This is a genomic window from Shewanella gaetbuli (assembly GCF_023284065.1).
GTDB classification, from domain to species: domain Bacteria; phylum Pseudomonadota; class Gammaproteobacteria; order Enterobacterales; family Shewanellaceae; genus Shewanella; species Shewanella gaetbuli.
Genome location: NZ_JAKIKP010000004.1, coordinates 173,014 through 230,684, shown reverse-complemented (window position 1 = coordinate 230,684; position 57,671 = coordinate 173,014). Strand labels below are relative to the sequence as shown.

The 57,671-nt window shown below is 38.6% G+C and carries 50 protein-coding genes and 2 tRNA genes (2 of these 52 only partly in view); 24 read left to right on the top strand and 28 right to left on the bottom strand.

The genetic code is table 11. From position 1 onward, the window contains the following. Window positions 1-1,517, bottom strand: partial view of a PrkA family serine protein kinase gene (locus tag L2672_RS07925; RefSeq protein WP_248995290.1) — the 5' portion only. The gene continues 418 nt to the left of window position 1, outside the view; only the first 1,517 of its 1,935 coding nucleotides appear in the window; the start codon lies at window positions 1,515-1,517; the stop codon falls past the left edge of the window. 258 nt (window positions 1,518-1,775) lie between these two features. Further along, entirely contained in the window at window positions 1,776-2,357 is a 582-nt protein-coding gene (gene sodB / locus L2672_RS07920; RefSeq protein ID WP_248995289.1) for a superoxide dismutase [Fe], read from the bottom strand. Between the two features lie 314 nt (window positions 2,358-2,671). Between sodB and L2672_RS07915 the strand changes: the two genes are divergently transcribed. Continuing rightward, window positions 2,672-3,016, top strand: a complete 345-nt coding sequence (locus L2672_RS07915) for a Grx4 family monothiol glutaredoxin (protein ID WP_248995288.1) — start codon at window positions 2,672-2,674, stop codon at window positions 3,014-3,016. A gap of 91 nt (window positions 3,017-3,107) precedes the next feature. Here the strand turns inward: L2672_RS07915 and L2672_RS07910 are convergent, their stop codons facing one another. From L2672_RS07910 to cmoA, 7 genes are read right to left on the bottom strand one after another with little or no spacing between them, the layout of a single operon-like run. Further along, window positions 3,108-4,244, bottom strand: a complete 1,137-nt coding sequence (locus tag L2672_RS07910) for a DUF3541 domain-containing protein (RefSeq protein WP_248995287.1) — start codon at window positions 4,242-4,244, stop codon at window positions 3,108-3,110. After that, window positions 4,222-5,988, bottom strand: a complete 1,767-nt coding sequence (locus L2672_RS07905; RefSeq protein WP_248995286.1) for a hypothetical protein — start codon at window positions 5,986-5,988, stop codon at window positions 4,222-4,224. Before L2672_RS07905 ends, L2672_RS07910 begins: the two co-directional genes overlap by 23 nt. After that, a complete protein-coding gene (locus L2672_RS07900) occupies window positions 5,951-6,907 on the bottom strand; it encodes an alpha-L-glutamate ligase-like protein (RefSeq protein ID WP_248995285.1) in 957 nt (318 codons plus the stop codon). The genes L2672_RS07905 and L2672_RS07900 overlap by 38 nt, the downstream gene beginning before the upstream one ends. Then, window positions 6,907-8,412: an inactive transglutaminase family protein gene (locus L2672_RS07895; protein WP_248995284.1), complete on the bottom strand. Its 1,506-nt coding sequence runs from the start codon at window positions 8,410-8,412 to the stop codon at window positions 6,907-6,909. Before L2672_RS07895 ends, L2672_RS07900 begins: the two co-directional genes overlap by 1 nt. A gap of 8 nt (window positions 8,413-8,420) precedes the next feature. After that, window positions 8,421-9,197 (bottom strand): ATP-dependent zinc protease family protein, encoded by a 777-nt coding sequence (locus L2672_RS07890; RefSeq protein ID WP_248995283.1) that lies wholly within the window; start codon window positions 9,195-9,197, stop codon window positions 8,421-8,423. A 26-nt stretch (window positions 9,198-9,223) separates the two neighbouring features. Then, complete coding sequence (gene cmoB, locus L2672_RS07885; protein ID WP_248995282.1) at window positions 9,224-10,216, bottom strand: tRNA 5-methoxyuridine(34)/uridine 5-oxyacetic acid(34) synthase CmoB; 993 nt, start codon at window positions 10,214-10,216, stop codon at window positions 9,224-9,226. Further along, window positions 10,213-10,944 carry a carboxy-S-adenosyl-L-methionine synthase CmoA gene (gene cmoA, locus L2672_RS07880; protein ID WP_248995281.1) on the bottom strand — a complete coding sequence of 244 codons (732 nt, stop codon included), beginning with the start codon at window positions 10,942-10,944 and terminating at the stop codon, window positions 10,213-10,215. Before cmoA ends, cmoB begins: the two co-directional genes overlap by 4 nt. Before the next feature lie 401 nt (window positions 10,945-11,345). Between cmoA and L2672_RS07875 the strand changes: the two genes are divergently transcribed. From L2672_RS07875 to L2672_RS07835, 9 genes are all read left to right on the top strand, one after another. Next, on the top strand, window positions 11,346-14,165 hold the full coding sequence (locus L2672_RS07875; protein WP_248995280.1) for a diguanylate cyclase domain-containing protein: 2,820 nt from the start codon (window positions 11,346-11,348) through the stop codon (window positions 14,163-14,165). A gap of 336 nt (window positions 14,166-14,501) precedes the next feature. Then, window positions 14,502-16,280, top strand: a complete 1,779-nt coding sequence (aspS, locus tag L2672_RS07870) for an aspartate--tRNA ligase (protein ID WP_248995279.1) — start codon at window positions 14,502-14,504, stop codon at window positions 16,278-16,280. A gap of 86 nt (window positions 16,281-16,366) precedes the next feature. Next, window positions 16,367-17,113, top strand: coding sequence for a YebC/PmpR family DNA-binding transcriptional regulator (locus L2672_RS07865; protein WP_248995278.1), 747 nt, complete (start codon window positions 16,367-16,369; stop codon window positions 17,111-17,113). Window positions 17,114-17,118: 5 nt separating this feature from the next. Beyond that, window positions 17,119-17,640: a crossover junction endodeoxyribonuclease RuvC gene (gene ruvC / locus L2672_RS07860; RefSeq protein ID WP_248995277.1), complete on the top strand. Its 522-nt coding sequence runs from the start codon at window positions 17,119-17,121 to the stop codon at window positions 17,638-17,640. Further along, entirely contained in the window at window positions 17,637-18,254 is a 618-nt protein-coding gene (gene ruvA / locus L2672_RS07855) for a Holliday junction branch migration protein RuvA (RefSeq protein WP_248995276.1), read from the top strand. The genes ruvC and ruvA overlap by 4 nt, the downstream gene beginning before the upstream one ends. A 20-nt stretch (window positions 18,255-18,274) precedes the next feature. Beyond that, window positions 18,275-19,279, top strand: coding sequence for a Holliday junction branch migration DNA helicase RuvB (gene ruvB / locus L2672_RS07850; RefSeq protein ID WP_248995275.1), 1,005 nt, complete (start codon window positions 18,275-18,277; stop codon window positions 19,277-19,279). A gap of 895 nt (window positions 19,280-20,174) precedes the next feature. Beyond that, window positions 20,175-22,685 (top strand): TonB-dependent receptor plug domain-containing protein, encoded by a 2,511-nt coding sequence (locus L2672_RS07845; protein WP_248995274.1) that lies wholly within the window; start codon window positions 20,175-20,177, stop codon window positions 22,683-22,685. A 400-nt stretch (window positions 22,686-23,085) separates the two neighbouring features. Further along, a complete protein-coding gene (locus tag L2672_RS07840; RefSeq protein ID WP_248995273.1) occupies window positions 23,086-24,168 on the top strand; it encodes an efflux RND transporter periplasmic adaptor subunit in 1,083 nt (360 codons plus the stop codon). Continuing rightward, on the top strand, window positions 24,165-27,257 hold the full coding sequence (locus L2672_RS07835) for an efflux RND transporter permease subunit (protein WP_248995272.1): 3,093 nt from the start codon (window positions 24,165-24,167) through the stop codon (window positions 27,255-27,257). The genes L2672_RS07840 and L2672_RS07835 overlap by 4 nt, the downstream gene beginning before the upstream one ends. Window positions 27,258-27,938: 681 nt before the next feature. On the opposite strand, the gene fadE is transcribed toward L2672_RS07835, so the two are convergent. Continuing rightward, window positions 27,939-30,386, bottom strand: coding sequence for an acyl-CoA dehydrogenase FadE (gene fadE / locus L2672_RS07830; RefSeq protein WP_248995271.1), 2,448 nt, complete (start codon window positions 30,384-30,386; stop codon window positions 27,939-27,941). A gap of 243 nt (window positions 30,387-30,629) precedes the next feature. On the opposite strand from fadE, the gene L2672_RS07825 reads away from it, so the two are divergent. Further along, window positions 30,630-31,421 carry a class II glutamine amidotransferase gene (locus L2672_RS07825; RefSeq protein WP_248995270.1) on the top strand — a complete coding sequence of 264 codons (792 nt, stop codon included), beginning with the start codon at window positions 30,630-30,632 and terminating at the stop codon, window positions 31,419-31,421. Window positions 31,422-31,527: 106 nt separating this feature from the next. Here L2672_RS07825 and L2672_RS07820 read toward each other — a convergent pair whose 3' ends face one another. The 4 genes from L2672_RS07820 to L2672_RS17300 form a co-directional block, all read right to left on the bottom strand. Next, window positions 31,528-32,439, bottom strand: coding sequence for a DUF3108 domain-containing protein (locus tag L2672_RS07820; RefSeq protein ID WP_248995269.1), 912 nt, complete (start codon window positions 32,437-32,439; stop codon window positions 31,528-31,530). Window positions 32,440-32,547: 108 nt separating this feature from the next. After that, window positions 32,548-32,919 (bottom strand): MGMT family protein, encoded by a 372-nt coding sequence (locus L2672_RS07815; RefSeq protein WP_248995268.1) that lies wholly within the window; start codon window positions 32,917-32,919, stop codon window positions 32,548-32,550. Between the two features lie 135 nt (window positions 32,920-33,054). Beyond that, window positions 33,055-33,735, bottom strand: coding sequence for a PAQR family membrane homeostasis protein TrhA (gene trhA / locus L2672_RS07810; protein ID WP_248995267.1), 681 nt, complete (start codon window positions 33,733-33,735; stop codon window positions 33,055-33,057). Window positions 33,736-33,957: 222 nt separating this feature from the next. After that, the gene (locus tag L2672_RS17300; protein WP_275974986.1) at window positions 33,958-34,086 is read right to left on the bottom strand and encodes a hypothetical protein; all 129 of its coding nucleotides are present in this window, start codon (window positions 34,084-34,086) and stop codon (window positions 33,958-33,960) included. 58 nt (window positions 34,087-34,144) lie between these two features. Here L2672_RS17300 and L2672_RS07805 point away from each other — a divergent pair, with 58 nt between their 5' ends. Next, complete coding sequence (locus L2672_RS07805) at window positions 34,145-34,969, top strand: hypothetical protein (RefSeq protein WP_248995266.1); 825 nt, start codon at window positions 34,145-34,147, stop codon at window positions 34,967-34,969. A 17-nt stretch (window positions 34,970-34,986) separates the two neighbouring features. On the opposite strand, the gene rrtA is transcribed toward L2672_RS07805, so the two are convergent. Next, window positions 34,987-35,613, bottom strand: coding sequence for a rhombosortase (gene rrtA / locus L2672_RS07800; protein WP_248995265.1), 627 nt, complete (start codon window positions 35,611-35,613; stop codon window positions 34,987-34,989). A gap of 14 nt (window positions 35,614-35,627) precedes the next feature. Then, window positions 35,628-36,341 carry a 7-cyano-7-deazaguanine synthase QueC gene (gene queC, locus L2672_RS07795; RefSeq protein ID WP_248995264.1) on the bottom strand — a complete coding sequence of 238 codons (714 nt, stop codon included), beginning with the start codon at window positions 36,339-36,341 and terminating at the stop codon, window positions 35,628-35,630. 173 nt (window positions 36,342-36,514) lie between these two features. Between queC and queE the strand changes: the two genes are divergently transcribed. Next, window positions 36,515-37,183 carry a 7-carboxy-7-deazaguanine synthase QueE gene (gene queE / locus L2672_RS07790; RefSeq protein ID WP_248995263.1) on the top strand — a complete coding sequence of 223 codons (669 nt, stop codon included), beginning with the start codon at window positions 36,515-36,517 and terminating at the stop codon, window positions 37,181-37,183. 73 nt (window positions 37,184-37,256) lie between these two features. Here the strand turns inward: queE and L2672_RS07785 are convergent, their stop codons facing one another. From L2672_RS07785 to L2672_RS07755, 7 genes are all read right to left on the bottom strand, one after another. Continuing rightward, window positions 37,257-38,471: a pyridoxal phosphate-dependent aminotransferase gene (locus L2672_RS07785; RefSeq protein WP_248995262.1), complete on the bottom strand. Its 1,215-nt coding sequence runs from the start codon at window positions 38,469-38,471 to the stop codon at window positions 37,257-37,259. 237 nt (window positions 38,472-38,708) lie between these two features. Next, entirely contained in the window at window positions 38,709-39,269 is a 561-nt protein-coding gene (gene efp, locus L2672_RS07780) for an elongation factor P (RefSeq protein WP_248995261.1), read from the bottom strand. A 45-nt stretch (window positions 39,270-39,314) separates the two neighbouring features. Then, entirely contained in the window at window positions 39,315-40,511 is a 1,197-nt protein-coding gene (earP, locus tag L2672_RS07775; protein ID WP_248995260.1) for an elongation factor P maturation arginine rhamnosyltransferase EarP, read from the bottom strand. 75 nt (window positions 40,512-40,586) lie between these two features. Then, window positions 40,587-41,114 carry a flavodoxin FldA gene (gene fldA / locus L2672_RS07770; RefSeq protein ID WP_248995259.1) on the bottom strand — a complete coding sequence of 176 codons (528 nt, stop codon included), beginning with the start codon at window positions 41,112-41,114 and terminating at the stop codon, window positions 40,587-40,589. 51 nt (window positions 41,115-41,165) lie between these two features. Then, on the bottom strand, window positions 41,166-41,438 hold the full coding sequence (gene ybfE / locus L2672_RS07765; protein ID WP_248995258.1) for a LexA regulated protein: 273 nt from the start codon (window positions 41,436-41,438) through the stop codon (window positions 41,166-41,168). 8 nt (window positions 41,439-41,446) lie between these two features. Beyond that, a complete protein-coding gene (locus L2672_RS07760; protein WP_248995257.1) occupies window positions 41,447-41,668 on the bottom strand; it encodes a DUF2788 domain-containing protein in 222 nt (73 codons plus the stop codon). Between the two features lie 99 nt (window positions 41,669-41,767). After that, entirely contained in the window at window positions 41,768-42,544 is a 777-nt protein-coding gene (locus tag L2672_RS07755) for an alpha/beta fold hydrolase (RefSeq protein WP_248995256.1), read from the bottom strand. Window positions 42,545-42,827: 283 nt separating this feature from the next. Here L2672_RS07755 and seqA point away from each other — a divergent pair, with 283 nt between their 5' ends. Together seqA and pgm are read left to right on the top strand one after the other, a co-directional pair. After that, window positions 42,828-43,553, top strand: coding sequence for a replication initiation negative regulator SeqA (seqA, locus tag L2672_RS07750; protein ID WP_248995255.1), 726 nt, complete (start codon window positions 42,828-42,830; stop codon window positions 43,551-43,553). Between the two features lie 22 nt (window positions 43,554-43,575). Then, window positions 43,576-45,216, top strand: a complete 1,641-nt coding sequence (pgm, locus tag L2672_RS07745; protein ID WP_248995254.1) for a phosphoglucomutase (alpha-D-glucose-1,6-bisphosphate-dependent) — start codon at window positions 43,576-43,578, stop codon at window positions 45,214-45,216. A 134-nt stretch (window positions 45,217-45,350) separates the two neighbouring features. Here pgm and L2672_RS07740 read toward each other — a convergent pair whose 3' ends face one another. Beyond that, window positions 45,351-45,677: a hypothetical protein gene (locus L2672_RS07740; protein ID WP_248995253.1), complete on the bottom strand. Its 327-nt coding sequence runs from the start codon at window positions 45,675-45,677 to the stop codon at window positions 45,351-45,353. Window positions 45,678-45,886: 209 nt separating this feature from the next. Between L2672_RS07740 and L2672_RS07735 the strand changes: the two genes are divergently transcribed. Both L2672_RS07735 and L2672_RS07730 read left to right on the top strand, forming a co-directional pair. Then, the gene (locus L2672_RS07735; protein ID WP_248995252.1) at window positions 45,887-46,369 is read left to right on the top strand and encodes a putative 4-hydroxy-4-methyl-2-oxoglutarate aldolase; all 483 of its coding nucleotides are present in this window, start codon (window positions 45,887-45,889) and stop codon (window positions 46,367-46,369) included. 46 nt (window positions 46,370-46,415) lie between these two features. After that, window positions 46,416-48,239 (top strand): AsmA family protein, encoded by a 1,824-nt coding sequence (locus L2672_RS07730; RefSeq protein WP_248995251.1) that lies wholly within the window; start codon window positions 46,416-46,418, stop codon window positions 48,237-48,239. Between the two features lie 55 nt (window positions 48,240-48,294). On the opposite strand, the gene L2672_RS07725 is transcribed toward L2672_RS07730, so the two are convergent. Both L2672_RS07725 and gloB read right to left on the bottom strand, forming a co-directional pair. Continuing rightward, window positions 48,295-49,851 (bottom strand): lytic transglycosylase, encoded by a 1,557-nt coding sequence (locus tag L2672_RS07725; protein WP_248995250.1) that lies wholly within the window; start codon window positions 49,849-49,851, stop codon window positions 48,295-48,297. 136 nt (window positions 49,852-49,987) lie between these two features. Then, complete coding sequence (gloB, locus tag L2672_RS07720; protein WP_248995249.1) at window positions 49,988-50,782, bottom strand: hydroxyacylglutathione hydrolase; 795 nt, start codon at window positions 50,780-50,782, stop codon at window positions 49,988-49,990. An 87-nt stretch (window positions 50,783-50,869) separates the two neighbouring features. On the opposite strand from gloB, the gene L2672_RS07715 reads away from it, so the two are divergent. Next, window positions 50,870-51,616, top strand: coding sequence for a class I SAM-dependent methyltransferase (locus L2672_RS07715; RefSeq protein ID WP_248995248.1), 747 nt, complete (start codon window positions 50,870-50,872; stop codon window positions 51,614-51,616). 3 nt (window positions 51,617-51,619) lie between these two features. On the opposite strand, the gene rnhA is transcribed toward L2672_RS07715, so the two are convergent. Next, complete coding sequence (rnhA, locus tag L2672_RS07710) at window positions 51,620-52,099, bottom strand: ribonuclease HI (protein ID WP_248995247.1); 480 nt, start codon at window positions 52,097-52,099, stop codon at window positions 51,620-51,622. A gap of 72 nt (window positions 52,100-52,171) precedes the next feature. On the opposite strand from rnhA, the gene dnaQ reads away from it, so the two are divergent. From dnaQ to L2672_RS07685, 5 genes are all read left to right on the top strand, one after another. Beyond that, window positions 52,172-52,900, top strand: coding sequence for a DNA polymerase III subunit epsilon (dnaQ, locus tag L2672_RS07705; RefSeq protein WP_248995246.1), 729 nt, complete (start codon window positions 52,172-52,174; stop codon window positions 52,898-52,900). 8 nt (window positions 52,901-52,908) lie between these two features. After that, window positions 52,909-54,267 (top strand): TIGR03503 family protein, encoded by a 1,359-nt coding sequence (locus L2672_RS07700; RefSeq protein WP_248995245.1) that lies wholly within the window; start codon window positions 52,909-52,911, stop codon window positions 54,265-54,267. Window positions 54,268-54,380: 113 nt separating this feature from the next. After that, window positions 54,381-54,457: transfer RNA gene (locus L2672_RS07695), tRNA-Asp, on the top strand. A gap of 50 nt (window positions 54,458-54,507) precedes the next feature. Continuing rightward, window positions 54,508-54,584 (top strand) — tRNA-Asp (locus L2672_RS07690). A gap of 230 nt (window positions 54,585-54,814) precedes the next feature. Then, complete coding sequence (locus L2672_RS07685; protein WP_248995244.1) at window positions 54,815-56,008, top strand: amino acid aminotransferase; 1,194 nt, start codon at window positions 54,815-54,817, stop codon at window positions 56,006-56,008. A 70-nt stretch (window positions 56,009-56,078) separates the two neighbouring features. Here L2672_RS07685 and yvcK read toward each other — a convergent pair whose 3' ends face one another. Continuing rightward, window positions 56,079-56,984, bottom strand: coding sequence for a uridine diphosphate-N-acetylglucosamine-binding protein YvcK (gene yvcK, locus L2672_RS07680; RefSeq protein ID WP_248995243.1), 906 nt, complete (start codon window positions 56,982-56,984; stop codon window positions 56,079-56,081). A 149-nt stretch (window positions 56,985-57,133) separates the two neighbouring features. On the opposite strand from yvcK, the gene L2672_RS07675 reads away from it, so the two are divergent. After that, window positions 57,134-57,671 carry the 5' portion of a DUF2987 domain-containing protein gene (locus L2672_RS07675; RefSeq protein WP_248995242.1) on the top strand. 104 nt of this gene lie beyond the right edge of the window, so the window shows 538 of its 642 coding nt (coding positions 1-538); the start codon lies at window positions 57,134-57,136; its stop codon lies beyond the right edge, outside the window.

Genomic DNA, 57,671 nt, shown 5'->3' with positions numbered 1-57,671 from the left:
TAACGGTCAAAGATGTTTTGTCCGTACTCTGAATAAGATTCAAGATAAGCGGTTTGAATCTCTTTACCAATAAACTCAACGTATTTAGGGATTAAGTAGCCCTTTAGAAACTCTAAGTAACGCTCGCTGAGATCATTTGGGAATTGTTCTTGCTCGATTTGTTTTTCAAGAACATAAAATAAATGCACTGGGTTTGCCGCAATCTCAGTGTTGTCAAAATTAAATACTTTTGACAAAATTTTAAAAGCAAAACGAGTTGATAAGCCATTCATGCCTTCGTCAACACCCGCATAGTCACGGTATTCTTGATAAGATTTTGCTTTAGGATCAGTGTCTTTTAGACTTTCACCGTCATACACTCGCATTTTAGAATATATTGAAGAATTTTCAGGTGGTTTAATACGTGATAACACACTAAATTGCGCTAAAGTCTCAAGCGTACCAGGCGCACAAGGCGCTTGTGATAACTCAGAGTTCACTAATAATTTTTGATAAATTTCAATTTCTTCCGACACGCGTAAACAGTAGGGCACTTTAACAATGTAGACACGGTCTAAAAAAGCTTCATTGTTTTTATTGTTTCTAAAGGTTGACCATTCTGACTCATTACTGTGTGCCAAAATAATACCGGTATAAGGTAAAGCGGATAAACCTTCTGTGCCGTTATAGTTACCTTCTTGTGTGGCGGTTAATAATGGATGTAAAACTTTAATCGGTGCTTTAAACATCTCGACAAATTCCATCAGGCCTTGGTTTGCACGGCATAATGCACCTGAATAAGCGTATGCGTCAGCATCATCTTGTGAAAAATGCTCTAGTTGACGTATATCGACTTTACCTACTAGGGCTGATATGTCTTGATTATTTTCATCACCGGGTTCCGTTTTAGCAATAGCAACTTGGTCCAGAATAGAGGGGTAAACCTTGACCACTTTAAATTTTGAAATATCACCACCAAATTCATGTAATCTTTTTACTGCCCAGGGAGACATAATGGTTTTCACGTAACGTTTAGGGATTGCAAATTCATTTTGGAGAATGTCGCCATCTTCTTCGACGTCAAATAAACAGAATGGGTGATCATTAACTGGGCTGCGTACGCCATTGGCACTTAAAATATAAATGGGAACATTTTGCATCAATGATTTCAGTTTTTCAGCTAATGACGATTTACCGCCACCCACAGGCCCTAATAAATATAATATTTGCTTAGATTCTTCCAAACCTTGAGCTGAATGCTTTAAGTAAGAAACGATTTGTTCTATAGCTTCTTCCATGCCATAAAAGTCTTTAAAGGCGGGGTATCTGGATATTAATCGGTTAGAAAAGATTCGACTCAGAACAGAGTCTTTTGAAGTGTCAACCACTTCTGGCTCACCAATGGCCAATAATAAACGCTCAGCCGCACTGACGTATGCGCTCTTGTCTTGTTTACAAATTTCTAGAAATTGCTCGAGAGTATATTCTTCGTCTAATTTCTTTTCATATCTTTGCTGATAATGTTCGAAAATGCCCATAGTAAACCCCTTAAAACTGCTAAACCAAATGGCCAATGCTTCCGTTGTTAAGTAGGTTTGACATGATGCCAAACGTTTTTATATTGGCCCTTACCTTTAAAGCTTAGAATATAAATTGTGATGTTGCGCAAGTAATTTTAAAATAAATTGTTATAAAACAGCAACAAACGTAGCATTTGCAACAGTTGCAAGTGTAGCCGAGTAAAAATGAGTCATAAAAAAAGGAGCCTGAGGCTCCTTTAATTTAGCGGGATGTGATTAAGCAAAGTTGCTATTCACGAATTCCCAGTTTACTAGCTGCCAGAAGTTGTTTAGGTATTCTGGACGGGCATTACGGTAGTCAACGTAGTAAGCATGTTCCCAAACATCAACCGTTAATAATGGTGTTACTGTTTCGTCAGTTAATGGAGTTGCTGCATTGCTAGTATTAACAATCGCTAGAGAACCGTCGGCTTTTTTCACTAACCAAGTCCAAGCACTACCAAAGTTGTTTACTGCAGAATCAGTAAATTTAGCTTTGAATTCTTCGAATGAACCGAAAGAAGCATTAATAGCGTCTGCGATCGCGCCAGTAGCCGCGCCGCCAGCATTTGGTGCTAAGCAGTTCCAGTAGAAGGTATGGTTCCAAACTTGAGCCGCGTTGTTGAACATGCCACCAGTTGAAGTTTTAACAACTTCTTCTAGGCTTTTTCCAGCAAACTCAGTTCCTTCAACTAAACCATTTAATTTAACAACATAAGTGTTGTGATGTTTACCATAGTGGTATTCGATTGTTTCTTGTGAAATGTGTGGCTCTAATGCGTTCTTTGCGTAAGGTAATGCTGGTAATTCGAAAGCCATTAGTCTCTCTCCATGGATTTAGGTTTGTGGTTTTTCCGTCTGATACTTTATTTCGTCAAATAATCTGGAAAAAATAATACTCATCAAGTATTAACGCCAGATTAATTGAATTTAATACTGTCCATACGGCAAATTGCTCTACGGCTATTGTACTGATTATTTTTGTGATGTGAATCATTGTTTTGTCAATAATATCGATTAAGTCAATTCAATTGTTCAATTTATAAATACCCTTACAATCTGTGGCATTTTGTTATGGCTCAAGGTATCGTACAATGTGAACATTAGTACTTTGACAACCATTAGGAATTAAGATGGAAACGGTAGATAAAATTAAACAGCAAATCAGTGAAAATCCGATTATTGTGTACATGAAAGGCTCTCCAAAACTACCTAGTTGTGGGTTTTCATCGCAGGTTGCTCAGGTTATGATCAACTGTGGCGAGCAGTTTGCTTTTGTTGATATTTTGCAGCATCCAGATATTCGTGCAGAATTGCCTAAATTTGCTAACTGGCCGACATTTCCACAGTTATGGATTGAAGGGGAATTAATTGGCGGATGTGATATCGTCACCGAAATGTTCCAAAAAGGTGAGTTACAGCCTTTAATTAAAGCCACTGCTGATAAATTTAGAACTGAAGAAAACGCTGCTGAGTAAGCTTTTTCTCAAACTGAGTTCATGTTAACTAAAAAAACCAATGCCTAGGCATTGGTTTTTTATTTTATTACACATAATAACGACTTAATGTCTAATGCGTCTTTTCGTTTTTGACCTTAACCTTATCTTTGGGTGTTACAAGTCGTGGTAAGTACTTTTGTGTTGCTTTTATTTGCGCAAGGTATGGCCCTGGGTGCAATTGTTCAGGCCAATCTAGCAACATCATAGCTAGCACATTTCTATGCTCTCCAGAGGACAAGATTGCACGTCCAGTAGGAGAAGGGATCATTTTCATCTCTGGGTTGTATGCTGCAATAATATACTTTTTGACCTTTTCAGTAACAGGATGGTTTTTATGTCCGGTTATCAAAAAGCTAATGCCTACCTCTGTAATAATATCTTCCGTTGTATCTGCAATAATGCGATCAATATTTTTTTCAAAGTAGTCTAAAATCCATTGATATTTTTTAGCGTCAACTTGAAATTGATAATATTGACTGTCTGCAAATATGAAGTGAGTTAGACCATAGATTTTATTTTTAAACTGACCTTTAGATAACTTCCGGTCTTGGCTATCTGGGTATGTTTCAATAAAGGCTTTCTTATAAGCATCAAAATAGTCACCAGCACCAATTTGCTTAGCCCAGAATACATGATTAATTAATTGCGCAGCCCATGCTTTGATCATTTCAGGATCGGTAAAAGCGGGCTCGAAATTATGGACGGTTAATTTAGACATCATTAAATCATGACAAGGACCTGTAAAGCCAAACTCATCAATTCTACTCGAGTAGCGTAATAAAGATTCACTATACAACATAAATTTGGGATATTTGGCGACAGCTTTTTTACGCGCTTTAGCGCGTGGGCCTTTGCCTAATTTGCTGGCGGCTAAAGCGGATTCTGTTTCAACAAAATTGGGTTTATCTAAATTACAGGCGTAATAGGCTTGTCTTTCTGCAATGGTTAATAAATCAATTAGCGCACCTTGGGCATATTTTTCATCACCGGTCATTCTAAATTGGCGAATAGCGTAATGACCTTGAACCCTAGGCGGTAATGAATATAAGTTAGTTTCTAAGTGAGTTTTTATTTGTTGGTAAACTTGGGCGCCAGTTAAATCATGTTTAGGTTTAACGTAAGCTTCTTTTGCAAATGTACTACTGCTAAATAACACAGTAGCTAATGCGACTAACGAGAGTGTTTTACTCTGGCGTATTGTCAGCATGGTTGAGTCTCCATAATAGGGTGTCAAAATCCATTGGTTGATGATACAGATTGGAGAGCAAGCTATATATATCTAGCTGTTGTTCGTTAATTAACACTTGCTCAAATATCATTTGGTTTTGCCCTTGCAGCATTGGGTCAGTATTAAGTAGCTGTGCAAGTGACTGATACCACAGATGAAGATAAAGGTTCACGCCTTGATTAGCAATAGCTTGAGAACTATATACCATATCGGATGAGTAAGAGTGCTCCCCTATAAAACTGGCGCTAAAGGCCGCTTCAGTTAATGTGTTAAATAATTCATTTGGCTGTTGCTGTATTTGTGCGTCATCGAGTTGATAAAAATACACGGCTAGTTTCGAGTTAACGATGTTTTGTTGCTTTTTATATTGCCGCGACAATTGATACCTTGGAGAAATAACATAATCTGATAGTAATGCGTTTATCAGGTATTCATTAAGCCAATATGTACCAAGCGGTAAAGGTGCCGTCGCGGTATTTGGGCTGTTCAGATAGTAAAATTTGTTGGATTTAATAAGCTGATTAATCATCTCGCTTACTGCAAATAGCATATTTTTGTACTCACTGAATTTAGTGATTATTGTAGGTGCTGTCAGCTCGTATTGACCAAATTGATGCCCTAACACGGATTGTTTAATTTTATTAGTGGTTATTTTTTTCTTACCCGTTTTGAGTTCTGTATGTGGGTAAAAATATAATTCACCTAAATAACGATTGTGGTGCCATAGTTGATATAGGTTTAATGTCGAAGCCTGTTGTAGTGGTACTTTGACAAAACGTAACCCAAATTCACTCAGTTGATCCTGTACTTTTTGAAATAGCTTTTCACTCTCAATGGGAGAGAATTTAACTGTAGGTAATGCCTTTAATTGCAATGGTAAATCCCAAGGGGACATCGATAGTTGATTGGTTTGGCTGTGTAAAAATTGATGTAACTGTTGGATATTCAGTGGGCTATTGTGTAGATCGTTATCAACAATATTATCGAACCCGTGCTTAGTGGCGATTGATAATTTTAATTGATGCAATAGCACCAGTGCTTGTTGGTTAGCCGCCTTAGCTCGCAATTGATAGGCCTGCCAAGCTTGTTTACGACACTCTGAACGAGGTTGATTTAGCAGATATTTAGCAATACTTTTATTGATACTTGTTCCATTAGTGACCGCTGAATTGGCACATTCAGCGGAGGTATTTAACTGATATTGTCTTCGCAAGTTGTGGGCAATTGATGCTTGAAGTCCATGTAATTGAGACTTCTCATTAGTTGTCAGTCTGATGCTTGCGAGATTAGAGAGTATGTTAATAAATAATCTATATTGAGAATCGTTATCATCTTTGTCAGATTGCAGTGCAACATCAATATTATTAGGTAAGCTTGCTAATAACTGCTTTAGCTCATCGGCTAAGTGAATTTGACAATTTAACAGTTGTTGTTGGCTCTCAACGACTTTTATCCGTTGGCGGTAATAATTATTACGATCATTTAAGTTATTGAGTGCTAATAACCCATCTTCTAAGTTAACTAATTCGTTTTTAGAAGCTAACAACGGTGCTGCAGTGGTTGAGTTGAGCTGTTCTGATTGCCATTGCTGGGGAAGGGGGATGAACTCGGTTGAAGAGAAATTTAAGCATTGCTCAACAAATAGGTCTAAAGGATTGGCCACAGCTTTCGCTGTGGCCAATAAGCTAAAACAGAGGCTTATCGCAAAAATGCTTTTTAGCATATGCCACTCTTTCCTCAACAGACATAGTTGGGCCTTTTAAAGACTCAACATGTTTGAGGCGAGGAAGAATACCCTTTCCATTAGCGATTTGGATAGTCAGTCCAGGACGCGCATTTAACTCAAGTAAAAGTGGTCCACGCTTTTTATCGAGAACCATATCGGTACCTAAGTAACCTAACTCACACATTTCATACGCACTTGACGCTGTATGTAGAAGGGTTTCCCAATGTGGAACGGCAATATTCGATAAAGGGAAATGTGTATCAGGATGTTTATCTACAGGTACATCGAACTGTACAGCATGTAAGCTTTTACCCGTAGCAATATCTAGCCCAACTCCCACAGCGCCTTGGTGCAAGTTTGCTTTACCGTCAGATGCTGCTGTAGAGCATCGTAACATGCCCATAATAGGAAAACCTTTAAACACAATTAAGCGAATATCAGGTACACCTTCATAACTTACACCATCAAAAACAGGGTCAAACTCAATTAACCCTTCAACAATAGCAACGTCAGGTTTACCCCCTAATGAGAATAATCCACTTAGGGTATTAGACACATGGCGATATATTTCATTATGAGTGACTTCATCGCCACTAGGTTTGTAGTATCGGCCGTTATCTACTTTGGTAATAACCATAATCCCTTTACCACCAGAGCCTTTAGCAGGCTTGATGACAAAACCAGAACGGCCTTCAACCATTGCCGGAATTTCTTCAATGGTATGCTGTTCTTTCACAACACCAATTAAATCAGGCACGGCAATATTGTTGGCTAAAGCTAACTCTTTGGTAATTAACTTATCATCAACGCGTTTATAAAATTTACGCTGATTATAGCGGCCAATATAACTAATATTGCGCTTGTTCATATTGAGCACGCCAGCTCGGCTAAGCTCCCATGGCCATGCATAGTTCATTACTTTTCTCCCACTAAGGGTTTAAAGCGTTTCAACTCTGTTAAACGGTATCCGGTGTATTGTCCCATCACTAGCACAGTGGCTAAAATCACCAAGTGAATACCTAAGAAGTTGAATACCCAATGCTGAACAATGCTGTTGCTCATGGCTAAATAAGCAATTGTGGCGACAAATAAGCTACCACCACCGGCTACGAATACTTTTTTCGGGCCTTCTTCTTCCCATAGAATCGACATACGTTCAATGGTCCACGCTAAAATGATCATTGGGAAGAAGGTGACCGTTAAGCCTTCACTTAATCCGAGTTTGAATGAGATAAGCGTGAATAGGCCGATAATAAATATCACCACAATGATCACTGCTGAAATCCTAGATATGAGCAGCAGGTTGAGGGTGGAGAGGTAAGAACGAATCATCAAACCAAATGCAACAATCAACAAGAAACCAATCAAACCAGTGATTAACGTTGTTTGTATAAAGGCCATCGCAATTAATACCGGCATGAATGTGCCTGAGGTTTTAATCCCCACAATAACTCTTAAGAATACAACAACAAGTACACCAATCGGGATAAGTAAGATGCCTTTAAATAAACTTTGTTCTTCAAGTGGTAATTGATATAACGAGAAGTCTAATGCATCTTCAGTCATCATCATGTCAATTGATGTTGCTAAAGCAGAACGGGTGTCTTGAAGCATTGAAAAATTAACTTGAGAATTAGTTCCGCCCATTACATCAAGAACAGAACCGCCTGCATATTCCCAAAGTACCAGCTTATTATCGCGACCTTGTTTGTTATTATGGATATCAAATAAGTGCCAAACACCATCTTGATAAACTTGAATATAACTAGATAGCTGCTGACGTCGACGTTGATCTTCCAAAAGAAGTCCGCTGACTTTTCTGGCTGGAACACCTTTAGAATGCAGCATGTGTAAAAATAGATTCGTTGCAGAATTTGTTGATAACAACAATGCCATATTTTGACTTTGGTTATCATCATTGAGTAGTTGCATTAACTGCTTAGCAAACGAAAGGTTAGTTGCACTACGCTCCCAAACTTCACCTACAATTTGCTCAGCCGCGGCTTGTTCTGTAACAGGCCATTGGTATAACTCAGTGTCAGCAGGTTCAATATCATCTTTAATGTCTAGATTACCTGTCGGAACTAGCGTGACGCGATAAAAAAGTGATTGTGGGCCACTCGTCTCTCTTTTAGACCAAACCGCTTTGCGATTTACATCATCGCTAATTGTTAGGCCATAACCTGGAGAGGTGGTGTTTTCGACTAATATGTCAAACGCTGGGTCATTAGGAAGAGCAAAATGAATTTCAGCAGGGTTATTGGTGCCATTGAAGCTAATTTTGGCATCAATTGCCCAGCTTTGTACTTGTTCGCCCGGTAAGAAAGGCACGCTGTGTTCGATTCCACGATATATGCTTGCGCCAATACCGGCAATAAACAGCAGAATGACAAATATATAAAACGGTTTACGAGAATGCATTGTTATACCTATTTAATTAGGGTGGTTACTTGGTCTTTTGCTTTACCGTGAATATAAATTTGTCCAACATCGACCACTGCAATGTCTTTCATAAACTTACGACCTAATAAAAGCGGATAATCTAAATGACTACGGTCTGTTAGATTTAAATCTGTTTCTGCAGAGTATTTACCGATTTTTAAGTGAGCGTGGATAACGGGTCGACGATCATCTTCAGAATCTGCATCTTGCTTAATTCTTACCATGCGTTCTACTTTTGATTCAAACGTATTAGCGGGTTTATCTGGGCCGTTGGTCAGTACATCAAAACGAACCCATTGGTCACCATTACGTTCAAAAAGCACGATGTTTCTAGCATCTAATGATGATGATTCAGCGCCAGTATCAATTCGGGTTGCAAATTTAGTTTTAACTTCATCAACATATACGCTTTCAACTTCACCTAACATAAACTTGTCACCAATGTTTGATTCAGAGCATTGATTGGTCACTTGGACTGGAACAGGTTTTGGGGTAGCCGCTGTTTTTTTCATTACTGAATGTGTTTCAGTAAAAGATTTGTCTAACTGAGCTTGTAGCTTTTTAAGTTCTTCAGAAACGGCGGTAATTTGCTCGGACTGTTGGCTGCATTGCTGGTTGAAGGCTGTAATAAGTTCTGTTTGCGATTCTTGTAAAGAACTTTGTATATCAGCATTGGTAATGCTAGCTGTTTCAGGTTGTTTGGTTGTAGTACAACCCGATACAAGGATTGTTGCAACGGATAATGCAAGTGCCTGTTTTAACATGTCAATTCCTGTTGAATAAGTGTTAACTAAACTAAATCTAAATTTGGTTGGTTCTTGGTCGCGACAATGATAGCTCTTTTAGGAGCAGGATAACCTTCTACTGTTAAGCTTATGTTATTTGGGTCTAAATAGTCCACTAAAGACTCGTTTTTCATCCACTTTGTCGAGCGTTGCTCAGCTAAAGATGTGACATCTACATCAACGCATCTCACATTGGTAAATTCACATTTTTCTAACCACAGAATTAATGCCGCAACAGAAGGTAAAAACCAAACATTATTCATTTTTCCGTATCGTTCTGTCGGAACCAGTACGGCGTTTTCATCACCGTCGATCACCAAGGTTTCGAGTACAAGCTCACCGCCCATTCTTAATTGATCACGCAGTTGCATAATGTGATCAATTGGCGAGCGCCTATGGTAGAGCACGCCCATAGAAAAAACGGTATCGAATGCATCAAGTGGCGGTAGTTCTTCAATACCCAGTGGTAATAAATGCACTGGATGATGGTTGCCTGCAATGCGTTTTACGGCTTCAAATTGGCACAAAAACAAAGGCGAGGGGTCAATTCCCACAACAAATTTTGCACCTTCGCCGTACATTCTCCACATATGATAACCACTTCCACAGCCAACATCTAATACTGTTCTGTTTTTTAATGGAGAAATATGGTTTTTTACTCTATCCCATTTCCAATCGCTACGCCATTCAGTATCTATATCGATGCCGTGTATTGAAAAAGGTCCCTTACGCCATGGTTGAAAAATCCCCAACAAATTTGACAGTTTTTCTGTTTGTCCTGCACTAAGTTGTGCGCCGCTACCTATGGTCACACTGGTTGTAAAATCGACCTTATCAGGGGTTGGGTAATGTAATTTATTAAGCACTTTCTCCCATTTAGGTAAGTTGCCATGTTTATGCTCACGTTGCCACTTACCCAGAATGGAAGGTAGGCTTTCAAGCCAGTGTTGCAAGTTGGAGTCAGCAATTTGTTGGTAAAACGAACCGAAACTAATCATTTAATGGCTACCATTGATACAAAATTAAAACATTGAAACCAAGTCGAATAATGACTAAAGCCACAGTTATCAAAGCGACTATGATGGTGCGTGAGCGTATCAGGTTTCATGACATTTTCTAAAGCGCTTCTTTTTTGACTAATTTCCAGCTCGCTGTAACCATTGGCACGTTTAAAGTCTAGGTGATGTTTATCTAACAGTTGTTGCATTTTGTTATCATCAAAGCGGAGTTTTTCTGAAATAACTAACATCCCACCTGGTAATAAGCCGCGATAAATCTTACCTATAAGTGCGTCTCTATCTTCAACAGGTAAAAATTGTAAGGTGAAATTTAATATAACCATTGATGTGTTGCTGATTTCAATATTCCTTATATCACCACATATTAGCTCTACGTTAGTATCACTCACGTAAGCAGATAAATTTTCTTTACAACGTTGGATCATCGACTCACTATTATCTACCGCAATAATATTGCAATTTCTTTGCTCAATTCTGCGACGGATAGTGAGTGACGCGGCCCCCAATGAACAACCCAAATCATATACATTGGTATTGGGAGTAACATGTGAATCGGCAAAATCGCCAATGGTATTAATTATTTGGGCATAACCGGGAACAGAGCGACGGATCATGTCGTTGAATACGCCAGCCACTTTTTGATCAAACACAAAATCAGAAACCTGATGGCTTGGGGTTGCGTAAATATTGTCTAATTCAGAATTCATTTAATAGCATATTGAAAAGTTCTATGCTTATTTTAGTCAATAGTTACAAAGGGCAGCAAGTACTGGGCAAAAATTAATATATTTTATTGTGTTAAATAACCATATTGCTGAAAATAGCAACGATTTATGTCCTTCTCATTAGCCATCTAGGGCTGCGGTCACAACAAGGCTTGTATAAATCAAAAAATAGAATTGTTTGTGGTGTCTGCTCTAGAAGAGATGGCGTAAAAATGTTATTTTTGTGCTAAATAATATGGAATTAAATTTGCCTTACGTTTTTTAACGATAACTACGGAGTATTTAGCCGTTAAACGTAATGCTTTTAGGATATTTTTAAAATTTTAGCTTTTACTACACAATGAGTTGTAATCGTTAGAATTTATTTTTGATAAGGATAGCACTTGAAAATAGTCATTAGATTATTTTTGACGATAATTACCACTGTACTTATTGTTTTCTCTCACAGCTCTGTTGCCACGAATCTTAGCGTTCAACCTATCAAAATTGTTATGGGGGAAGACACTTATCCCTACCAGTATCGTGACGAAAATGGCCAGCCAGCAGGAATTCTTGTGGATCTTTGGCTTGAGTGGTCAATGGTAACCAACACACCGATTACTTTTGATGTACAAAATTGGACTGAGTCACTCAATAGCTTACATAATGGTACCGCTGATATTCATATGGGTATGGCGATAAATGAGCAACGCTTAAACCGATTCGATTTCGCTAAACCGATCACCTCGTTAGACACTTTCTTATTTATTCATAAATCTATTGATCGTAAACGTCATTTAACAGACTTAATACCTTACCAAATAGGCCTAGTGGACGGTTCATCTCATGAGCAAACACTTAAAAACATTAACCCTAAGTTTAGTTTTCGTAAATATCCAAGCCGAATAGAGTTGCTTAAAGGAGCAAGTAACGGCGAAATATTAGTATTTGCTGGGGTCGAGGGGTATCAACGCAATGTGTCTTTAGACTTAGACATTGCCAATGAATTTCATACGTCTTCTAGATTACCAATCAACGATATTGCATTAGCGCCTGCCGTTAATAAAGGTAATAGTGCCTTACTAGCCAAAATTGAACAGGGCTTTGAGCAAATTGATGAAGCTCAGAGAATGCGAATTGAAAGGCGATGGCTTGGTTATAATCGTCAACAGGCAGGCATTATGATTGCCATGCAAAGTAATGTAGAGCCTTATGTTGATATTGGACTCGATGGCTTACCCGATGGTTTGTTTGTCGATTTGTGGAAACTATGGTCCAAAAAAACGGGGATCAGTATTGATTTCGTTATCGGAGATATGAACAGCTCAATTGAAGATATTAACAATGGTATTGCAGATGTGCATATTGGTTATCCTGAAAGCAATGAAATGCGCACAGGTCTAAAACAAGCTTGGCATTTAACCACCGTAAAAAGTCGTTTTTTCAGTACTAATATTAATATAAGCAACATCAATGATATTAGTCATGCCAGAGTAGGGGTTTTTCCGACGGCCCCTTACATTGCTAAAATTCGTCAGGCGTATCCTGATACCCAGATTCGTTTTTACGACTCTATTGCTGCCATGGTAGACGCATCTGAACGTAGTGAAATTAATGGTTTTTTTGCTGAATCGGCAAGTACTTCACATTATTTATTAACTAATAAATTGTGGACTGATTTTAAATTGTATACAAATATCGGCTACACCACTGATATCTATGTGTTAACTCGTCTAGAAGACAGCGGGCTTGCAGAAAGAATTTCTTCTGGATTTCAGTTGATTACACCTGAGGAAAGAAGTCGAATCGAAAATAAGTGGCTAATTAACCCGAATGACCGCTATTTTAGTAATAATGAACATAATATTATGTTATCGCAACAGCAGAAGGATTATCTTGCCAAGTTAGGCGCGATAAAAATGGGCTATTTGAAAGACTGGCGACCGATGGAATTTCAAGGAGGAAACGGTGAGTTTTTAGGCGTTAATTCTGATATAAAGTCATTGCTTGTTAAGCACTTAGGCTTATCAATTATTCCTGTGGCCTTTGATAATTTTGATCAAATGATGCAACAACTCCAGTCTGGTGAGATTCAAATAGTGGCCAGCCTTGCTCAAAATAATACTCGAGAAAAAACCATTATATTCAGTGAACCTTATTGGCCATCACCGTGGGCGATTGCCAGTGATATGACTCAACCAACGATTTTTAATGTGAGTCAACTAGCGGGTAAACGGCTTGCGGTTGTTCAAGGTTATCAGCTGATTGATCAGTTTAGACAGCGATATCCCGAAATAGACATTATTCCCGTTAGTGATACTTTGGCAGGGTTGAATACGGTGATTGATGGCCAAGCAGATATGTTTGTAGAAAAAGTCACTACCTTAGCTGAAAATCTTAAAAACGGTGATTATCCTAGCTTAAAACTGTCATTAATTGCGGATTTAGCTGACCAACAAAGTCGAATTGGCATTTTCTCGGGTGTTAAAGAATTACAACCGCTCGTTAATAAAGTCCTTTCGACGATGGATAAAACTGCACAACAAGCACTTTATCAAAAGTGGAACGATGTCAGATTGAATACTCACAGTAAATTCAGCTCTAAATGGGTCAATTATTTAATCATCGGTTTGTTAATCGTATCAGCGATAGCGTTGGCGGTCATCATCATTAATAGACGGTTAAATTTAGAAATTAAATTAAGGGAAGCTGCCGAAGATAGACTCGTTTTCATTGCTAATCATGATAATGTGACGGGCTTAGCCAATCGTACTCTACTTGAACAACAACTCAAATCATCTATCACTTCTCATAAACAGTCAGGTGATAAGTTTGCATTACTTTTCATAGATTTAGATGGTTTTAAAATCGTGAATGATCAATATGGTCATGATGTCGGTGATATGCTTTTAGCGGAAGTCGCATCTGTTTTCAAAAACGCTATTCGCAAGACTGATTCGGTGGCGCGCTTCGGTGGCGATGAGTTTGTTATTATTTTAAATCATATCCAAAGTTTACAAGACGCGAAACGATTAGCGGAATCATTGTTAAATAAGTTGGCAACGATAACCACTATTGAAGATAAACCAGTGATGATATCTGCCAGTATTGGCATGGCGGTTTATCCTAATAATGGTGATTCGCCTGAAGCCTTACTTAAGTACTCTGATACGTTGATGTATCAAGCAAAAAGAACCGGTGGCCGCAAGCATGTTCACCAATAAATTAACAACGGTTAGCGTATTTTCAATCACATCTAGGTTTCAACTAGTGCCGGGTTAGATTTGCGTTCCTTTATTCTGTATGCCTTGATGTATTTTTATCCAAACAAGCTGTAAACATTGTTCAAACTCTAGCTAAAGATTGTGTTCTAGTCGATACTGCCTCCATTAATTTGCTTAATAATGCATGCCAGCCTATTTGATAACCAATAAAGCGATTATTTTAATGCTCAAGCGAGCATATCAAGCTGATTTGAGGTTATAATGCCGCTTAATTACATTTTTATATGCGTTATATTTGCTTAGCGAAATTCGTTTTTATTTAAAGGATACAGTTCAATGCGTAGCCATTATTGTGGAGACATCAATAAGTCTCATGTGGGTCAAGAAATTACATTAGTAGGTTGGGTAAACCGTAGCCGTGATTTAGGTGGTGTGGTTTTTCTTGATTTACGCGATAGAGAAGGTGTTATTCAAGTCGTTTATGATCCTGATTTAAAAGACGTATTTGATGTTGCCAGTACACTACGCAGCGAGTTTTGTGTACAAGTTACCGGTATTGTTCGTGCTAGACCTGATAGCCAAGTTAATGGACAAATGAAAACGGGCGAGATTGAAGTATTAGGTAAAGGACTCACCATTATCAATACTTCAGCACCGTTACCATTAAGCATGGATAATCATCAAAATAATAGTGAAGAACAACGCTTAAAGTATCGTTACTTAGATTTACGTCGTCCAGAAATGGCACAACGGTTAATTTTTCGCGCGAAAGTGACTAGTTATGTACGCAACTTCCTAGATTCAAATGGTTTTTTAGACATCGAAACGCCTATCTTAACGAAAGCAACTCCAGAAGGTGCGCGTGATTATTTAGTCCCTAGCCGTACTTACAAAGGGCAGTTTTTTGCGTTGCCGCAGTCTCCACAACTATTTAAACAATTATTGATGATGTCTGGCTTTGACCGATACTATCAAATTGTAAAGTGTTTCCGTGATGAAGATTTACGCGCTGATCGTCAACCAGAATTTACTCAAATCGATATCGAAACTTCATTTATGACTTCAGAACAAGTCATGGCTAAAACTGAAGCAATGGTGCGTGGTTTATTCAACGATTTATTAAATGTTGATTTAGGCGAATTCCCACGGATGACTTTTGAAGAAGCCATGCGTCGTTTTGGTTCTGACAAACCTGATTTACGTAACCCATTAGAACTTGTTGATATTGCTGACTTAGTCAAAGAAGTCGAGTTTGCGGTATTTAAAGGCCCAGCTAATGATGCCGAAGGCCGTGTAACAGCACTACGTATTCCAACTGGCGCTTCATTATCTCGCAAGCAAATTGACGAATATACTAAGTATGTTGGTATTTATGGCGCTAAAGGCCTTGCATGGATGAAGGTAAATGACTTAGATGCGGGTATGGAAGGTATTCAGTCTCCGGTACTTAAGTTCCTTAATGAAGACATCGTTAAGCAAATTTTGGCTCGTACTGAAGCACAAACTGGCGACATTATTCTATTTGGCGCAGATAAAGCTAATGTTGTTGCTGAGGCCATGGGTGCATTACGCTTAAAAGCGGGCGAAGACTTCGAGTTATTAGAAGGTGAATGGCGTCCACTATGGGTTGTCGACTTCCCAATGTTTGAAAAAGCAGATGGCAGACTGCATGCCGTGCATCATCCGTTTACCGCACCTCGTGGTGTTAGCCCTGAACAGTTAAAAGCAGACCCGGCTAATACGGTTTCTGATGCTTATGATATGGTATTAAATGGCTGTGAATTGGGCGGTGGTTCAGTACGTATTCATAATGCTGAAATGCAAAGTGCAGTATTTGATCTGTTAGGAATTGAGCCACAAGAAGCGCAAGAAAAGTTTGGTTTCTTACTAGAAGCATTACGTTACGGCACACCTCCACACGCTGGTTTAGCCTTCGGTTTAGACAGAATCATTATGCTAATGACAGGGGCTAACTCTATTCGCGACGTAATGGCATTCCCTAAAACCACCACGGCCGCTTGTCCTCTTACTAATGCACCAGGTTTTGCCAACCCTCAACAATTAGTTGAGTTAGGTGTGCAAGTGATTGAAAAGAAAAATGCTGATGCTGAGTAACGGCTAAGGTCATTTCAGATACATTACCGAGGCTTATGCCTCGGTTTGTTTTTGTTTAAAGCAATTAATCTTTAAGGAGTTTAACTATGGCAGGACACAGTAAATGGGCCAATATTAGACATCGTAAAGCGGCTCAAGATTCTAAACGTGGCAAATTATTTACTAAATTCATTCGTGAGCTGACCGTTGCCGCTAGAGAAGGCGGATCTGATCCTGATTCAAACCCTCGTTTGCGCGCAGCTATTGATAAATCTTTATCCAATAATATGACTCGCGACACCATCGAAAGAGCCGTTAAACGTGGCGCGGGTGAATTAGATGGACAACAATTAGAAACCATTATTTACGAAGGCTATGGTCCTGGCGGCAGCGCGGTGATGGTTGAAACCATGACAGATAATCGTAATCGTACGGTATCTGGTGTTCGCAATGCGTTCAGCAAAAATGGCGGTAACTTAGGTACTGATGGTTCTGTGGCTTATTTGTTTAATAAAGTGGGTGTTATTTCTTACCCAGAAAACACCGATGAAGATACCGTAATGGATATCGCTATCGAGTCGGGTGCTGAAGATGTTGTGATAAACGATGATACTTCTATTGATGTTTACACCACGCCTGAAAGCTTTGGTAAAGTGAAAGATAAACTTGATGCAGCCAATCTCGAAAGCGTCAATGCTGAGGTTACCATGGTCGCTTCAACTAAAGCGGATTTAGATTTAGAGACTGCAGAGAAGTTTTTGAAATTGATTGATATCCTTGAAGATCATGATGATGTGCAAGAGGTATATCATAATGCTGAAATCAGCGAGCAAGTTATGGCACAGTTAGGTTAAATTAAATGGCATTAATCTTAGGGGTTGACCCAGGTTCACGTATCACAGGCTACGGGTTAATTGAATGTGTTGGCAGAAAACAAACTTATATCGGCAGTGGTTGCATTCGTACACAGTCAGATGAGCTGCCCCTTAGATTACAGCAAATTTATGCGGGTTTAACTGAAATTATTAAACAATATCAACCTGAACAATTTGCTATTGAGCGGGTTTTTATGGCTAAAAATGCTGACTCTGCTTTGAAGTTAGGTCAAGCAAGAGGTGCGGCAATCGTAGCGGCGACTTGCGCTAACTTACCTGTAGCTGAATACAGTGCGACTCAAATCAAAAGCGCGGTTGTGGGGACTGGTCGCGCACAAAAAGCGCAAGTACAACATATGATCACTCAGTTATTAAAATTACCCGCTGCCCCGCAGGCTGATGCTGCTGATGCCTTAGCTGTTGCAATGTGCCATTATCATACCTGTCAAAGCCTTGTTGCTTTGGGAGGACGTGCAAATACTAGAACATATGGAAGATATAAATGATAGGTCGTTTAAGTGGAATACTGGTTGAAAAGCAAGCCCCTGAAATTGTTTTAGATGTGAATGGTGTGGGCTATGAATTACAAGTTCCTCTAACTAGCTTTTACGAATTACCTGAAACTAATCAATCAGCTATGTTATACACTCACTTTGTTGTCAGAGAAGACGCACAATTGCTTTATGGTTTCATTACTAAACAAGAACGCGCTTTATTTCGCTTATTGATTAAGACCAACGGCGTTGGGCCTAAACTGGCTTTAACCATTCTATCGGGAATGAGTGCCAATGAGTTTGTTTCTTGTGTTGAACGTGATGATATTGCCACTTTAGTTAAATTACCGGGAGTAGGTAAGAAAACGGCTGAACGATTAGTAGTAGAAATGCGCGACAAACTGAAATCGTTACTTGAAGCTTCATCGGGTAATGAGCGAGAGTTTGTATTACAGTCAAATTATTCACCTGCTCCAGCAATTGAAAGTGCTGAAGAAGATGCAATATCAGCACTTATTTCGTTAGGTTACAAACCTGCTCAAGCCAGTAAGGCTGTTTCAGCTAACATGAAAGAAGGCATGTCGTCTGAAAGCCTTATTAAAGCGGCATTAAAATCAATGCTATAACCACTAAGGATTTGCTGTAAATGATTGAAGCCGATCGATTAATACAACCAGAACTTCAAGGACAAGATGAAGCTATTGATAGAGCTATGCGCCCTAAAATGCTTGACGAATATACTGGACAAGATGATACACGTGCCCAGCTTAAAGTATTTATTCAAGCGGCGTTAAATCGAAATGAAGCGTTAGATCATATGCTGATTTTTGGCCCTCCTGGTTTAGGTAAAACCACCTTAGCCATGATTGTCGCCAATGAAATGGGGGTTAATATTAAATCAACCTCCGGTCCAGTGCTTGAAAAGGCTGGCGATCTTGCTGCGCTGCTGACTAATCTAGAAGAAGGTGATGTATTATTTATTGATGAAATACATCGATTAAGCCCTGTAGTTGAAGAAATTCTTTATCCAGCATTAGAAGATTACCAATTAGACATTATGATTGGAGAAGGTCCGGCAGCACGTTCAATCAAATTAGATTTACCTCCGTTTACCCTTGTGGGAGCAACCACTCGGGCTGGTGCGCTTACTTCACCATTAAGAGCACGATTTGGTATTCCTTTACGATTAGAGTTTTATAATGTCACAGACTTAACCACCATCGTGACGCGCTCTGCTAAGGTAATGGGCTTATCTATTGAACCTGAAGGTGCGGTAGAAGTTGCTAGACGTTCAAGAGGTACACCGCGAATTGCCAACCGACTGTTAAGAAGAGTCAGAGACTACGCTGAAGTTAAACACGATGGTATTGTGACTAAGCAAGTTGCAGAGCAAGCACTTGATTTATTGGATGTTGATCTTGAAGGTTTCGATTATTTAGACAGAAAGTTGTTACTGGCCATTATCGATAAGTTTATGGGTGGACCAGTAGGTTTAGACAACCTTGCAGCAGCGATTGGCGAGGATAGAGAAACCATTGAAGATGTTCTTGAACCTTTTTTAATTCAGCAAGGCTTCATTCAGCGTACCCCACGAGGAAGAATAGCCACTCAACGTGCTTATGATCATTTTAATATTATTAAGCCCAACTAAGCTGAACTACGCATAACAACATGCTTTCTATAAATTATATTAATGATCACTGCATTAATTTGTTTGCAATACTTTCCCCAAGGATGGGGAGGTAAAGCTATGTTGAACCAAATTGTGGCCAGTTATTGATACACAAATTAGCTTGTTCTAGAAAAGATACTCTCTAGAAATGTATTTAAAATAAAATTCAAATAAATGATTGCAATTGCTAATTTCTTATCCATCGCTCAGGTTAACTAGACTAACAAGACTCTTCTAAAATGGACGCAATCGCGTTCATTTTTTATATCCGTAACAAAATAAACTCTGATGCATAAATACTCATTTTTAATGCTTAAGATTGGTTTGCTCAATATCGATAGGGTGAGTATTTATTATGAATGGTTGCAAACGTGTTAAAAGGTTAAAAATGTTGTCGAAGATTTTTCATTATTTGTAATTTAAATATTTTATAACAGTCTCGTTCGCTAGCGTAAATGTGACTTAGTTATAAATTATTCGAAGGTGTTGATTATTTGTACAAATAAAAAGTTCATTTTGAAATCTTTACCAAATAAAAATGTGACCCACATCACACTTTTGTCATTATCAAGGTTTATAAGTTGTTGCAACTGCACCGGTTTATTCTGCTGCTAAATTACATCATTTTAGTTGTTTAATCTGTCTCGCGCAGTGGGTTCTAGTGCCACTTAATCAGTGTTAACAATGTTGATTACGTGGTGCAAATTTTCATTAACAAATGCAGGTCAAAGTGTTAATCGAATGGTGTTTGACGGAAACGAAGAAGTTATTCAGTATCCCTACATCGTTAAATATGAGCGTGTCTAAAGAAACACAAAATTTATTCATATTAGCGAATAAATAATTATAAGTAGGCTAGGGAGCAATCTTAATCATGACCAAAAGAACACTTTTATCCACGAGCATAAAAACGGCATTGATTTCATCAATCGCTGTATCATCAGCGGCATCTGTGTCAGCTTACGCAGCAGAAGAAACTGCAAAGGTTGAGCGCATTGAAGTGACCGGTTCACGTATCCAACGTCAAGACATGGAAACAGCGTCTCCAGTTACTGTAATTGATGCGGGTTCAATTAAAGCTGAAGGCTACACTTCAGTCGATGAAATTTTACAAGCTCAACCTGCAATGGCTGGTATGGCTGTTGGTTCAACCACTAACAATGGTTCTGACGGTATGGCTCAGGTTGACCTTCGTGGTATGGGTGCAGAAAGAACACTAGTATTAATTAACGGTCGTCGTATGGTTAACTCAGGTTCTGGTGCCAACAGCGCAGTTGATTTAAACACCATTCCAGTTGCAATGATTGCCCGTGTAGAAATTCTTAAAGACGGTGCATCTGCAGTATATGGTTCAGACGCCATTGCCGGTGTGGTAAACATTATCACTAAGAAAGATTTCGAAGGCTTCCAGTTTGATATTAACGGTGGCGCAACAGACAAAGGTGATGGTGAAAACTTAGAGTTAAGTGCTTTGTATGGTTTTAACACCAATACTGGTAACTATACTTTTGGTCTAGCATACTCTGAGCGTCGTGGTGTGATGCAAGGAGACAGAGATTGGGTAGAAAAAGGCTCAAGCTCGTTTATTCCAGAAGGAACCTTAGGTGGCAAACAACTAGATCAAGAAACTGGAGAGTGGATTGATCGCACCTATGGTTATGACTTTACCCAAGACAGCTGGTTACAAACACCTAACAAGCGTTATAGCTTCTTCTTTAATGGTACAGAAGAAATTTCAGACAATGTGTCATTAACAGCTGATTTATTATATACCAAGCGTAAATCTAAACAGATGATGGCAGCGCAACCAGCTAATCTAGATTTAGCAGTATGTGATGCAAATACGGTGACTAATTGTATTACTTTGACCGATGAAATGATCAAAGGCGGCATCAAAGCCGATGAAGATGGCTTAGTCAATTATCGTAAGCGTATGAATGACGTTGGTAATCGTATCTATGAGCAAGATACTGATACTGTACGTGCTTCTTTAGGTCTTAACGGTTATTTGGATGCAGGTAACGGTTTAGATTGGGATGTATCTTATACGTGGGGCAAAAACTCAGCTGACACTTGGGTGCATAACTCAATTCACCAAGGCAATATGGAAAAATCAATCTATGCAAACCAAGATGCTTGGTTTGGTGGTCAACCCATGACGCAAGATATGATTGATGCCGTAAGCTATAAAGAAACCACTACCGGTGGTAACGAGCAACATACCGTAGCTGGTGTAATTAGTGGTGAAGCATTTGATTTAGACGCCGGCGCAGTTGCGTTTGCTGTAGGTGCAGAATTCCGTCATGAAAGCGGCTTCTATAATCCAGATCCGGTAATTGTTGCTGGTGAAGGCACTGCAGCACAGCAAGATCCAACTAAGGGTAGCTATGATGTATTCTCTGTTTACCAAGAAGTTAGCGTTCCGTTTACTGAGAAATTAACCGGTGAGTTTGCATTACGTTATGATGATTACTCAACATTTGGTAGTGCTGCAACGTGGAAAGTTGGCTTAACCTATGAAGCTACTAGCGATTTAATGCTTCGTACTGTTGCTGCAACTGGCTTCCGTGCACCAAGTGTAAGTGAGCTATATGGCGGTAACTCAGGTTCTTATGACTATTTAACAGACCCTTGGGGTAACGAATTAGACGACCAGATTCTAGTTAACTATGTTTCTGATGAGAACTTAGATGCAGAGTCTTCAGAGTCTTATACGGCTGGTTTGGTGTATTCACCTAGCTTTATTGATGGTTTCTCTATCACGCTAGATTGGTGGAGATTTAAAATCGACAATGCGATTTCACGTTTAGATGTACAAGCTGGGCTAAATAACTGTTTCGCCGGTGATACATCAGCGTGTGAGCAGTTTAACATTGGTGCTGATGGTGATTTAAGTGACCTAAGCAACCCACTAACTAACGTAGGTTACCAAGACACCAGTGGTATCGACTTCAACTTGGCTTATACGTTTGAAGCGTTAGGTATCGATTGGAAAATCAATAATGATTTAACTCACTTGATCAAGTTCGAGCAAGATGGCAACAACTACACAGGTACAATTGGTGGCATGTTTGGTGGTTACGCTGAATATAAAAATAACTTCAATATTACCGCACGTAGTGGAGCTTGGAGTGTAATGTACTCGAATCGTTATATTGGGGAAATGAACGACATCAATACTAATGAAGCAATTGATTCGATTCTATATCACAATATTTCAGCAACTTATCACTTCAGTGATTTAATCACTGCAAACGTGGGGGTTAAAAACCTAACGGATGAGGAGCCATTAATGATTCCTAGTGAAAATGATGCAGGTACAGTACCTGAAGTTTATGACACAATAGGTCGTCAAATTTATGCGGGTCTTTCATTCAAGTTTTAATCTCACTTAAAACGATAATGTAAGCGCTAAGTTATAGCCTATGAAAGCCTCAGACATTGATGTCTGGGGCTTTTTTGTGTCTATTTTACGTATATAAAACCGCTATAAATGTTTCTGGCTGGTAACACTTTGTTGCCCAGTGTAATGAAAGGTAAAGCGCCTTGTGGATGGATGATCCTCGCGTAAAATTAATTTTTACAAAAAGAATCTACCTTGTGTAGGTGTTTGAATTGTAAAATTATTAACTAGTTAGCCAGAACGATCAGTTTTGCAACAAACTCTGAGTACACTTTTTAAGTGATCCATTTGTCAGTTTAATGACTACAACTAACTGACAATGTTCACTTACCATCGATTAAAAATTAAATAATAATCCCAGTAGGGAATGGATATCCAACCGATGAAAAAACTTATTATTGTTATGGTGTTAGCCAGCGTAGCTGTTTATGGCTATTACGCAATGCAACCAGAAACTGTAAAAGCAAAACGTGTAAAACCAGTGCCAAATGTGGTCATTGCTACAACTAAAATGATGCCAATTAGAGATTCAGTCGAGGCAATTGGCACTGGTAAAGCCTTTGAATCAATTACTGTAACCTCAAAAATTACCGAATTAGTGACAAATATAAATTTTAATGATGGCGACATCGTTGAAAAAGATGCGCTACTTGTGCAACTACAATCTGCAGAACAACAAGCTAAAGTCAAAGTTGCCCAAGTTAAACTCACTGAACACATGCGAGAGTTAGATCGTATTAGTTCACTGGTCACCAGTAAAACCATTGCTGAACTTGAACGAGACAGATTACAAAGCTTAATAGATTTAGCCAGGGCAGAACTAGAGCAGGCGGTATCAGGGTTAACAGACAGAACCATTAGAGCGCCTTTTGCTGGTCGTTTAGGCTTAAGACAAGTCAGTTTAGGTAGCTTGGTCAGCACGGGTGAAGCAATCACCACATTAGATGATGTCAGTAAAATCAAGCTCGATTTTTCTATTCCTGAACGTTTTATACAAGATTTACAACCCGGTAAAACCGTCGAAGCACAGGCGGTTGCATATCCAGGGCGTATTTTTAAAGGGGTGGTTTCATCCATCGATAGCCGGGTTAACCCTGATACTCGTGCTGTAGTCGTTAGAGCAATTATGCCTAATGAAGATTACGCTTTATTGCCGGGCATGTTGATGAAAGTTAAATTCATTAAGCAAAGTCGCCAAGGGTTATTACTGCCCGAAGCCGCTATTATTCCACTACAAGAAAAGCATTATGTTTATGGTTTAACTGAAAACAGTGAAATTGTACAAATTCCTGTCAAGCTAGGTATTCGCACTCGTGGCTGGGTTGAAATTACTGATGGTTTAGCCGAAAACCAAGATGTTGTGATTAGAGGTATTCTAAAAGTTCGTCCCGGCGATAAAGTCAAAACGCAACAAGCTGAAAACTTCAACTTCGCCCAAGTGAGTAATGCGGAGAAAGCAGCATGATTTTAACTGACTTATCTGTAAAGCGGCCGGTATTTGCGTCTGTGATCAGCATTCTGTTAATTGTGCTTGGCTTGGTATCGTTTGATAAGCTGCCGTTAAGAGAATATCCACACATTGACCCTCCAGTGGTGTCAGTTGAAACCAATTATCGTGGCGCCAGTAGTGCAGTTGTTGAAAGCCGTATAACGAAGTTAATTGAAGATAGAATTAGTGGTGTTGAAGGGATTCGACATATTAGTTCATCTAGCTCTGATGGCCGCTCAGATGTGACCATTGAATTTGATATTAGCCGTGACATTGAAGCGGCAACCAATGATATTCGCGATAGAGTAGCAGGTTTACTCGACAACTTACCCGAAGAGGCTGACCCGCCAGAAATTCAAAAAGCCAATGGTGGCGATGAAGTCATTATGTGGCTCAATTTAGTGTCTGATCGCATGGATACTCTTCAGCTTACTGATTATGCAAATCGCTACTTAGTGGACCGTTTTTCAATTATTGACGGCGTATCCACCCTACGATTAGGTGGTGGAAAGGTTTATGCCATGCGTGTGTGGATTGACCGACAAGCATTAGCGGCAAGAAACCTCACCGTAACAGATATTGAGTCTGCGTTACGTTCTGAAAATGTCGAATTACCCGCGGGTTCAATTGAATCTCAACATCGTCATTTCACCGTTAGATTAGAACGGGTATTCAAAACTGCAGATGACTTTGCAAACTTGGTGCTAGCTCAAGGTGACGATGGCTATCTTGTTAAGTTGGGAGATGTCGCCAAAGTTGAAATTGGTAGTGAAGAAGAGCGCATTATTTTCCGTGGTAATACCGAGTCAATGATTGGTTTAGGGGTGAGTAAACAATCTACCGCTAATACACTAGAAGTTGCCCGTGCTGCCAATGCATTGGTTGATAAAATTAACCCTACATTGCCCGCTGGTATGGAAATTAAACGTTCATACGACAGCTCAGTATTTATTGAGCGATCAATTGACGAAGTTTATCAAACCTTATTTATTGCGATGATTCTAGTCGTTATTGTGATTTATTTGTTCCTCGGTAGCGTGCGGGCAATGCTTATTCCGGCAATTACTGTTCCAGTATCCTTATTAGCCACTTTTACCGTGTTATATGCATTGGGCTACACCATTAACCTATTGACCTTATTAGCTATGATTCTTGCTATTGGTATGGTGGTTGATGATGCCATTGTCATGCTGGAAAATATTCATCGTCGAATAGAGCTAGGTGACTCGCCATTAAAAGCGGCATTTTTAGGCAGTAGGGAAGTTGGTTTTGCCATTGTTGCCACCACCTTGGTATTAGTTGCGGTGTTTATGCCGATTACTTTCTTAGAAGGTGACTTAGGTAAGTTGTTTAAAGAGTTTGCGGTAACCATGAGCACCGCGGTGATATTCTCAAGTATTATCGCGCTATCACTCAGCCCAATGATGTGCTCTAAATTACTCAAGCCAGCTGACCAAGATACGGCACTAATGCGTTTTGTTGATAATCTAATGGATAAACTAACTCAGCATTACACCAAAACGTTAACAACAGCCTTTAAACATCCGGTATTAGTAAGTTTGTTGTTATTGTGTGCTTTTGCCATGAGTGGCTATTTATTCAACAAGGTGCCGCAAGAATTTGCGCCTCAAGAAGACAGAGGCTCAATGTTCTTAATTGTTAATGGCCCACAAGGTGCCACTTTCGAATATATTGAAAAATACATGGATGAAATTGAAGGGCGGTTAATGCCTCTAGTTGAAAGTGGCGATGTAAAACGTCTTCTTATTCGCGCACCAAGAAGCTTTGGACGTTCTTCAAATTTCTCTAATGGTATGGCAATTATCGTACTAGAGGATTGGGGGCAAAGACGTAATGCCAATGAAATTCTTACCGATATTCGAGGAAGGTTAGCCGATCTTTCTGGGGTGCGAGCCTTCCCTATAATGCGCCAAGCTTTTGGTCGGGGAGTCGGTAAGCCAGTGCAATTTGTGTTGGGTGGCCCAAGTTTTGAAGAGCTAGCTGAATGGCGTGATATTTTATTGGATAAAGCTAAAGAAAATCCAAATCTAATAGGTCTTGATCATGATTATAAAGAAACTAAACCTCAATTAAGGGTGGTTATCGATCGGGTTAGAGCAGCTGATTTAGGGGTATCAGTTTCAGATATTGGACGAACACTTGAAACCATGCTGGGTTCTAAACTAGTGACAACCTTTATGCGTGATGGTGAAGAGTATGATGTCATCATTGAGGGAAATCGTGATAATCAAAATACCGCCAGCGATATGGATAATCTTTATGTACGATCTTCGCACACTAAAGAATTAATTCCATTATCAAATTTGGTCAGTATTCAAGAGTTTGCCGATGCCAGTTCATTAAATCGTTACAATCGTATGCGCTCGATAACCATTGAAGCGAATTTAGCTGATGGCTACAGTTTAGGTGAGGCATTAGATTATCTAAATGAGATCACCGAAACCTATTTACCTGCAGAGGCTACGGTCAGTTACAAAGGTCCGTCGTTAGACTACCAAGAGTCTGGTAATTCCATGCTGTTTGTATTCATCTTAGCGCTCGGTATTGTATTTTTAGTGTTGGCTGCACAGTTTGAAAGCTATGTTCATCCAATGATTATCATGCTAACCGTGCCACTCGCCACTTTAGGTGCGCTGATTGGCTTATGGTTAACGGGTCAAAGTATCAACATATACAGTCAAATTGGTATTATTATGTTGGTGGGATTAGCTGCTAAAAACGGTATTCTGATTGTTGAGTTTGCAAACCAATTACGTGATCGTGGTGAAGCCTTTAACGATGCGATACTGAAAGCATCTGCACAACGATTAAGGCCCATTTTAATGACCGGCATTACGACAGCAGCAGGTGCTTTACCCCTAGTGATGGCAGAAGGAGCAGGCTCTGAAACCCGCTATGTTATTGGTGTTGTAGTGCTGGCAGGTATCAGTTTAGCCACATTCTTTACCCTAGTGGTTATTCCTGTTGCTTATGCATTATTTGCACGCAATAGCCAATCACCAGAATCAGTTACTAAACAGCTTGAAGCTGAATTACAGCAATAAAGCTTAAGATTTTGAGATTAGAAAGAGCCTATCTAGGGCTCTTTTTTTAGGTATACATGTAAGTGACTTTATTAACTTCAAAGCAAACTGCCATTCCAGTAATGCTTTTGAGCCGGAATCTATGCAGCTCTGTCGTGAGTATGAATAAAACAGATCCTCGATAAAAGATCTCGAGGATGACGAATTGACTTGGTGAATCATTTACCGTCATTAAGACATTGCTTTGAGTCGGAGCCTAGGCTTAATTCTACCGTCATTTCGGTAATGCTTTAAGCCGGAATCTATGTTTAATAAAAACGTCATTCCGGCAATGTTTTAGTCGGAATCTATGTTTAATCAAAACGTCATTCCGGTAATGCTTTTGAGCCGGAATCTATGCTGTTATGTCGTGAGCAATAATAAAACAGATCCTCGATAAAAGATCTCGAGGATGACGAATTGATTCGGTGAATAATCAACCGTCATTAAGACATTGCTTTGAGTAGGAATCTAAGCTTAACCTTACCGTCATTCCGGCAATGTTTTAGCCGGAATCTATGCAGTGTTGTCTTGAGAAGAATAAAACAGATCCTCGATAAAAGATCTCGAGGATGACGAAAGAGGGGGTAATAGTCTCTGACTTAAAAAAAGGGATAAAGCTTTAGGCTTTATCCCTTTTTAAATTGTTAAAAGACTATTCGTCTAAGCGGCTTGTTCTTGCTTAGCTGGTGCTTTTTGATTTGCTCTAAGCACTTCAGTATCAAAGTCATCAACATTAATTGACTTCATACGGCCAATTTCAGCTCGTTCTAGTAAGTCAATTTCAGCATCACTTAATACACCTAATGCTTTGCCTTCCGCAGCAATCTTGTCTAACCACATAAACGGTAAACGTTTACCTGCAGCTTTACATACTTTGTCGTATAGTGGTTCTGCTGCAAGAATGTCGACAAAAGTTTGCTCTTGAATACCCACAGCGTTGTTTTCACAGTTAGTAAAGAATTGGCCTTTACCTAAGCGATCACGACTTGCACAAGGGGTTTGCATGATTTTAGCAACTTTATGGTCAACCACATCAGAAGGGCGTTTAACTGGACGACCTAATGGGAAGATAACCAATCTTAAAGCATGACCAAGACCCATTGGGAAGTTGTTTAACAAATCATCTAATGAATCTTGTAACTTAAATAATGAATCTTCAACAGCCCATTGAACCAGTGGGAAGTCTTCTGTTAAACGACCGTCATCTTGATAACGTTTTAATGTAGCAGACACCAGGTATAATTGACTTAATAAATCACCAAGGCGAGCTGAAATACGTTCTTTACGTTTCAAGTTTCCACCTAAAGTACCCATTGCTAAATCAGATAGCAATGCTAAGTTGGCGCTAAAGCGGTTCATATGTTGGTAGTAACGTTTAGTTTTGTCTGAGTAAGGTGAGTTCGAGAAATGCGAACTCGTTAAACCCATCCATAAACTACGGGTGAAGTTAGAGACTGCAAAACCAATATGACCGAAGATAGCATTGTCAAAATTAGTTAATCCTCGGTTTGCGTCAGCATCAAATGCTGATTCCATTTCAGCTAATACATATGGATGACAACGAATTGCACCTTGGCCATAAATGATCATAGTACGGGTTAAAATATTCGCGCCTTCAACAGTGATAGCAATAGGGGCTGCTTGATAGCCACGGCCTAAATAGTTATTTGGGCCTAAGCACACACCTTTACCGCCATGAATATCCATTGCATCAATGATACATTTTTGCATTCTATCGGTAAGATGGAATTTAACAATGGCAGAAATAACAGATGGTTTTTCACCTAAATCAATGGCTGTAGTCGTTAAGCTTGTTACTGCATCCATTAAGTAAGCATTACCGCCAATACGTGCCATTGGCTCTTCAATACCTTCTAATTTACCAATAGGCAATTTGAATTGGCGACGAATACGTGCGTATGCACCTGTTGCTACTGCCGCTGTTTTAACGCCACCAGCTGAGTTTGAAGGTAAGGTGATACCGCGTCCAACAGATAAACATTCAACCAACATTCTCCAGCCTTGGCCAGCCATGCTTGGGCCACCAATAATAAAGCTAAGTGGAACAAAGACTTCGTTGCCGCGTGTTGGACCATTTTGGAACATACAGTTCAATGGGAAGTGACGACGTCCAGTTTCTACACCAGGAATATCAGTTGGGATTAGAGCACAAGTAATGCCTAAATCTTCTTCTTTACCTAATAGACGGTCAGGATCTTTCAGTTTAAATGCTAGGCCTAATACTGTCGCTACTGGCGCAAGAGTAATATAACGCTTGTTCCAAGTTAGTTTCATACCGAGTACTTCTTCACCTTGGAATTCGCCTTTACAAACAATACCAAAGTCAGGGATAGAACCTGCATCACTACCAGCTTCAGGGCTGGTTAGTGCAAAACATGGCACTTCTAAGCCTTTTGCCAAACGAGGTAGATAATGGTTTTGTTGCTCTTCGGTACCATAGTGTTGTAATAATTCACCAGGGCCTAAAGAGTTAGGAACACCAACCGTTGAAGCTAATTCACTGCTTACACCGGCTAATTTTTGTAATACACGAGATTGAGCATAAGCTGAGTACTCTAAGCCACCGTATTTTTTCTTAATAATCATTGCAAAGAAGCCATGATCTTTAAGGTATTGCCAAACCTCTTGTGGTAAATCACCCAATTCATGAGAAACCATATGATGGTTAACCATTTTACAGACTTCTTCCACTGGGCCATCTAAAAATGCTTGTTCTTCCGCGGTTAAGCGTGCTTGTGGGTAGTTGTGTAACTTTTTCCAGTTTGGGTTACCAGCAAATAAGTCAGCTTCCCACCAGGTAGTACCGGCTTCAATAGCTTCTTTTTCGGTTGTAGACATTTCAGGCATGATACCGCGATACACTTTTAATAAAGGACGGCTAATAACATTTTGTCTGAATGATTTGATGTTAAACGGTAATGCGATGACTAAGAAAACAATCCATGTAACAGTGTTTACGATGTCCAATGCACTTCCCACTGCCAAAACTACAGCTGCAGCAATGGTGGTGGTGACAAGGGATACCCTTAGGTAAGACATTGTGCCGAGCACAAGGATCATCGCGATGATCAAAAGTAGGGTGGTCACTTTATTTCTCCTTAAAGCCAATCACTATGTCAAAGGCTAGTATTTTTATTGATCTTATTCACAAGTATAGGTCGTGGTCTGACCTCTGTCATAAAATTAACCCTTTGTTGTGACTAATTCAAGCACTTTTCAAACAATTGTTTAAATTTTTATGTATTAAGTTTGTTCCACTGTTTTGCCACAAAAGATACAATATGCGTAATAGTAAATTTTGATCAATTAGTTACCAAAAAGGCTTAAAAAATGTGCGAATTGTTAGCCATGAGTGCCAATGTCCCTACAGATATTGTTTTTAGTTTCACTGGGTTAGTTGAGCGTGGTGGTGTGACAGGCCCTCATGTTGATGGTTGGGGAATTACGTTTTACGAAGGTAAGGGCAGTCGAACCTTTAAGGATGCCTGCCCGAGCAGTCAATCTCATGTTGCTCAGTTAATTAAGTCTTATCCTATTAAAAGTGAAATTGTTATTAGTCATATCAGGCAAGCCAATAGGGGTTGTGTTTCGTTAGAAAATACGCATCCATTTACCCGTGAGTTATGGGGACGATATTGGACCTATGCTCATAATGGTCAATTAAGTGATTATCAAAACAAGTTTACCTTAGGGAGATTTCAAGCGGTTGGTGATACCGACAGTGAAATGGCCTTTTGTTGGATATTAGAACAAGTGGTGGCCAAATTTGGCGATACTCCGCCTGAAAATATGGATGAGGTATTTATCTATATAGCAAGCCTAGCAGATGAAATCAGGCAATTAGGTGTATTTAATATGATACTCAGCGATGGCATCGACTTAATGGCATATTGCACAAATAATTTATGTCACATCACTCGTCGTGCTCCTTTTGGTAAAGCAACGCTGATTGATACTGACGTAGTGATTGATTTTCAGAAAGAAACAACCCCTGATGATGTTGTCACCGTAATTGCCACAAGACCACTAACCAATAATGAACAATGGCAGGTGTTATCACCGGGGGATTGGCGATTATTTAGAAAAGGTAATATTCGTTTATCTCATTCTGTGGAAAAATAATTATTCTGTACCTATCATCATTCTTCTTATCCCTATAAAGATTAAAGTCGTCTTCACAAGAGTAATGTGATGACGACCTTTAACCTGTCAAAATAATAAAGAATACTTAATCAATAACCATTTTTTTGATATCAGAAATCTCTTCCATACTAAATTTATCTGGACTGACTTCTTCAGTATTTGCATCTTCATCTTCGTCATTATTATCTTGTGCCATTAAGGCCTTTTTCTCACTCATATATTGTTCAAATATTTTAGATTCATGAGCCAAATCTAAACGAGGTATTGAAGGTAATTCCTTATCAAAATGAAAAGCTGATAACTGAATATCTAACTGTTTACTGCCTTTCGAAAAGTGGCTTAACCTTACAGGTAGGTACGCTAATTCGGGAGCCATCCAAAAATAAGTTTGTCTTTTTTGACTAGAACGCACCACTTCAAATTTAACTGTGTCAAATGTGCCACCCGCAATCGATATGGTTTCAAAGCCAATAATTTTGAAATCATATTCATCTATCTCTTTCTCTTTTACCATTCGGTAATTAAGCGGTCGTTGGTTGTTGATAACATCCATTCTGAATTGTAATTGCACCATTAATGGGTCAAATACTTGCTCTTGGTAATCAAGTTTTAATGCATCTTGTTTATATATGGTATGAATAAAATTCTGTGATTTGGCAAATGCGGTGCTCTCAGTGTAGTCTCTTCCTGTTCCTGTTCTTTCATGAACATATCTAAAAGGAACTAACTTTCCATCCTCTAAGGTGAAATCACTTTGTAGTTTGCGTTCATCAGATAACATCAGTAATCCAACTTCGCTTTCAAAAAAATAAGTGTAATAACCTGTATCAGTTGCAGGTAATTGATATTTAGCTTCACCCAGTTCAAAACTGCCATAAAAGGCTTTATAGGTTGCTGTATGGGGTGTTAACGGTGACAGAGCCTGTTGTGTAGTGACTTCTTTAGCCGTGTTATTAGGTAGAACTTGTTCAGTTTCAACGGGTGCTTGTGTTGCCACAGCATTTGATGAATGAAAAAAGCATATGCCAATTACCATCAATGAGGTTATTAAAAGAAAAGCTTTATACTTATACGGCTTTATTTGCACAGTTTCGATCCTAATAATTTAAAACGGTAACGACAGAACTAATGTCGCAATGTCGGGTTGCCACATGTCAGTAGACAAGTTAACTTTGCCCTGGTTCACTTCGACATTATCATTCCATAACAATTCTGTTTGTATTCTAAATAAAGCGCTATCTGGCGGAAATGCCAGTTTACCAGAAGCGCTAATGACTCTGTGCCAGGGCACTTGGCCATCCTTAGATTGCTTTAATGCAGTTGAAACATAACGTGCTCTACCAGGTAAACCCGCTAAATCAGCAACTTTGCCATAAGGTAACACTTTACCTTGCGGAATCAGTTTTACCACATGAATAATTCTTTGCGCAGGCTGCAATTGCTGAGTTTGTATTGGCATAGTGTGGTTATAGGTCATTTAATCTTTTAGCACTATAGTACTTATTGCTGACAAAATGCAGCAAGTAAAACTTACTCAGAGGAATACGCTAACCTATGTGAAAGTGGATTTATTGTACGTTGACATGACTTAAAATCAAGTAAAATCAGTAGATTAAACCGTCGCGATATTATAAATACATAAAAAATGTGAGAAGGCACCAGCTAATACAAATAAATGCCAAATAGCATGATTGTAAGGGATTTTTTTATTGGCATAAAAGATCACACCAAGACTGTAAAATAACCCACCTGCAATTAATAAATTAAAACTGACATCACTCATGTTAGCGGTAAGATCTTTCATCACCGTTACGCATAACCAGCCCATAATGAGGTAAAGCATTAAGCTAAACCCTTTAAAACGGCCAATAAATAAGGTTTTAAAAACAATCCCGCCAAAGGCCAATGCCCAAATGCCTGTGAGGATAATGGTCGCGTTATTATTTTGTAAACTGATTAGCATTAACGGTGTGTAGGTGCCAGCAATAAGGGTATAAATAGCGCAATGGTCTGCCATTTTGTAACGCTTTCGCCAAACAGACGTACGGCTAGAGTGATATAAAGTAGACGCAAGAAAAAGCGCAATAACACTCACACCATAAATAATCACCCCAAGTAGTTGGCTAGTCGATAAATCAGCCCGTGCACTGATTAACATCATCATTAAACCAACGATACCTGCAATGACCCCAGTGCCATGCGATATAGCATTAGCAAGCTCTTCTTTGTCGCTATAATCAGAAATAGCGCCTATAGAATTAACGGCTAAGACTGTTTGGGCTTCATTGGACATATCGTTTTTCTCAGGTGATGTGACGACTTAGTGCAAACAGTCTAACAGTTGATTGAGCAACAATCCATACAGCTTACACGTGTAAGCCTAATAAGTTTTTGTTTAGCGTAACAACGCTTAATAATTGTAGCTATTATTTTTACTGCCTGAGAGTGGAACTTAACATTCCTTTAACCGTCAAAAGTTTATTGTATTAATTCTACCTCAAGCTTGGTAACTGCATTATGGGCCAGCAAGATGAGTTTCATCTTGTATGGCCACTGCTAATAAAGTGGCTAATAAAGAGACATCTAGCAAAATGACAGTTAGCAAAGCAATAGGGATAAGGCCAACCATATAAACAAATGCCATGTTTACCTTTAACAGCATCGCACTAATACAGAACAGCGTGAAGTCTTGTGATCGGACGATGATAAAATCCGTTTTGATTGCAATTCTACTTCATACGCTGGTGTTGTTATTCATTCAATTAACTTGGACGAATACCCCGAATACTGAATTGAAAAGAAACCAAGCCAATGTCGCTGTACTAAAAAGTTATCTTATTACTGAGCATCAATATCAGCAATGGTTTAATAAGCCGTCAGTTGAAGATTCGCTAATTAAAGAAGATGAAGGTAATGATGCTGCTGTTCATAAATCAAGTGTTAAACAATCAGAATTTAGTAAAGCAGTAGATTCTAAACCAATCGTTGAAAACACAAACTTGCAAGCTAATACTCAACAAAAGAAACAGTTAACACCTAATGGTGAAGCAGAACAATCAGCAATTATCAGTAACAAAACACCAATCAAGCCTCTGGAAAGTGATAAAGACATAGCTGATAATAAGCTCGTTCCACAGCGTAATTCACAACAAAAATCGACTTCAATTAATCAAGCCTCTAAACAATATTTATCCAACAATCAGTCACAGTTGTTTGAAGCTATGGTGCAAAACCAACATGCAGATGCGAATAAACCGGTCGGTTCAATGAGTGTCATGGATCCCGAACTTGAGTTTATCGAAATTGAGCAAGCAACAGATCCACAACAGATACATACATTCAATCACAGGCTCGATCCAAATAGAATTGTGAAGCAAGGGGACTATTGTTACAAAGTGGTCAAGCTCGCTACCCAGATAAACCCTCACGCTTGGAATTATGGCTTTGCCGAGTTTTGTGGTGAAGATGAAGTGCAACAGGCGTTAGATTCTTCAATTTCATTTAGAGTGAACAAAATTAAACCATAAATTGATCTTTTGCTGGATTAAGATTGAGAATATTTAAATTTGCTGGCCATTGGGGTCCAAACTAACGCGCTAATCAGCCCAGCTATAACACCGACTAAATGTGATTCAGTCGCTACTCGCGCACTTATTAATTCACTAATATCAGCACTGGCCCCAAAATACTGCTCATAAAGTACTTTTAAAATCACCCCAAGTAGCAATACATAGCCTGATATTAAACCCTTTCGGATATCCATTATTGCGCCGAAAGTAAATAGACCATGCAGTAGGCCACTTAATCCAACATAGGCTTGAAGTTGAGGGTAAAACAGATAAAGGCCGATACCTTCTAAGAGGCATAGTGAGCTAAAAAGTAATATCAGCTTACCGGTATGCCTTTTATAATGCAGTTCATGTAGAAAGATAATTACCCAAAAACCGGCTAAATTCATGGCTAAATGCCACATATTGGTATGCAATAAGTTACCGGTGACTATGCGCCAAACTTGACCGTCAGTTATCGCTTGGCGCTGATAATTTAATACACCTTGAATATCTATAAAGGCTAGTTTCCCTGATGAAATGGCAAACAATACAATACATAACACACTCATTAACAGCACAAAACTGAAAGGCGTTATTGAATGTGAACCCTGTTTAGCCATCTGTAATTAATCCTTTATTTTGATGCTTGTTTTGAATTTAGCGAATCCATAACCTGTTGTTGATTATTGAGGTAATCATCTAGGCCATTTTGTCTTAATAAACATGACGGACAATCTTGGCAACCTGCACCAATGATACCGTTGTAACACGTTAATGTTTGGTCTCTGACTAATTCGAGTTGTTGATATTTGTCAGCCAATGCCCAAGTTTCAGCTTTGTTTAACCACATTAATGGCGTTTCAATGGTGAAAGGTTTATCCATTCCCAATGCTAAGGTTTGTTGCATGGATTGAATAAACTCATTGCGGCAATCAGGATAACCCGAAAAATCGGTTTCACACACGCCGGTAATGACCGTTGTGCAGCCAATTTGATAGGCATAAATACCGGCTAAAGTTAAAAATAAAATGTTTCTGCCTGGAACAAAAGTATTTGGTAAGCCATTGTTCATTAATTCATGCGACACTGGTATTGCATCACGTGTTAGTGCAGATATCGCAAGTTCATTTAACAAGGTAGTATCTAATACTTTATGACTGGCCAATTTTAGCTGTGATGCTAACTGCTTAGCGACATCAATTTCTTGCCTGTGACGTTGTCCATAGTCAAACGTGATGCCATGTACTTCGTCATATTCTGCTAATGCTTGAATTAAGCAAGTGGTGGAATCTTGGCCGCCACTAAATACAACAAGGGCTTTGCGTGGCGTAGAATTAAGCTGAGACATGAAATGACCTAAATATTAGTAAAGAGAACATAATAAGATAATATTTTATCTTAATGGTGTTTTTAATAGCAAAGTTAACCATTATAACAGTTAAGTTTAACGGTAGGCATACTTGATACTCAAACAAAAATCGTCTATAAATGCCGCCCCATAATGATTAATCAAGGTTTAACATGCATTATCCTGTAAACGAAGTATTTGAAACGATTCAAGGCGAAGGGTCATTCACTGGTGTACCCGCTTTATTTGTTCGTTTGCAAGGTTGTCCAGTGGGCTGTGCATGGTGTGATACTAAACAAACATGGGAAGTATTAGAGCAAAATAAAGTTCAGCCAAATGATGTCATTCAAGTAGATGGAACTATTGGTCGTTGGGCGGATCATACCGGCAAAAGTTTAATGGCTGCTTTTAATCAACAAGGTTTTACGGCTAAACATGTTGTGATAACAGGTGGTGAGCCATGCTTATATGATTTAACTGAACTGACTAGCCAATTAATTAACGCCGGTTATAGCGTTCAAATTGAAACCTCTGCCACCTTCGAAGTGAAATGTCATGAAAACGCTTGGGTGACGGTTTCACCAAAGCTGAATATGAAAGGGGGTTATGAAGTTCTTCAACAAGCCCTTATTCGTGCCAACGAAATAAAACATCCGGTAGCGAAACAAAGCCATATTGATGAACTGGATGAATTGCTGAAAGATATTGATGTAAAAGATAAAGTGATCTGTTTGCAGCCTATCAGTCAAAAACCTCGAGCGACAGCGTTAGCAATGAAGGTGTGTATCGAACGTAACTGGCGTTTATCAATTCAAACACATAAATATTTAGATATTGATTAAGCTCCAGCAATTATAATTTTGAATAAAAAAACGGGCACCAAGCCCGTTTTTTTATTCAATATTTACATCTAACTTACTGTTTATAGTCTTCTAAGAAGTTTCCAAACTCAGTTAGTGCTTTGGTTAATTCATCTTTATGTGGCAAGAATACCACTCTTAAGTGATTTGGTTCATGCCAATTAAACGCGGTTCCTTGTACTAAGAGAATTTTCTTCATTCTTAATAGTTCAAGAACCAACTTTTCATCATCACGTAAATTGAACTTTTTCATGTCAAGTTTAGGAAAGGCGTATAAGGCACCTTTTGGCTTTTTACAGCTCACACCCGGAATTGAGTTCAAAATGTCGTAACACACATCACGTTGTGCTGTTAGCCTACCATTAGGCAAAATTAATTCATTAATTGACTGATAACCACCTAATGCGGTTTGAATAGCATGTTGATTAGGAACATTTGAACACAAACGCATAGACGCTAGCATTTCTAGGCCTTCAATATAACTTTGGGCGGCTTTTAAGTTGCCAGACAACATCATCCAGCCTACTCGAAAACCAGCAGCGCGATACGCTTTTGATAAGCCATTAAAGGTCACCGTTAAAATATCATCAGACAATAATGCTGCAGGGACATGATTCGCTTCATCGTAAAGAATTTTATCGTAAATTTCGTCAGCAAATAAAATAAGGTCATGTTGACGACAAAGCTCAATCACTTGTTCGATCAGCTCTTTACTGTATACCGCACCCGTCGGATTGTTAGGGTTAATTAATACAATGCCACGTGTGCGAGATGTTATTTTACTTTTAATATCATCAATGTCTGGGAACCAGTCCGCTTCTTCATCACAACGATAATGAACCGCTTTGCCGCCAGCTAAATTGGCTGCTGCAGTCCATAACGGGTAATCGGGTGATGGGATAAGCATTTCATCATTTGGATTGAGCAACCCTTGCATCGCCATTACAATCAGCTCAGAAACACCATTGCCGATATAGATATCTTCAATATCTACCCCGAAAATACCTTGTGACTGATAATGCTGCACAATGGCTTTGCGTGCAGAGAATAATCCTTTAGATTCACAATAACCTTGGGCACTAGGTAAATTGAGAATAACGTCACGTACAATTTCTTCTGGGGCTTCAAATCCAAATGGGGCAGGGTTGCCGATATTCAATTTAAGAATACGGTGACCTTCGTCTTCTAAGCGACGAGCCTCTTTATGTACCGGACCACGAATGTCATAACAAACGGTATCTAGCTTGTGGGATTTGATGATTGGACGCATACAACTCTCAATAAAATACGACTAAGTTAGCGAACAATAACGAATTTATGCTATTAGTGGAAGAGCTGACTAAACAAAATTAGTATATTTATTAGAATAAAATGCTAATTAATTGTAACCAGTTAGAGTGAAAAACTTTTAAGGTCGCTTTAATATGAAGGTATGCAGAATTTTATGCTGGTTAGATAACAAAAAGCCAGCGATTAAGCTGGCTTTTATTGAATTCATAGCATGTGGTTAAACACGCTTTTTAAATTCACCTGTACGAGTGTCAATTTCGATTTTATCACCAATCTTAACAAACTCAGCAACAGTAACTGTACCACCACCAGTGATGGTTGCAGGCTTCATTACTTTACCAGAAGTATCACCACGAGCAGCAGGCTCAGTGTAGGTTACTTCACGAACAACACTTGTTGGTAGTTCAACAGAAATTGCTTTACCTTCGTAGAAGGTTACTTGGCAGTTTTCTTCCATACCGTCAACAATGTATGCCGCTGCATCACCTAAGTTTTCAGCTTCAACATCATACTGGTTGTATTCAGCATCCATGAATACATACATAGGATCTGCATAGTAAGAGTAGGTACAATCTAAGCGATCAAGAATGATATCTTCCATCTTGTCTTCACCTTTGAAGGTGGTTTCAGTGGTAGAATCTTGTAAAAGGTTTTTAAGCTTTAGCTTTACGATTGCAGCATTACGACCAGAGCGAGTGGTTTCTGTCTTTTGAACAACCCATGGGCTGCCATCTAACATGATCACGTTTCCAGGACGGAGTTCATGAGCAGTTTTCATTACACAATTTCCTATATCTTTAGGTTTACTATTTCGAGCAGTATCTTAGCTATTTTTTACAAAACGAACTAGTCGTGAAGCGAGATCTGCGCCATTTAATGCATCTATTGGCCATTTTTTAGCATGTTTCAGCAATGGCAAATATTGAAAATCTATTGATTGCCAATGTTCAGCGACTTTAGTTAAGTCATCTTGGTTGAAAGCTAAATTTAATTCAGCCCATTCATTAGCGATTTCAGGAGCCAGATTATCGCAGTAAATCTTCATAAAAGCTCGTAATTTTATTAGGTGATAGTCATCTTCTTGAGGATAAATATGCCAAATAAAAGGTTTTCCAGCCCATTGAGCTCTTAAAAAGGAATCTTCGCCACGAACAATATTAAAATCACAACTCCAAAGTAAGCGATCATATCCATGTTGGTCTGTCATGGGTAACACATGGATATGTACATTATTTAACTGAAAATGTCGTTGCTTAATTAACTCTTCAACACTACAAGATAAATGTTTTGCAATAGAAGCTAAGCTTTTTCCTTGTGGTACTAAAATATGGCTGGTTTTAGTTTTCTGCACAAAATAATCAATTAGCACTCCAATTGAATCAGTCTCATAACTGAAAAGTGACATTACATAATCTTCAGCCTTAATATGGTTGATTCCCAATTGGGCAAACAAGGCCAATTTATGCTGTGGGTTATGTTGCCAGCTATCCCGCTGTTGCAGCAAGTTTGCTTCACATATCAGTCCGCCAGTTTTAGGCGTAAATCCAGGGAAGTAAAAATACTTTTTTAATCCCGTTGCTTGTAAAGACGGTAGGGCATGGCAACCTTCAACCCAGTCTTCTGCAGAAAGGTATTCTAGATTAATCCATAATGGAACCTGAGATGGATTAGTTTGCTTTAGCGTGACAAGTTGATTGATTATTGATGAAGGTAATTCACAGGCAAACGCCTCTACTAATACCTCCCCTGGTGTAAAATCTATAATTGAGTCTTTATTCCATTGAATAATATTCACACCGAAGAAATACTGTCTGACATTATAAGGATTAAGCTGCGGTAATATATGTGAAAAACTGTGTAAATCATCGACCCATAAATTGACAGTGATTTGATATTCATCAACTAACTGTTTAGCTAAGCGCCAAGTGACGCCAATATCACCGTAATTATCAACAACCACACAAAAGATGTCCCAATGGTTTGCTGTGGTTGTATTATCAGATGCAGGGCTATTAACCATAATCTCAACTTATTGTTAGTTTTTAGTCATAAAAAAAGCGACCTAAGTCGCTTTCATTAAATGCATTATAGCAAATTAGTCTTCTAATTCTGCTAAACACATTTCTTCGTAAATTTGTTTAACCCAAGCGTCAACACGTTCTTCAGTTAGTTCTGGTTGACGATCTTCGTCAATACCTAAACCAATAAAGTGGTCATCGTCTACTAGGCCTTTAGAAGCTTCAAAATCATAACCTTCAGTTGGCCAGTGGCCAATAATGATTCCGCCACGGTCTTGAACGATATCACCAACCATACCCATAGCATCTAAGAAATATTCAGCATAGTCTTCTTGGTCACCACAACCGAAAATAGCGACTAACTTGTCGTTAAAGTCGATTTGCTCCAATTCAGGGAAAAAATCATCCCAATCACATTGAGCTTCTCCGTAGTACCATGTTGGAATACCAAATAATAATAAATCATATTCAGCAATTTGCTCTTTAGTACTTTTGGCGATGTCTTTTACATCAACCATTTGCTTGCCCAGTTTTTTCTGGATCATTTTGGCGACAGCTTCGGTATTACCAGTGTCGCTACCGAAAAATAGACCTACAGTTGCCATGGGTTATCCTTTCTATATCAAGTTCGCAATAATGCGGGTTCAGAAAACTTATCAGTTATCAATTTGCCGTTGCAAAATATGTTCAATTAACTGGCTACGGCTGATGTTACTGGCCAAAGCCTGTTCATTCAAGGCGTCATACAAATCTTGTGACACCTTTAACTCTATTCGCTTTAAACCGTTTGCTCGATCACGTTGTATCTGGTTTCGTTTATTAATCTTTAATTGCTGTTCACGAGAAAGTGGATTACTTCTGGGTCTTCCACGTCGTTTTTCGCTGTCAAAAAGATCAATGGTCGTTCTATCTGCTGTTTCTTTTGCCATGTCTCTAATTAACCAATACCTGAGCCTTCCCAGGTCATTTGAATAATGCCTTTTGCCACAAACCCGGCACAACCAAGGAACAATACTCCCCAGACAACATATCGACCGTATTTGGGTACTTTCCCTTGTTTCAATACGTCGTTAATTGCCATGCCGATAAAAAAGAATATTGCTGCAAAAAACAAATTTAATCCTAAAGTTTCAATTTGTTCCATATATTGATTCAGCATACTTTACCTTTAACTTTGGTCTGTTATGGCAAAAAAGAGGCGAGAATATATCACAATGACTCCATTACGGCTATCCGTTGAGGTGTAAATAATTAAAATTTAGTCGGGTTTTTTCTGTAAAAATTCAGTCACTAGACGGTTAAATATGTCTGGTTTTTGAGCATGAAGCCAGTGTCCCGTTCCATACAAGGTTTTTACCGAGACATTAGGAAACTGAGCCATAATTTGTTGCTTGTGTTCAGGCAATACATATTCAGAGTCACCACCCCGAATAAAAAAGCAAGGTTTGTTATAAGGTTCCACTTTATTATCAGCAGCAATCGACCAACCAATAATATGTTGATAGTTCGCTTTCAAACCTGAAAGATTAAGCTTCCAGCTAAATCCATGAGTATTTCTTTGTAAATTTTTTAATAAAAATTGAGCTGTACCTTCATCTATTCCATTTGAGGTTAAATGGCTTAAAGCCGCGGTACGTGATATTAATTGCTCAAGAGATAAAGATTCCATGGCTTCAAAAACCTCATTATGACGAGGTGAGTAGCTAACAGGTGCAATATCAGCTGCGACCACTTTTGAAATTCTTTGCGGGTATAACAAAGCTGTTGCCATGGCAATTTTACCGCCCATTGAATGACCGACTAAATCCACGGTATCAAAACCAAGTTGATCAATAAGTGAGATCAGTGCTTCGGCCAAGCTTGGGTAATCCATAGTGTGCCAATGTTCACTTAACCCATGGTTTGGTACATCAATACGCACCACTGTAAAGTGAGGTTCAAGTGATTTAGCCAGTGCTTTTAAATTGTCTAAATTACCAAAAAGGCCATGAATTAATATAACCGGTGTTCCACTTCCAGAGACTTCGTAATGCATTTAATTCCCACTAACGACTTCAATTAATGGCGCAAATTCTGAGCTATGAATTTAATCAGATCAAGTTTTTACGTCACTTAGTCATTAATATGCTGAAAAATTGTAAGATCGACAGTGAAAATTGGTAAATAACATTCAAATTATCCATAAGGGGCTTTATTCTTAGGTGATGCTTGGCTTAAACTGACAAAATAATCGATCTAAATTGATCAATGTTTTACATAATAATGGCCTCTGCATAAACCATGTTAATTATAAGAATCAGAACAAAAGGATGATTGAAATGAAATACATTGAAATTGATGAAGAACTATATCGTCATATCGCAAGTAAAACTGAGCGAATTGGTGAAAGCGCTTCTGAAATTTTACGTCGTTTATTGGATCTTCCTGTTGAGCCAGTTGTTGATGTGCAACCTGAGTCTGTTAGCCAACCAAGCTTAGATGCGTTAGATTCAAACGCCAGAGACGCATTGTTTGATAAAGCTAAAACCATAGTTGAACAACTGGTTAATCATCGGGCGCAAATTCACACTGAGCCAACTACGATTGCTGACGTTACGCCATCACAAGTTAGCTCAACGAATACTGTTACAGAGATAGTTGAACAGACTACTGACATAGAATTAGACAAAAAACATCAAAACGTTGACACGGCTGAGCCTAACGTAGAAATAGATTTCGACTCAATTGTCAATGAACATTTGCTTGAGCAGCAAAAAGGCGCTGTGGGGCGTTTTATGTTTTTATTAAATGCACTTGCTATTCGTTCGAATAGTCAGTTTGAAAATGTATTGAACATTCAGGGTAAAGGGCGCTTGTATTTTGCTCGCTCTAAGCAAGCACTGCTTGACTCAAGCCAATCTTCCAACCCAAAACAAATTGGCGACTCAAATTATTGGGTATCAACCAACAATAATACCGCCAAAAAACGCACCATTTTAAAAGAAGTATTACTTCAATTGGGCTGTGAAGAATGTAAAGCATTAACCCTATCAGAACATATTTAAAATTTGATTTAAGGAGATTTAAGTGACAATTCACGAGCGAGCAGGGACGTTAGCAGTACCAGCGGATTTAGTTAATATTCCGAAGTTGATGAGTTTATATTATCGGTTAGTGCCTAATGTTGAAGATGTGCAACAAAAAGTCACTTTTGGTACTTCAGGTCATCGTGGAACGGCACTAAAATCAAGTTTTAATCAAAATCACATTTGGGCTATAACTCAGTCAGTAGTTGATTACCGTCAACAGGCTAATATTACTGGCCCAATGATAGTAGGCTATGATACCCATGCATTATCGTATGCGGCATTTTTATCTGTTATCGAAGTGCTTACTGCAAATCAAGTTCCCGTTTTAGTTCAACAACATGATGGCTTCACCCCAACGCCAGTGGTGTCACAAGCCATTATTAGTGCAAACAAAAATTCAAATACTCTCACCGATGGTTTAATTATTACTCCGTCGCATAATCCTCCACAAGATGGTGGAATAAAATATAACCCTCCACATGGTGGCCCAGCAGAAGCTGACATCACTAAGCAAATTGAAAACAAAGCCAATGACTATTTAGCTTCGCAATTATCGGGAGTTAAAAAGGTCAATTATGGTGTGGCTCTCGCATCAGGCTGGATAACCGAAACTGACTTTATTGCCCCTTATGTTAACTCTTTAGCCGAGGTTATTGATTTTGATTCAATAAAAAAAGCTAATTTGCGGTTAGGGGTTGATCCATTAGGTGGTTCAGGGATTTATTATTGGAAGCAGATAGCCGCCAAGTACGATTTAGATATTACCCTTGTTAACAATAAAGTCGACCCTACTTTTAGCTTTATGACTTTGGACAAGGACGGCAAAATTAGAATGGATTGCTCATCGCCTTATGCGATGGCTGGCTTACTGGCCCATGCTGATGACTTTGATATTTGTGTGGGTAATGACCCTGACTATGACCGTCACGGCATTGTATGTCCTGGTTTTGGTTTAATGAATCCTAATCATTATTTAGCAGTGGCAATTGATTATTTAATCACTCACCGTCCACAATGGTCTGACAAACTGGCCATTGGAAAAACGTTAGTTTCCAGTGCGATGATTGATAGAGTTTGTCAGAGTTTAAATAGAACGTGTTTAGAAGTTCCAGTAGGCTTTAAGTGGTTTGTTGATGGTTTAGCCCAGAATACCATCGCATTTGGCGGTGAAGAAAGTGCTGGCGCTGCGTTTTTAAAACAAGATGGTACCACATGGTGTACCGACAAAGACGGCTTTATATTGGCATTACTGGCACTTGAAATTACCGCTGTCACGGGTAAAACTCCTGCGCAACGTTATAAAGAGCTCACCGAACAATTTGGTGAAAGTTTTTATACCCGAATAGATAGCCCTATTAGTTTGAAGAAAAAGGCGAAATTTGAAACCTTAACTTCAGCAAGCTTTAGTGATAATACATTAGCTGGTGAGCCAATTACCGCCATTCTTACTCGAGCACCGGGTAATGATGCTGAAATTGGAGGTGTTAAAGTGACCACAGACAATGGTTGGTTTGCTGCAAGACCCTCAGGCACAGAAGCGTTATTTAAAATTTACGCTGAAAGTTTTATCAGCGAGCAACACCTACAACAAATTGTAACCCAAGCACAAACCATGATTGATACAGCTTTAAAATCGTAAACCGGGCTTTATCAACAATAAAACGCTCCATAAGGGGCGTTTTTTTTATAAGCAAAATAGTTGAATAACATGACAAACTTTAATTAGCGTCTGGTTCATTAAAGCCAAGAGTTTAAACGCAAACGTTTGGCTAATTATTTTGATTTTCTTTGCTGAATATTAAGCATTATTTTCAACACTTCTTGATAGCTTATGCCATATTGACGTGACACATTGATCATTTTAGTTTTTAGTGTTTGCACTTTTTCTTGTTTTAGCAATTGCTGATTTTTTTCATCAACCAATTCATTGACGCATTCTTGTAAAACTTGTAAGCGGCGTAAGCTGTAATCAAGTGACTTCAAATATGTTGTCATCTGTTGTTTGCTACGGGCATTCTCTAGGTTTGTCGTGGTTCGTTGTTCAAACTCAAGTTCTTCAAATGCGTGAATGACTTTTTCTAATGCGATATCGTTGTTCATTACAGTATGCTTTGGATAAAAAACAAATTATAAGCAAGCTTAACTTAATAGTCATCAATAAACTTCTATAGGTCGATAATCTATTATTTGTAGTGGGAAATGTGAGTTAACTGCCGAGATTTATAGAGTATATAATCACAATGATAATACCTTGTAGCAACTCCATTTTTACTTTAGTCTAAAATCAGCATTTGTGACAAGGAGGCAGTATGCTTGATTTACTTCCAGATTTATTCGATAAATATCCTCAAGACCTTAATCTTATTCAATTCCCTTGGAAAACATATGGACAAAAAACCATTTTTTCAGGTGAAGTTGTAACTGTTAAATGCTTTGAAGATAATTCTAGAGTGAAAGAGCTCTTAGCTCAGCCCGGTAAAGGAAAAGTACTAGTTGTCGATGGGGGAGGTTCGCTGCGCCGTGCATTATTGGGGGATATTATTGCTCAAAGTGCAGTAGATAATCATTGGGAGGGCATTGTTATCTATGGTGCAATACGAGATGTAGCTGCCATAAACACTATGGATATTGGTGTGAAAGCATTAGCGCCTAATCCCATTAAAACGAATAGAAAAGGGCTTGGAACTGTCGATGAGCCGATTGAATTGAATAATGTGCTGGTTCACTCAGGCATGATGATTTACGTTGATTTAAACGGTGTAGCCGTATGTGACAAAAAATTAACGCTATAATATGGGTTAACTTTTTGTGTCTCCATTAGCAGAACAAGGGAAGGTTATGAAATTAATTAAATGGTTAGTGTTTGTTGTCGTTGCATTAGGAGTCAGCTTATTTGCTTATCTGACGCTATTTTTTAATATCAATGACTTTAAACCTCAAATAGTCGAGCAAGTTAAAGAGCAAACTGGCCGTGATTTAGCCATCAATCAAGATTTAAGTTGGAGTTTTTTCCCTTCTTTTGGGATAAACATTGGCGAGGTTACGTTTTCGAATCCGCAAGGTTTTGACCCTGTCAATATGTTAGAAATTAAACAAGCCGTTGCAAATGTGGCACTGATACCTTTATTCAGTCAACAAGTAGAAATTGAGCAATTATCATTAGACGGGCTGAAGTTGAACCTAGTGACCAACAAGCAAGGTGTGACCAGTTTCAGCGGACTAGATTCAACCTCTGACAAAGCCACACAAAGCGATCCAACTACTGAAGATACTAGCCATTCAGCCAGCCTTTCTAGTTTAAATATTGCAGGCATTGAAATCACTAATTTACAAATTAATGTCATTGATGAACAAGCTAATTCAAACCAAACATTTAATTTAACGTCATTTACTTTGGACAGCTTTTCATTAGGTGAGTTTTCAAATATTGCTTACGAATTTGATGCTCAACTACCAGATATGAAAGTTAGCTCTAGTGGTGAAGGTAAAATTAAAGTGTCTAATGAGCTTAATATTATTGAGCTGATTGATTTAGATATCGAAAACCTTGCTGAAGGTGATTCATTACCTAACAAAGCTATTAAATCTAGCTTAACGCTAGGTGCTAATGCTGTGTTAGATACAAAAGACGTTAAGATTGCGATAAAAGATTTAAAGGTTGATTCAATTGAAGCATTAGCGATGCTTGACGTTAATTACGCTAACACTATTCCTATTATTAAAGTGATGGTTGAATTTGGTGATATAGATTTAGACACGCTTTTACCAAAGAATGAACAACAAACTGACAGTGAACAAGCGTCTTCTTCGCCAGAGCCAACAACAGAACCTGACTTATCGGCATTAAAGCAAATTGATTTAAGCGTAGATTTAAAAGCTAAATCAATTAAAGTGAATAACTTATTGACTCAAAACTGGCAGATGAATGCTACGGTTCGTAATGGCATTGTTAACCTCGAACAATTAAAAGCAGACTTATACGAAGGCAATATCCTCGTTACCGCAAAATTAGATGGTCGCAATAAAACGCCATCATATCAGTTTGCAAAAACATTGACTGGTGTACAGATTAGACCTTTATTAACTGATCTTGCCGAAGTTGATCTTATTTCAGGAAATGCTAACTTAAAAATCAATGGCTCTGGTAAAAGTTTAATTCCGAGTAAATTAAAGCAACAGTTATTGGCAAAGGGCAATTTTGAAGTAGCTGATGGTTCATTATATGGTGTCAATATTCCACAAATGATCCGCAGTGCTGAAAAGAAACTACAAGGTGATTTATCCGCTACTGATGACTCTGAACTCAAGACAGATTTTACGAGTTTAACGGGGCATTTTGATATTTCCAAAGGTGTAGTATCAAACCCTGATTTATCAATGGCTTCACCGCTTATAAGATTAGATGGTAAGGGGACGGCTAACATTATTAGTGAAGCGATTGATTACCAATTAATTACCAAGGTTGTCGGTTCATTAGCGGGGCAAGGTGGAGAGTCTGGTGACTTATCCGGTGTTGATATTCCGCTTAAAATCAGTGGAACATTTAAAGAGCCTAAATATGGCATAGACACTGATGCTTTAATGCAAGGGCAATTAAAAAAACAAACAGATGAAGCTAAAGACAAAGTTAAAGACAGTTTATTTAAAAAATTGGGCCTGTAACTTTTTTAAAAATTGATGTTAAAAAAAGGGCTAACCTATCGGTTAGCCCTTTTTCTTATGTTTTACTGACCAGTAATTTTAACATTTGACCGGGTTGTAAGTAGTTATTTTTATTTAAACTGTTCCATTGAACTAGCTCGTTTACAGATACGTTATAACGTGCTGCAATCCTTGCTAATGAGTCACCTGATTTTACTTTGTAGTTAATGACATTAGCACTAAGTGAGTCATAGTTGATGAATTCATTAGGATAAATAACTAATTTTTGACCAATTTTCAAAAGTTGTTTTTGATTAAGCTTATTCCATTTAGTCAGCTGTTTTACACTGACATCATTGCTTCTAGCAATATCCCATAAATTATCACCAGATTTCACAATATAAATATTAGCCGTTTGTGATGATTTTTTGTGGGTACTTTTGGTTAATGTTTGCTCTGAGGCTAAATTTGCTATTTCACTGTCCGTTGCTGCAACAGGAATAATCAAATATTTTCCAGCAATAATATTATTACCTTTAATACCGTTACTACTGCGGATCATACTTATAGGGGTGTTATAATTTCTGGCGATAACACTTAAACTGTCACCTGGCTTAATTTTATATCTTAACCAGTTCATTCTTGAATCAGGACTAAGTGCCGCCAATTTCTGATTAAAAGCAGATTTACTTTCAAAAGGAATAGTTAAAAAATGTGGCCCATTTGGTGGAGTAGCCCAACGTAATAATCCAGGGTTTAGTGCTTTCAACTCATCAACACTGATATTAGCCATCTCTGCTGCAAGTTTTAAATCTAACTGGCTACCAATGTCAACGATCGCAATTTTGGGTTGGTTATCAATTGGGTTTAGATTTATGCCATATTCTGAAGCATTTTTTACCGCATCAGCAAGTGCTAATAATTGAGGTACGTAATGCGCTGTTTCTTTGGGAAGATGCAGTTTCCAGAAGTTAGTGGGTTTGCCTTTTAATTTATTACGTTTAATCGCGTTAAAAACGCGACCTTCACCAGAATTATAAGCCGCTATGGCATAAATCCAATTATGGTCCATCTTGTTGTATAGATATTCTAATAAATCTAAAGCCGCTATCGTAGATGCACGAACGTCACGACGACCATCGTACCACCAATTGTTTTTCACTTTGAAAGTGGTTGCGGTAGGTAAGGTTAGCTGCCAGATACCTGAGGCATGCATATGAGAATAAGCAGTAACATTAAATGAACTTTCAATAATGGGCAGTAAAGCCAGTTCCGTTGGAAGATTACGTTTTTCGACTTCTTCTAAAATAAAATATAAAAAAGGTTCTGCACGTTGGCTGATAATTTCAAGGTGACGTGGATTATCGATATACCACTGGCGATATTGATTAATTAAAGCCTTATCTGCAATATCCAGTTGCATGCCATTTCTAATACGTTGCCAAACATCATTAACTTCTGCCATATCCTGTTCAATATCAGCTAACGTTGTAACTTGCTGATTTTTCGGCTTTGCAGGTGTTTTTACCACTGGCGTTTCATTGTTAGTTGACAATGTGGTTTCAGGCTTGGTGGATTGACAGCCCATCACTAATAATACTGTGGAAGCTAGCAGTGATAACTTGGTTTTCATTGAAAAAATCCTAAAATCTAAGGCCTTAAACCTTACTTATTACTAATTGTTACTTAAATGAGAGATTTTCTCAGTCTAGAAACGAGCGACCGCACATTGTAGAGTAATTTATTTTACTTGTCTTATTAAAAAATAGTTAGAAACTATCCTTCCACTGTCTCATTAAAGTAAACGATTGAACTTCATCAGAAATAATTTCATTAAAGTGTGATGAAAGTGCATTTTGAGTAGATTCTAAATGACAAAGTAGAAAGGGATTTATTCGTTTTTCTATGCCAATTGTAGAAGGAATCGTCGCTCTATTATTGTGACGTAATTCAGTACAAGTGTGTTGATATTCTTCAATATCTTTGTTGTGAGGCAGTGCCGTGGTGGCAAATTTAAGGTTGGCTAGGGTATATTCATGTGCACAATATACTTTTGTTGTATCGGGTAACTCTGCAAGTAACTGAAGTGAAGTATTAAATTGCTCTGGTGTTCCTTCAAACATGCGGCCGCAACCTCCACTAAATAATGTATCGCCACAAAATAAATGATTGTCGATAACATAAACGATATGGCCTTTAGTGTGTCCTGGTACACTAATTACAGTAATTAGTGGCAGATCTGGCAGTGTAGCGTCATGGTTAAACTGAAGAGATTGATGATCTTCTAGTGTCAGTGGGTGAGTTAAACCAACAATGTTGTCTTTGCTTGGGCCGTATACTTTTAGGTTATTCTGATAACATTGTTGTAGATGGGCTATTCCACCAGTATGGTCGTGATGGTGATGAGTAATCAATATACCAACTAAAGTAAGTGGTTTGTCTTCAAGATACTTTTCAACTGTTTGACCACACCCTGGGTCGACTACCCATGCTTGTTTATTTGGGGTTTCTATTAGCCAGATATAATTATCGGTAAATGCTGGTAAACAATGAATTTTAAGCATGTTCTAACTCGAATTTCTATAATGATTTTGTTAGAGTAATTGTAACTGATGATGACTGCAATAAAATAGCCAAAAGAGGAGCTTCCCTTGGCAAAAGTTTTTCAGTTTGTAGATAAGCCTGTTGCATTACAATGGGATGATATTTGCAATGGTGACAATATCAAAGCTGAATTAGAAAACCACTTAGCACAGTGGTGGCCGAAACTGTTTGGTTACCATTTATTAAAGCTAGGGCCGTTAAGCGCGCAAATTAACACCCTTAAATGTCAAATAAACCATCACTTCAGTTTAAGCGAAGATGAACAGTGCTCCATTCAAGCAAGCCCGCGTCATTTGCCCTTACAAACTCATTCCATCGATGCCGTTTTAATGACGTCATTATTAGAGTTTGAGTCAGATCCTTATCAAGTTTTACGCGAAGTAGATAGGGTAGTCGTTTCTGGTGGTTATATTATGCTTGCAGGGTTTAACCCCATTAGCCCAATGTTCTTGGGTAAATTATTACCAAAATACCAGAACCAAATCCCTTGGAGTGGGCATTTCTTTATGCCCTCAAGAGTAAAAGATTGGCTGGGTTTATTAGGTTATCAAATTCATGGTGACGAGCGACTAGTTTATCATCACTTACTGTCTGAATATCCCAGTTCGATTGCGTGGCATAGTAAATTAGAAAAATGGTTGCCCAGTGCTGGAAGTGTCTATCTTATTGTTGCCAGAAAAATGGATTCGCCTTATACCCCGATAAAGGATAAACATAAAATAAAATCACCGAATTGGACTACAGCCCCCACGGCTACCCGAGCAAGGATTAAAGTGAAAAAACGGCCGATTTAACGGCTATTTTACCGCCTGAATATAATGTTTATCTTCGTTTAAGTTTTTACCCATAGCCGCGTTTTTGGCCAATACATCACATCGTTCATTTTCAATATGACCAGAATGTCCTTTTACCCAGCGCCAATCAATTTGATGTTGCTGACTTGCACTGTCTAACCGTTTCCATAAATCAATATTTTTAACAGGCTCATTGGTTGATGTTTTCCAATTCTTTTTCTTCCAACCGCTAATCCACTTGGTAATGCCTTGGCGCATATATTGGCTATCACTGATTAATATAATATTACAAGGTTCATATAAAGCTTCTAAAGCGACAATGGGGGCTAAAAGCTCCATTCTATTATTGGTGGTTAACGTAAACCCTGCCGACAGTTCTTTAGTTTGCTTTTTATACTTCATCACGACACCGTAGCCGCCAGGGCCAGGATTACCAAGACAAGAACCATCAGTAAAAATATGAAGTTGTTTGAGTTGAGCCATTGAGTTGTTACACTTGCTTATAGAGTAAAACGAATCACCCAATTATACGCTTAACTAAGACTGAAAACCTAAATGAATATAGTATCTTCTGCTTCTAGACAAATTATTCTTGATACCGAAACAACCGGTATGAATCAAGCTGGCGGCCCCGTTTATATTGGCCATAGAATTATTGAAATTGGCTGTGTTGAAGTCATCAATCGCCGTTTAACTGGGCGTACGTATCACCAATATATCAATCCTGGTCAAGCTATTGATGAAGAAGCAATTGCAGTTCATGGTATTACCAATGAACAAGTCGCAAATGAACCGAGGTTTCATCAAATAGCGCAAGAATTTATTGATTTTATTGATGGTGCTGAAATTGTCGCTCATAACGCGAGCTTCGACGTCAGCTTTATGGATCATGAGTTTGCTAAGTTAAACCCTGTCGGCCCTAAAACCGCAGATATTTGTCAAATTCTAGACAGTTTAGATATTGCTAAGCGTTTACACCCCGGACAAAAAAACAACCTTGATGCTTTATGCCGACGCTATGGAATAGACAATAGCCGTCGAACATATCATGGCGCGTTATTGGATGCCGAGATTCTAGCTGATGTTTATTTGATTATGACCGGTGGTCAAATCAAATTTAATTTATCCAGTGAAAAGCCAGGGCAGGAAGCCGGCGGAATAAAAAGAATTGATACAAATGCGTTTAATCTTAAAGTGATCTCAGCATCTGCCGATGAACTATTATCACATGAACAAAGACTTGAATTGGTTGCGAAATCAGGAAAATGTCTCTGGCGAGGTTAATCACATAAATGAACTTATCAGTGAATCATAAATTAATGATGCTATTAATCGTGTTTTGGTTCACGCCATTACACTGTTTTGCAACTGATGAGGTTTCATCGGATAAAACTATTTTCGAAAAGTATATTCCTGCGCCTTATGCAATGGAACTCAAGAATCGATTCCGAATAGACCATAAAGTTGATCAAGTTACCTTAATTGTCCAACGTGGCTATGGCTCATCTCCCGTAGTCGTTGTACTTCCTGACGGCAGCAAGTGGTATTCATCCAGACACCCATCTTCAGTAAAGTGGGTTGACGGAATCACCGGTGATATTATTTCAATTGTTAATCCCACTCCTGGACCATGGCAACTATTGGGCGATGTTTTACCCGGTTCAAAAATAGAAAAAGTGTCAGAAATTGACATTGAGGTAGAGCCTTTGCCGCAACCTCTGTTTCAAGGTGAACAGCTTAAAGTGGTCGCCAAATTAACGGCAGACGATCTCACTATGCGAATGCCTGGTTTGGAATTTATGGTGGAGTGGACATCAAAATTCACCAGCCAACATCTACCAGGCGACGATAACTTCGCCACTGGAACAATTATTGTTGGGGCTTATAAAGACAATGGTGAAGGGTTAGACGAACAACCTGACGATGGTATTTTCACTGGGAGTAAAAATTTAGATCAACCAACAGGCCACTATACGTTAAGTGTTACCGCAAGAAACAATATATTTGAACGTGAATTTACCATGCCGTTCAAACTATCAAAACAACCAGTATTAGTTGAAATGATGCCGCCTGCTGAAGACGATATAGAACAAGTTTGGCATCTAAAAATCAATGTAGATGAAGGGCAGGTATTGTTATCTCAAACTCATGTACAGTTAGAATTGACAGGCCCTGCAGGTTTACAGATTCCGGTTGTGTTAACAGAAATTACTTCACCTGAATATTTATTACCTTTACCGACGGTGTCTGAATACGGAAGCTATCGAGTTAAAGGCTCTGTTGCTTCAACGACTATTCGAGGCCGTGAAATTCTATTAAATGTCCCAGAAATGTTTTTTAATCTGATTGAGCCTCCACAACCGCCACCGAGTGAAGAAGAAATGGCAGCCAGAGCCGCAAAGATAGCGGCAATGGAAGAAGAGGTGGCCAAGCAAGATGCAATATTTTGGATTATTACCATTAATAGCATTTTATTTGTGTTAGGAATTATCGGCTTGATTATTTGGCGTAAAAAACAAGCTTTAGCGAAAGCATTGGCTGCAGCAGAGCTTCGTATACAGCAAGAAGAACAGAATTCTGGTAAGAAAAGTAGTGATGAAAGCCTTGATTTAGATGACATTGATCTGACTTTACCGGATGATAAATCTTAACCAATTTGTTTAACCTGTCATCAAATTGGCTGTTTTTTGTGTGATTGAATTGAATTTTATAAAAAACAGTTGACGATATAAAAAGACAACTTTATTATTCATCGCACTTGAGTGGAGCGGTAGTTCAGTTGGTTAGAATACCGGCCTGTCACGCCGGGGGTCGCGGGTTCGAGTCCCGTCCGCTCCGCCAATCAAGTACCCAATTTATAATAATGAGTGACATCGTTATTAGCAAAATTTGGAGCGGTAGTTCAGTTGGTTAGAATACCGGCCTGTCACGCCGGGGGTCGCGGGTTCGAGTCCCGTCCGCTCCGCCAAATAAATCAAGCCTCATCATTTGATGAGGCTTTTTTTATGTCTTAAAATAGCATTAGCATGAATCTGTTTATCTGATTGAATAATCCTTAGATTTTTATCCTTATATTGTACAATTCATAATTATTTCCGCTTTTTATCCCAACAATCAAAATTGTTACTACTAACCATTCCACGGCAATGGTATAAATGTCTTAAACCACTGTATCGTTCATTATTTAGGAATGTAGTAATGATTTTTTCTCAAGTAAAACAAGCTCCAGCAGACCCTATTTTAGGATTAACTGACGCATTCAAAGCAGACACTCGTGCCCACAAAGTTAACCTAGGCGTTGGTATTTATAAAGATGAAGCAGGGCAGACGCCGGTATTGTCGTCGGTAAAAAAAGCCGAAGCAAAATTACTAGAGATCGAGAAAAGCAAAAACTATCTAGGTATTGAAGGAGTACAAGCTTATAACCAAGTGGTGCAAACTTTATTATTTGGTGAAAACAGTGACATTGTTAAGCAACAAAGAGCAGTAACGGCTCAAGCGCCAGGAGGCACTGGTTCTCTTCGTGTTGCGGCTGAGTTTTTAATGTCTAACACAAACTCTAAAACCATTTGGGTCAGTAATCCTACTTGGGCTAATCATCAAAACATTTTTGAAACAGCAGGATTAACAGTAAAACAGTATCAATATTATGTTGCAGAAACCCATGATATGGATTTTGACGCAATGATTACTGACCTTAATCAAGCTGAAGAAGGTGATATCGTGTTATTACACGGCTGTTGCCATAATCCAACCGGTATTGATTTAAATATTGAGCAATGGAAAACCGTGGCGCAATTATGTTTGGACAAGTCTTTATTACCACTATTTGATTTTGCATACCAAGGTTTTGGTGCTGGAATTGAAGAAGATGCTCAAGGCCTAAGAGCGGTTGCAGACATTGTACCTGAATTAATTGTTGCTAATTCATTTTCAAAAAACTTCGGTCTGTATAATGAGCGTATCGGTGCGGTAACTTTAGTTGCTGAAGATGCTCAATCAGCATTAACCAGTTTTAGTCAGGTTAAAAAAACCATTCGTTCAAGCTATTCAAATCCGCCTGCTCACGGTGGTTTAATCGTCAGCACGATTTTGGCTGATGCTGAGCTTCGTGCTGAGTGGGAAGGCGAATTAACTGAAATGAGACAACGTATTGCGCAGATGCGTACTTTATTTGTCGAAACACTTAAATCAGAAGGTGTAGAGCAAGACTTCAGCTTTATCTCGCGTCAAAATGGTATGTTTAGTTTCTCTGGACTGACAAAAGAGCAAGTTAACCGCTTACGTGATGAGTTTGCTATTTATATTGTCGGTTCTGGCCGCATTAGTGTTGCAGGCTTAACTAAAGACAATGTGCCTGTGGTATGTAAAGCTATTGCTCAAGTTTTGTAATGCTTGTTTGGCCATTAACGCTAGATAATCATTGACATAAAAAGGCTGCATTTGCAGCCTTTTTTATAAGTTAATTTTCACGTGTTACCTGACAGATAGCATCACCCAAAGCAATTTTATCGTGCAGTCCTCGATGGTGTGAACTTACTAAATCGAAATGATGGATGTGTATTGAGTTAAGCTCTGAACCATCATCAATTCCTGTTTGCCTTATGACATCTGTAACCACATTCTGGCCTAACACTTGATGAATCCAATTAATTTTAGCGGATAAATTGAAACGACTCCCGGCTGAATTATCACTAGTTAAATTATCGATAAAAATAACTTTTGCAGAAGATGGCTTAATTTTGTTTGCCAGCTCGGGGATCAGTAGTGGCGGTAAAATACTGGTTAAAAAGCTCCCAGGACTTACAATAATTAAATCTGCTTGCTCTATTGCATGAATTGCTTCAGTGGTTGCGGTTACAGCCGGTTCTAAGTGCAATGCAACAGGGGCTTCATGCATATCATCAACATTAAGCTCACCGATGACTTTATTACCTTCAATGGTCAATGCGCATAAATGGGTTGACGCTTCCGACATAGGAATAATTCTAGTATTAATTTTGAGCATGTTTCGAACTAAATTAACCGCATCTAATGGTCTAACACAAAGTTGGTCTAACGCATGAAGTACCAAATTACCTAAGTTGTGACCATTAAGCTCGTTGTCGCCAGTGAATCGATGGTCAAATACTGAAGTAGCTAGAGAAGGTCTAGTGGCTAAATGTGATAAACAATTGCGTAAATCTCCCCACGCAATAGTGGTTTGATCTTGCCTAATCCGTCCAGTCGAACCACCATTATCGGTTGTCGCGACAATACCGGTTAATCTTTCGCCTAAAAAAGACAGTGAAGCTAATACTCGACCTAATCCATGGCCGCCACCAATTGCGACAATATTTTCATATGAAGCTAGACGTTGATTTAACATAAATTGTTAGCTCTTTCCGTGAGAGTAAAACACATAAATTGTGATAATATAATGAGCCTGATTGTAATACACCAAGATGATATTTAGACCAAATACTTTAGTATTATCGCAAAATTTTTTTACCTGATTCCATTTAACAGGAAATTTGTATGTTGTTTGAACGTTTACCCTTAGTGACTGTCATTTTGTGCGCATTTATCAGTAGTCATACTTATGCAGAAACCGTTTCTCTTGAGTATGCTGGATTTTATAATCCTTTAAAAAGGGTTAATAAAAATAATTATCCTAATGTTGAGTTGGTTTTTTCTGTACCACAATCTGAAGACTGCACAATCATATCTGGAAACATTACCACTGAAAACGAAACTTTCCCGCTAACTTATAACCAACAACAAAGAATCTATATGCCATTTGATGCCGATTTAAAATCAAATCGTGGCTTGGTTAATATTGAAGTAGCAGGTGATGCGAGTCAGTGTGGTATTGCTATGCAAGTCAGAGCCAGAGCATTGCAGCAAGATTATACTCAACAACAATTATCATTACTTTTAAATGACATGAATGGCTTGTTAGATACGTTGCAAGGCTTTCCGATGAAATATTTCCGTAAACCACTATCGGGATTGAGTTTTCATTTTGACTCTAAACAGAATGAAGCGGTAATGGTTAATATTGATGGCCAACAAC

Bases quoted from the DNA above. Each gene is read 5' to 3' on its own strand.
- L2672_RS07890 (WP_248995283.1), bottom strand. From the start codon at position 9,197: ATGTTAAAACAGGCACTTGCATTATCCGTTGCAACAATCCTTGTATCG.
- earP (WP_248995260.1), bottom strand. From the start codon at position 40,511: ATGGTTAATAGCCCTGCATCTGATAATACAACCACAGCAAACCATTGG.
- L2672_RS07730 (WP_248995251.1), top strand. From the start codon at position 46,416: ATGAAATTAATTAAATGGTTAGTGTTTGTTGTCGTTGCATTAGGAGTC.
- L2672_RS07760 (WP_248995257.1), bottom strand. From the start codon at position 41,668: ATGCTGAATCAATATATGGAACAAATTGAAACTTTAGGATTAAATTTG.
- L2672_RS07900 (WP_248995285.1), bottom strand. From the start codon at position 6,907: ATGAACTATGCATGGCCATGGGAGCTTAGCCGAGCTGGCGTGCTCAAT.
- L2672_RS07905 (WP_248995286.1), bottom strand. From the start codon at position 5,988: ATGCTAAAAAGCATTTTTGCGATAAGCCTCTGTTTTAGCTTATTGGCC.
- ybfE (WP_248995258.1), bottom strand. From the start codon at position 41,438: ATGGCAAAAGAAACAGCAGATAGAACGACCATTGATCTTTTTGACAGC.
- L2672_RS17300 (WP_275974986.1), bottom strand. From the start codon at position 34,086: ATGGCATTTGTTTATATGGTTGGCCTTATCCCTATTGCTTTGCTAACT.
- L2672_RS07910 (WP_248995287.1), bottom strand. From the start codon at position 4,244: ATGCTGACAATACGCCAGAGTAAAACACTCTCGTTAGTCGCATTAGCT.
- L2672_RS07915 (WP_248995288.1), top strand. From the start codon at position 2,672: ATGGAAACGGTAGATAAAATTAAACAGCAAATCAGTGAAAATCCGATT.
- L2672_RS07845 (WP_248995274.1), top strand. From the start codon at position 20,175: ATGACCAAAAGAACACTTTTATCCACGAGCATAAAAACGGCATTGATT.
- efp (WP_248995261.1), bottom strand. From the start codon at position 39,269: ATGAAAACTGCTCATGAACTCCGTCCTGGAAACGTGATCATGTTAGAT.
- L2672_RS07835 (WP_248995272.1), top strand. From the start codon at position 24,165: ATGATTTTAACTGACTTATCTGTAAAGCGGCCGGTATTTGCGTCTGTG.
- cmoB (WP_248995282.1), bottom strand. From the start codon at position 10,216: ATGATTAGTTTCGGTTCGTTTTACCAACAAATTGCTGACTCCAACTTG.
- ruvC (WP_248995277.1), top strand. From the start codon at position 17,119: ATGGCATTAATCTTAGGGGTTGACCCAGGTTCACGTATCACAGGCTAC.
- yvcK (WP_248995243.1), bottom strand. From the start codon at position 56,984: ATGTTAAATCAACGTCTAGCTTCATATGAAAATATTGTCGCAATTGGT.
- seqA (WP_248995255.1), top strand. From the start codon at position 42,828: ATGAAATACATTGAAATTGATGAAGAACTATATCGTCATATCGCAAGT.
- L2672_RS07785 (WP_248995262.1), bottom strand. From the start codon at position 38,471: ATGCGTCCAATCATCAAATCCCACAAGCTAGATACCGTTTGTTATGAC.
- gloB (WP_248995249.1), bottom strand. From the start codon at position 50,782: ATGCTTAAAATTCATTGTTTACCAGCATTTACCGATAATTATATCTGG.
- L2672_RS07895 (WP_248995284.1), bottom strand. From the start codon at position 8,412: ATGCATTCTCGTAAACCGTTTTATATATTTGTCATTCTGCTGTTTATT.
- aspS (WP_248995279.1), top strand. From the start codon at position 14,502: ATGCGTAGCCATTATTGTGGAGACATCAATAAGTCTCATGTGGGTCAA.
- L2672_RS07805 (WP_248995266.1), top strand. From the start codon at position 34,145: ATGATAAAATCCGTTTTGATTGCAATTCTACTTCATACGCTGGTGTTG.
- L2672_RS07740 (WP_248995253.1), bottom strand. From the start codon at position 45,677: ATGAACAACGATATCGCATTAGAAAAAGTCATTCACGCATTTGAAGAA.
- L2672_RS07685 (WP_248995244.1), top strand. From the start codon at position 54,815: ATGATTTTTTCTCAAGTAAAACAAGCTCCAGCAGACCCTATTTTAGGA.
- L2672_RS07815 (WP_248995268.1), bottom strand. From the start codon at position 32,919: ATGACCTATAACCACACTATGCCAATACAAACTCAGCAATTGCAGCCT.
- L2672_RS07735 (WP_248995252.1), top strand. From the start codon at position 45,887: ATGCTTGATTTACTTCCAGATTTATTCGATAAATATCCTCAAGACCTT.
- L2672_RS07840 (WP_248995273.1), top strand. From the start codon at position 23,086: ATGAAAAAACTTATTATTGTTATGGTGTTAGCCAGCGTAGCTGTTTAT.
- L2672_RS07725 (WP_248995250.1), bottom strand. From the start codon at position 49,851: ATGAAAACCAAGTTATCACTGCTAGCTTCCACAGTATTATTAGTGATG.
- trhA (WP_248995267.1), bottom strand. From the start codon at position 33,735: ATGTCCAATGAAGCCCAAACAGTCTTAGCCGTTAATTCTATAGGCGCT.
- fldA (WP_248995259.1), bottom strand. From the start codon at position 41,114: ATGGCAACTGTAGGTCTATTTTTCGGTAGCGACACTGGTAATACCGAA.
- rrtA (WP_248995265.1), bottom strand. From the start codon at position 35,613: ATGGCTAAACAGGGTTCACATTCAATAACGCCTTTCAGTTTTGTGCTG.
- L2672_RS07865 (WP_248995278.1), top strand. From the start codon at position 16,367: ATGGCAGGACACAGTAAATGGGCCAATATTAGACATCGTAAAGCGGCT.
- ruvB (WP_248995275.1), top strand. From the start codon at position 18,275: ATGATTGAAGCCGATCGATTAATACAACCAGAACTTCAAGGACAAGAT.
- dnaQ (WP_248995246.1), top strand. From the start codon at position 52,172: ATGAATATAGTATCTTCTGCTTCTAGACAAATTATTCTTGATACCGAA.
- cmoA (WP_248995281.1), bottom strand. From the start codon at position 10,944: ATGAATTCTGAATTAGACAATATTTACGCAACCCCAAGCCATCAGGTT.
- L2672_RS07825 (WP_248995270.1), top strand. From the start codon at position 30,630: ATGTGCGAATTGTTAGCCATGAGTGCCAATGTCCCTACAGATATTGTT.
- ruvA (WP_248995276.1), top strand. From the start codon at position 17,637: ATGATAGGTCGTTTAAGTGGAATACTGGTTGAAAAGCAAGCCCCTGAA.
- queE (WP_248995263.1), top strand. From the start codon at position 36,515: ATGCATTATCCTGTAAACGAAGTATTTGAAACGATTCAAGGCGAAGGG.
- queC (WP_248995264.1), bottom strand. From the start codon at position 36,341: ATGTCTCAGCTTAATTCTACGCCACGCAAAGCCCTTGTTGTATTTAGT.
- rnhA (WP_248995247.1), bottom strand. From the start codon at position 52,099: ATGGCTCAACTCAAACAACTTCATATTTTTACTGATGGTTCTTGTCTT.
- L2672_RS07700 (WP_248995245.1), top strand. From the start codon at position 52,909: ATGAACTTATCAGTGAATCATAAATTAATGATGCTATTAATCGTGTTT.
- L2672_RS07755 (WP_248995256.1), bottom strand. From the start codon at position 42,544: ATGCATTACGAAGTCTCTGGAAGTGGAACACCGGTTATATTAATTCAT.
- sodB (WP_248995289.1), bottom strand. From the start codon at position 2,357: ATGGCTTTCGAATTACCAGCATTACCTTACGCAAAGAACGCATTAGAG.